At 36.0% G+C, this 50051-nt stretch carries 44 protein-coding genes and 2 pseudogenes; 8 read left to right on the top strand and 38 right to left on the bottom strand.

The genetic code is table 11. The features are described 5' to 3' along the window. From HMPREF3023_RS05135 to HMPREF3023_RS05110, 6 genes are all read right to left on the bottom strand, one after another. Window positions 1-5024: G5 domain-containing protein (locus tag HMPREF3023_RS05135; RefSeq protein WP_246829185.1), on the bottom strand; the 5024-nt coding region annotated here is incomplete at its 3' end. Between the two features lie 666 nt (window positions 5025-5690). After that, complete coding sequence (locus HMPREF3023_RS05130; RefSeq protein WP_070701374.1) at window positions 5691-6614, bottom strand: branched-chain amino acid transaminase; 924 nt, start codon at window positions 6612-6614, stop codon at window positions 5691-5693. Window positions 6615-7407: 793 nt separating this feature from the next. Then, a complete protein-coding gene (locus tag HMPREF3023_RS05125; protein ID WP_070701372.1) occupies window positions 7408-8415 on the bottom strand; it encodes an electron transfer flavoprotein subunit alpha/FixB family protein in 1008 nt (335 codons plus the stop codon). 14 nt (window positions 8416-8429) lie between these two features. Continuing rightward, window positions 8430-9230, bottom strand: a complete 801-nt coding sequence (locus HMPREF3023_RS05120) for an electron transfer flavoprotein subunit beta/FixA family protein (protein WP_070701370.1) — start codon at window positions 9228-9230, stop codon at window positions 8430-8432. A gap of 18 nt (window positions 9231-9248) precedes the next feature. Beyond that, entirely contained in the window at window positions 9249-10391 is a 1143-nt protein-coding gene (locus tag HMPREF3023_RS05115; protein ID WP_070701368.1) for an acyl-CoA dehydrogenase, read from the bottom strand. Window positions 10392-10766: 375 nt separating this feature from the next. After that, the gene (locus HMPREF3023_RS05110) at window positions 10767-11201 is read right to left on the bottom strand and encodes a universal stress protein (RefSeq protein WP_070701366.1); all 435 of its coding nucleotides are present in this window, start codon (window positions 11199-11201) and stop codon (window positions 10767-10769) included. Between the two features lie 240 nt (window positions 11202-11441). Between HMPREF3023_RS05110 and HMPREF3023_RS05105 the strand changes: the two genes are divergently transcribed. Beyond that, complete coding sequence (locus tag HMPREF3023_RS05105) at window positions 11442-11999, top strand: TetR/AcrR family transcriptional regulator (protein ID WP_070701364.1); 558 nt, start codon at window positions 11442-11444, stop codon at window positions 11997-11999. Beyond that, window positions 11986-13020: a DUF2871 family protein gene (locus HMPREF3023_RS05100; RefSeq protein ID WP_070701363.1), complete on the top strand. Its 1035-nt coding sequence runs from the start codon at window positions 11986-11988 to the stop codon at window positions 13018-13020. Before HMPREF3023_RS05105 ends, HMPREF3023_RS05100 begins: the two co-directional genes overlap by 14 nt. Before the next feature lie 563 nt (window positions 13021-13583). Here the strand turns inward: HMPREF3023_RS05100 and HMPREF3023_RS05095 are convergent. Together HMPREF3023_RS05095 and HMPREF3023_RS05090 are read right to left on the bottom strand one after the other, a co-directional pair. Beyond that, on the bottom strand, window positions 13584-14801 hold the full coding sequence (locus HMPREF3023_RS05095; protein WP_049542880.1) for a tyrosine-type recombinase/integrase: 1218 nt from the start codon (window positions 14799-14801) through the stop codon (window positions 13584-13586). Between the two features lie 81 nt (window positions 14802-14882). Continuing rightward, entirely contained in the window at window positions 14883-15086 is a 204-nt protein-coding gene (locus tag HMPREF3023_RS05090; RefSeq protein ID WP_000814511.1) for an excisionase, read from the bottom strand. Here HMPREF3023_RS05090 and HMPREF3023_RS09635 point away from each other — a divergent pair. Next, window positions 15070-15321, top strand: coding sequence for a hypothetical protein (locus tag HMPREF3023_RS09635; protein ID WP_001845478.1), 252 nt, complete (start codon window positions 15070-15072; stop codon window positions 15319-15321). The genes HMPREF3023_RS05090 and HMPREF3023_RS09635 overlap by 17 nt on opposite strands. A gap of 225 nt (window positions 15322-15546) precedes the next feature. Here HMPREF3023_RS09635 and HMPREF3023_RS05085 read toward each other — a convergent pair whose 3' ends face one another. Beyond that, window positions 15547-15777 (bottom strand): helix-turn-helix domain-containing protein, encoded by a 231-nt coding sequence (locus HMPREF3023_RS05085; protein ID WP_000857133.1) that lies wholly within the window; start codon window positions 15775-15777, stop codon window positions 15547-15549. Beyond that, on the bottom strand, window positions 15774-16196 hold the full coding sequence (locus tag HMPREF3023_RS05080) for a sigma-70 family RNA polymerase sigma factor (protein WP_000804885.1): 423 nt from the start codon (window positions 16194-16196) through the stop codon (window positions 15774-15776). The genes HMPREF3023_RS05085 and HMPREF3023_RS05080 overlap by 4 nt, the downstream gene beginning before the upstream one ends. A gap of 504 nt (window positions 16197-16700) precedes the next feature. On the opposite strand from HMPREF3023_RS05080, the gene HMPREF3023_RS05075 reads away from it, so the two are divergent. After that, window positions 16701-17054 carry a helix-turn-helix domain-containing protein gene (locus HMPREF3023_RS05075; RefSeq protein ID WP_070701362.1) on the top strand — a complete coding sequence of 118 codons (354 nt, stop codon included), beginning with the start codon at window positions 16701-16703 and terminating at the stop codon, window positions 17052-17054. A gap of 59 nt (window positions 17055-17113) precedes the next feature. On the opposite strand, the gene HMPREF3023_RS09225 is transcribed toward HMPREF3023_RS05075, so the two are convergent. Together HMPREF3023_RS09225 and tet(M) are read right to left on the bottom strand one after the other, a co-directional pair. After that, window positions 17114-17281, bottom strand: a complete 168-nt coding sequence (locus HMPREF3023_RS09225; protein WP_000336323.1) for a cysteine-rich KTR domain-containing protein — start codon at window positions 17279-17281, stop codon at window positions 17114-17116. Between the two features lie 118 nt (window positions 17282-17399). Further along, window positions 17400-19319, bottom strand: a complete 1920-nt coding sequence (gene tet(M), locus HMPREF3023_RS05070) for a tetracycline resistance ribosomal protection protein Tet(M) (protein WP_000691736.1) — start codon at window positions 19317-19319, stop codon at window positions 17400-17402. On the opposite strand from tet(M), the pseudogene HMPREF3023_RS09835 reads away from it, so the two are divergent. Further along, window positions 19320-19394: pseudogene (locus HMPREF3023_RS09835) on the top strand (hypothetical protein); the annotation flags it as partial. On the opposite strand, the pseudogene HMPREF3023_RS09830 reads toward HMPREF3023_RS09835, so the two are convergent. From HMPREF3023_RS09830 to HMPREF3023_RS04995, 16 genes and pseudogenes are all read right to left on the bottom strand, one after another. Beyond that, window positions 19372-19437, bottom strand: a pseudogene (locus tag HMPREF3023_RS09830) (tetracycline resistance protein); the annotation flags it as partial. The pseudogenes HMPREF3023_RS09835 and HMPREF3023_RS09830 overlap by 23 nt on opposite strands. Before the next feature lie 274 nt (window positions 19438-19711). Continuing rightward, window positions 19712-20647, bottom strand: coding sequence for a conjugal transfer protein (locus tag HMPREF3023_RS05065; protein WP_001224320.1), 936 nt, complete (start codon window positions 20645-20647; stop codon window positions 19712-19714). Next, window positions 20644-21645, bottom strand: a complete 1002-nt coding sequence (locus HMPREF3023_RS05060) for a bifunctional lytic transglycosylase/C40 family peptidase (protein WP_000769868.1) — start codon at window positions 21643-21645, stop codon at window positions 20644-20646. Before HMPREF3023_RS05060 ends, HMPREF3023_RS05065 begins: the two co-directional genes overlap by 4 nt. Then, window positions 21642-23819 (bottom strand): CD3337/EF1877 family mobilome membrane protein, encoded by a 2178-nt coding sequence (locus HMPREF3023_RS05055; RefSeq protein WP_000804748.1) that lies wholly within the window; start codon window positions 23817-23819, stop codon window positions 21642-21644. Before HMPREF3023_RS05055 ends, HMPREF3023_RS05060 begins: the two co-directional genes overlap by 4 nt. 2 nt (window positions 23820-23821) lie before the next feature. Continuing rightward, complete coding sequence (locus tag HMPREF3023_RS05050) at window positions 23822-26269, bottom strand: conjugal transfer ATPase TcpF (protein ID WP_002368314.1); 2448 nt, start codon at window positions 26267-26269, stop codon at window positions 23822-23824. After that, window positions 26253-26645, bottom strand: a complete 393-nt coding sequence (locus HMPREF3023_RS05045; protein ID WP_025186755.1) for a conjugal transfer protein — start codon at window positions 26643-26645, stop codon at window positions 26253-26255. The genes HMPREF3023_RS05050 and HMPREF3023_RS05045 overlap by 17 nt, the downstream gene beginning before the upstream one ends. Before the next feature lie 13 nt (window positions 26646-26658). Then, window positions 26659-27156 (bottom strand): antirestriction protein ArdA, encoded by a 498-nt coding sequence (locus HMPREF3023_RS05040; RefSeq protein WP_002368312.1) that lies wholly within the window; start codon window positions 27154-27156, stop codon window positions 26659-26661. A gap of 116 nt (window positions 27157-27272) precedes the next feature. Beyond that, on the bottom strand, window positions 27273-27494 hold the full coding sequence (locus HMPREF3023_RS05035) for a hypothetical protein (RefSeq protein ID WP_070701361.1): 222 nt from the start codon (window positions 27492-27494) through the stop codon (window positions 27273-27275). A gap of 42 nt (window positions 27495-27536) precedes the next feature. Continuing rightward, window positions 27537-28727 (bottom strand): MobT family relaxase, encoded by a 1191-nt coding sequence (gene mobT, locus HMPREF3023_RS05030; RefSeq protein ID WP_002368311.1) that lies wholly within the window; start codon window positions 28725-28727, stop codon window positions 27537-27539. Window positions 28728-28759: 32 nt separating this feature from the next. After that, a complete protein-coding gene (locus tag HMPREF3023_RS05025; RefSeq protein WP_002390709.1) occupies window positions 28760-28915 on the bottom strand; it encodes a hypothetical protein in 156 nt (51 codons plus the stop codon). Window positions 28916-28917: 2 nt separating this feature from the next. After that, entirely contained in the window at window positions 28918-30312 is a 1395-nt protein-coding gene (locus HMPREF3023_RS05020) for an FtsK/SpoIIIE domain-containing protein (protein ID WP_002368310.1), read from the bottom strand. A 39-nt stretch (window positions 30313-30351) separates the two neighbouring features. Next, window positions 30352-30738, bottom strand: coding sequence for a YdcP family protein (locus HMPREF3023_RS05015; protein ID WP_000985040.1), 387 nt, complete (start codon window positions 30736-30738; stop codon window positions 30352-30354). 15 nt (window positions 30739-30753) lie between these two features. Then, window positions 30754-31068 (bottom strand): YdcP family protein, encoded by a 315-nt coding sequence (locus tag HMPREF3023_RS05010; RefSeq protein WP_000420681.1) that lies wholly within the window; start codon window positions 31066-31068, stop codon window positions 30754-30756. Between the two features lie 507 nt (window positions 31069-31575). Then, window positions 31576-33915 (bottom strand): S-layer homology domain-containing protein, encoded by a 2340-nt coding sequence (locus HMPREF3023_RS09215; protein ID WP_083315521.1) that lies wholly within the window; start codon window positions 33913-33915, stop codon window positions 31576-31578. Window positions 33916-34365: 450 nt separating this feature from the next. Continuing rightward, a complete protein-coding gene (locus tag HMPREF3023_RS05000; protein WP_210400913.1) occupies window positions 34366-35463 on the bottom strand; it encodes a SpoIIE family protein phosphatase in 1098 nt (365 codons plus the stop codon). Between the two features lie 58 nt (window positions 35464-35521). Next, window positions 35522-36652, bottom strand: coding sequence for a THUMP domain-containing class I SAM-dependent RNA methyltransferase (locus tag HMPREF3023_RS04995; protein ID WP_070701360.1), 1131 nt, complete (start codon window positions 36650-36652; stop codon window positions 35522-35524). Between the two features lie 120 nt (window positions 36653-36772). On the opposite strand from HMPREF3023_RS04995, the gene HMPREF3023_RS04990 reads away from it, so the two are divergent. After that, window positions 36773-37126, top strand: coding sequence for a class II SORL domain-containing protein (locus tag HMPREF3023_RS04990; protein WP_070701359.1), 354 nt, complete (start codon window positions 36773-36775; stop codon window positions 37124-37126). Window positions 37127-37222: 96 nt separating this feature from the next. On the opposite strand, the gene HMPREF3023_RS04985 is transcribed toward HMPREF3023_RS04990, so the two are convergent. The 3 genes from HMPREF3023_RS04985 to HMPREF3023_RS04975 are packed head-to-tail and all read right to left on the bottom strand — an operon-like array spanning window position 37223 to window position 41848. After that, complete coding sequence (locus HMPREF3023_RS04985; RefSeq protein WP_070701358.1) at window positions 37223-38395, bottom strand: iron-containing alcohol dehydrogenase; 1173 nt, start codon at window positions 38393-38395, stop codon at window positions 37223-37225. Between the two features lie 8 nt (window positions 38396-38403). Beyond that, entirely contained in the window at window positions 38404-40149 is a 1746-nt protein-coding gene (locus HMPREF3023_RS04980; RefSeq protein ID WP_070701357.1) for an ABC transporter ATP-binding protein, read from the bottom strand. Continuing rightward, window positions 40136-41848 carry an ABC transporter ATP-binding protein gene (locus HMPREF3023_RS04975; RefSeq protein ID WP_070701355.1) on the bottom strand — a complete coding sequence of 571 codons (1713 nt, stop codon included), beginning with the start codon at window positions 41846-41848 and terminating at the stop codon, window positions 40136-40138. The genes HMPREF3023_RS04980 and HMPREF3023_RS04975 overlap by 14 nt, the downstream gene beginning before the upstream one ends. Before the next feature lie 98 nt (window positions 41849-41946). Between HMPREF3023_RS04975 and HMPREF3023_RS04970 the strand changes: the two genes are divergently transcribed. Both HMPREF3023_RS04970 and pnuC read left to right on the top strand, forming a co-directional pair. Continuing rightward, the gene (locus HMPREF3023_RS04970) at window positions 41947-42366 is read left to right on the top strand and encodes a RidA family protein (RefSeq protein WP_070701353.1); all 420 of its coding nucleotides are present in this window, start codon (window positions 41947-41949) and stop codon (window positions 42364-42366) included. Window positions 42367-42464: 98 nt separating this feature from the next. Continuing rightward, on the top strand, window positions 42465-43160 hold the full coding sequence (pnuC, locus tag HMPREF3023_RS04965; protein ID WP_070701351.1) for a nicotinamide riboside transporter PnuC: 696 nt from the start codon (window positions 42465-42467) through the stop codon (window positions 43158-43160). A gap of 218 nt (window positions 43161-43378) precedes the next feature. Here the strand turns inward: pnuC and HMPREF3023_RS04960 are convergent, their stop codons facing one another. Genes HMPREF3023_RS04960 through HMPREF3023_RS04930 form a run of 7 tightly spaced genes read right to left on the bottom strand, consistent with a single transcriptional unit; the run spans window position 43379 to window position 49559 of the window. Next, window positions 43379-44059 carry a GntR family transcriptional regulator gene (locus HMPREF3023_RS04960; RefSeq protein WP_210400912.1) on the bottom strand — a complete coding sequence of 227 codons (681 nt, stop codon included), beginning with the start codon at window positions 44057-44059 and terminating at the stop codon, window positions 43379-43381. A 13-nt stretch (window positions 44060-44072) separates the two neighbouring features. Further along, window positions 44073-45044 (bottom strand): C-terminal binding protein, encoded by a 972-nt coding sequence (locus HMPREF3023_RS04955; protein WP_070701346.1) that lies wholly within the window; start codon window positions 45042-45044, stop codon window positions 44073-44075. Between the two features lie 11 nt (window positions 45045-45055). Next, on the bottom strand, window positions 45056-46324 hold the full coding sequence (locus HMPREF3023_RS04950; RefSeq protein WP_070701344.1) for a TRAP transporter large permease: 1269 nt from the start codon (window positions 46322-46324) through the stop codon (window positions 45056-45058). A gap of 1 nt (window position 46325) precedes the next feature. Then, window positions 46326-46838, bottom strand: a complete 513-nt coding sequence (locus HMPREF3023_RS04945; protein WP_070701343.1) for a TRAP transporter small permease — start codon at window positions 46836-46838, stop codon at window positions 46326-46328. Between the two features lie 54 nt (window positions 46839-46892). Continuing rightward, the gene (locus HMPREF3023_RS04940; RefSeq protein ID WP_070701342.1) at window positions 46893-47933 is read right to left on the bottom strand and encodes a TRAP transporter substrate-binding protein; all 1041 of its coding nucleotides are present in this window, start codon (window positions 47931-47933) and stop codon (window positions 46893-46895) included. A gap of 16 nt (window positions 47934-47949) precedes the next feature. Next, window positions 47950-48354 (bottom strand): aconitase X swivel domain-containing protein, encoded by a 405-nt coding sequence (locus HMPREF3023_RS04935; RefSeq protein WP_070701341.1) that lies wholly within the window; start codon window positions 48352-48354, stop codon window positions 47950-47952. Next, window positions 48354-49559: an aconitase X catalytic domain-containing protein gene (locus HMPREF3023_RS04930; protein ID WP_070701339.1), complete on the bottom strand. Its 1206-nt coding sequence runs from the start codon at window positions 49557-49559 to the stop codon at window positions 48354-48356. The genes HMPREF3023_RS04935 and HMPREF3023_RS04930 overlap by 1 nt, the downstream gene beginning before the upstream one ends. Window positions 49560-50051: the final 492 nt, after the last annotated feature.

The following is a 50051-nucleotide window of genomic DNA, read 5'->3' as shown; positions in this document are numbered from 1 at the left end:
TTTTCTGGATCTTCTCCTCCTGGTGTTTCTGGTTCTTCTGGATCTACTGGTGGGATTTCACAAACATTCTTAGTTCCTATTTCAATAATCTTATCTTGTTTTTCAGTTATTGTCTTAGTATCCCTAGAAACTTCTTTAGAGTTTTCAACCTTAACAGTAGTTTCAGTTTTACCTGGCTTACCTTCTTGAATTACATTAGTCTTTCCAGCTTCAAGGTTTGGATTTTCTCTAATTATGATGTCGTAAGCTTTTTCGCTTTCGTAAGTGAATTCGCCTTCAGTCTTAGAACCATATTCTACAACCTTGTTCTTTGGTTCTGTTCTTTCTTCTTTTACTTCAAGCTTACCAGTTTCCTTGTTGAAAGTAGTTGTATATTTTACAGAACCCTTAGAACCTTCTTCGATTACTTTTTCTTCACCAGCCTTAAGCTCTGGGTTGTGTCTGTATTCAGTATTGTTACCAAGTTCAGTTTCTTTAACAACTGGCTTAACACCAACTCTAACTATCCTGTCTTCTTTTTCAGTGATAGTTTTCTTACTTACTTCAGATTCTCCAACAGGTTTAGAGTCTTTAATTTTTTGAGTTGTTGTAACTTCTTCTTCTCCAACCTTACCTTCTTTTTCGATTATTTGAGAACCTGCTTCAAGAGTTTCATCATAAATAACCTTAGTATCGAAAGGAATTTTATTAGTGTGAGTTTCAGTAGTTTCGCCTTCAGTTGACTTTCTACCAATCTTTATAAGTCTTTCTTGAGGCTCCTTAGTTGTAGCGAATGTACCTTCTTGAACCTCAACTACCTTGCCATCCTTTATAACAAGTTTATTTGTTCTTTCTTGTTCTCCTGGTGAACCTGGAGTAACAACTTTTTCTTCGCCTGGTTCTAATGAATCATCATATTCATATCTAGTTTCGAAAGGTAATTCTTTCTTTTCTTTTATTTCGTGGTTACCATCATTAGTATCTTCACCAACTAGGATAACTGCATTTTTAGCTTTCTTAGTTACTTTTGCTTCAGATGTGTTTGTTACTTTAGAGTTTTCTATTGTAAGGGTCTTTTCTTGTTCTCCCTTTTCTCCTCTTAATTCATTTCCATTTTCATCTGTAGCGTACTTCCATTCACCTTTCTTAAGGTTTGGATCTTTTCTAACTTCTACATCAAATGGAATTTCTTCCTTAACTTTTTCAGTTCCGTTAGTTTTTCCACCGATTTTAACAACTCTGTTTTGACCGGCTTCTTCTGTTTCGGAAGTTACAACCTTCTTTTGATCCTTGTCATAAGTTGTTGTGATAGTAACTTTTCCATTCTTACCTGGAGTTACTTCTTCAGTTTTACCAGATTCAAGATTTTCATCGTAAACATATTCTGTGTTAAATGGTTTTTCTACAACTTTTGTTACTGGTTTTGTACCAACTTTTACAACTCTATCAGTTGCTTCTTTAGTTGTCTTGAATTCGCCTTCTTTAGTTTCAGTAACTTTGCCATCCTTGATAACAAGTGTGTTTGTTCTTTCTTGTTCTCCTGGATTTCCTTCTTTAACAACTTCTTGTTGACCAGCATCTAGGTTCTCATCGTATTCAATTTTAGTCTTGTAATCTAAGGCTTTCTTTTCAACTATATCATGAGTGCCGTCATTAGTTCCCTTACCTACTTGGATAAGTGCATCTTCTGGTTTCTCTTCTGTGACAGTTGGCTCGCCTTCGACTTTAGAGTTTTTGATTGTCCAAGTTGTTGTTTTTGTTCCAACCTTACCTGGTTTTACAATCTTGTATTCGCCTTTTTTAAGTGTATCTACTTCTTCAACCTTGTATTTGAATGGTAGTTCTTCCTTGTGTTCTACCTTGCCTTCGGTATTTCTACCTACTTTAATAATTCTCTTTTTAGGAGCCTTAGTTTCGGTAAATTCTCCAACTTCAGTATTTGTTACCTTACCATCTTCTATTGTAAGATTTACATCTCTCTTCTTTTCTCCGGCTTCGCCTTCTTGGGTTACTTTCTTTTCCCCTGGAGCAAGGCTGTCGTCAAATTCTATTTCAGTTTCAAATGGAACTTCAACCTTTTCTTCAATCTTGTGAGTACCATTGTTTACACCTTCACCAACGTGGATTTCTCTAATTTGTGGTTTTTCTAGTTCTTGCTCTTCTTCTTTTATAATTTTTGAATCTTCGATAGTATAAGTTACTTTCTTAGATCCTTTTTTACCTTCGGTGATGACTTTGATTTCACCTTTTTTAAGATTTGGATCTTTTTCTACTTTGGTTTCGAAAGGAACTTCTACTGTTTTTTCAACTTTACCATTTGTACCATAAGCCACAAATTGAACTTCTGTTGTCTTTGTGCCAGCTTCAACGATATTGCCTTCTGCGTCTTCTTCGTAGTAGTGGGCTGTTACTGGAACGTTTAGTAGGGCGCCGTCTATCTTCTTGCCTTCCTCTTCATTTGGTACTGTAGCTGTAACCACGCCTGTCTCTTCGTCTATAGATACATTCCAAGTGTTGCCCTTATCATCTGTGTAGGTTGGTGAATCTAGGGTGTACTTACCTGGTCTTCTGTTGTATTTATCTTCTATATTTAAGATAACATCTGAAGAAAGCTTATCACCAGTCTTTCCAGCCTTGGCATTATAACGAGGAGTCATGTTTGCTTTCTCTTCTATTACGAAATAAGCATTTACATCTTCAGTAATGTCTTCGCCTGGTTTTTGTTCATCTACATAGTGAGCAATAACTGGTACAGTTAGCTTTTCGCCACCATCAAAGACTGTGGGGTCTACTGGCTTAGCAGTTACTTGACCTGTTTCTTCATCAACTTTTACAGTCCATTTATTTCCACTATCATCTGTAACAAACTTGTTGCCTTCGCCGTCTGTTTCTAGGGTGTCTGGAAGAGAATATCTCTTTGGCGTTAGTCTCTTACCATCTTCTTTTACTGTTGCAGGAGATGTTTGTTCCTTAGATGGGAAGTTTACTTGGGCGTCGTATTCAGGTTTGATGTAGTCTGACTCTTGGACTACAAAGTGGAACCAGTGGGTGTCCTTTGAACCGTTTGTGTAGGTGTATTCAATAGGAATTGCAACAAAGTCACCGGCTTTAGCTGATTTTGGAGGAGTTATAGTGAAGTTTGAAATATCCTTAGGGTCTACTTTTACCTTCCATTGGTCTGCTTCTGCCTTGCCCTTGTTTTCACGTTCTATGAAGTCCATGATAAGCTTACCAGAAGCTTCACCATTTTCTTGAGCTTTATTCATGTCATCTGCTGACTTGTCAGTTTCACCTGGATTTTCTGGTTCTACAATTCCTACCTTAAATGGCTCGCCTGGTTTTACTGCAGATGAAGTTACCTTAGATGTATCATCACCATTGCCATCTTCGAACTTTTGGTCATAATATCTTGTATCATCAAGGTTTAACTTAAAGTCCCCGATTAGGTTGTAGTGGTCATAGCGGTCGATGCCTTGCTTGTCGATTGTTACCTTAGTTCCCTTGTGGTTAATTTCAGCAGTGCCTGCACCTGTTTCTACATAGGTTCCTTTTTCCCATTCATCTTCAGGTGCTTGAGCTATAGCTTTAAATTCATCAGCTGTTCTTGGGCGGGCAAAGAATTTAACATCTAGATTTTGGATTCCCTTATAGTCAGGTGTGTTAAAGATAGAATCTTCTTTGATGATTGTCTTGCCATCTTTATCCTTTGTTAGGGCACCTTCCGGCATTTTAACAAAGATATTGCCATTATCACCAATATAGGCACTTGCCCCTGGGACAATTTTTCCTGTAACAGGATTATAAACTTGTCCTACCAATCTTTCCTTAGCACTATCATCGATATTATCTACCTTGATTCCAGTGTCTATTTCTTGGCCTTGGACAAAATGTTTTTTATTTGAGTCGTACTTGTTTTTATTGAGTTTAAGCTCTTCAAGCTTGTCATTTTCATTTGGCCATGGGTTTACCTTGTAGGTTATACCGAAGGAATCTCCAAAAAACTTAATTCCTGGATTATCTTGAGTGTAATTATCCTTCATACCATAGGAAGTAGAATCACTGTCCTTATTATTGATGTGCTCTAAGGTTTCTTTACTTGCTTCGTAGTTTAAGTTTCTTTGTCTCCTACTAGCTGTTAGATTTGTATCTTCATTTGGTTTGTAGGTTACACCAGGAGATTCAGGAGTTATTTTATCTCCCTTATCCATCATTGGCTTATTTCCAGGATCAACAGAAATAAGACCAGAATCAGTTACAGTAACCTTAGTATAGGTTCTTTGGCCTGTCTTCTTGTCAATAGTAATTTGGTAACCATATTCAGTCTTGCTTGGTGATGTTGCGGATGGGTTTTTAAGTTCAAATTTAAAACCGTCTTTTTCTACATTTTCATCAGTTTTACCGAGCGCCTGATTTGTATCTCCCGGTTGGAGGTCTGTTTGTTTATAACGTTCAGATCCATCGTAGTCCTCTATTTTCTTTTCATCTTCACCATAGTTTGGATCATCTGCTTTTTGAAGATTTTTATCATCTTCCTTCTGAGTTCCAGAATTTTCAGCTTCTTGATCAGAAGTTTCTCCAGCTCTTTGAGCCTGATGAGTTTTTTCTCCCTCTACTTCTAGTTCTTCAACTTCTGCCCCTGCATCTTCAGCTAGAGATTTAGTTTGACTTTTATTTTCTTCTACTAGTGCAGTTTTCTCTTTAACCTCTTCAGTAGGTCTTTTATCAGATTCTACTAGAGAAGCTTCTTCAGACACTTTAGGACTTCCTGTCTCTGTTACCTTAGTGTCTTCTACAAGAGCCTCTTTATTACCTTCAGCACTTATAGTATCTTCTTTAGCTGAAATAGTTTCTTCAACTTTATCTTCACTAGGTGCTTTATCCATACTACTTCCTACAGCGTGAGCAGCGCTTGCTGCAACTATGTCAGTTTTAGATTCAATTTCCGATGATGCTGCATCTACTTTTACAGACATGGATATTGACATAACTGTCGCCATAGAAAGTACGGCAAAGACCTCTTTACCATTCTTTATTGGGTTTTTCATCCTTTACTATCTCCTTTTAAATATTTAAATATTTTTTCAAAATATCTTCTTTAACTATCTTTATAAAACTTATAAATAATAAGTAATTTGAACAATTAAAAAATCCATAGATTAATTGTTAAAATTTGCGGTTTATAGTTTACTTCTATAGTCCTGTATACTACATTATACCATAAAAATAGCAAAGTTGAGCTTTTTTACAAGTTTCTTTCAAACTTCATTTAAGTTTTTTTACATTCATTAGATAATTTTTGTATTTTATTTTGCTCGCTTAATTGATCTAATAAATTATTGCCTTTTTTCTTTGGCTTCTGATTTTTTATTCATCTGGATCTTCTGGCTATTTTATACCATTTTGTTCTCCTTTATCTATTTATAGATTTATATTAAATTTACTTTCTCTTAGGTAAAATTGTTTTTTGTTTTGTATTTACTTTTCGAAAAACTTTATATTAATTACTCCTAGATATCTATATTTAATGTTTTCGTAATATTTCTTCTTTCTTTTATGAGTGAAAAGTGAATGAAAAATTGTTTTTTAAGACCTATTTTTTTCTTTTATTTTTCAATTTTTATTTATATTTATTTTTCTATAAATCCTTTATCTGAAAATTTTTCTAATAAAAAAGTCAGTGGCTTGATCCACTGACTCATATCTTATAATATTTATTTTTCGTAAACTGGCCTTAGGGCATCCATATATTTTGGATTTCTGCCATGTGTTAGGTCTGCAAAAAGTTTTTTGAGTTCTAGGCACACCTTGCCTGGCTTGCCGTCGGCAACTTTGATGTCGTCAACTTCAACTACTGGAGCAACTTCCATTGCTGTTCCTGAGAAGAAGACTTCGTCTGCGTTATAAAGTTCTGTCCTTGCAATGGATTTTTCCGCACATTGGATTCCTAGTTCTTCTTCTGCAAGTTTCATTACAAGGTCTCTTGTGATTCCTTCTAAGATGTCATCTGATGCTGGAGGAGTCATTAGCTTGCCCTTCTTGTATAGGAAGATATTTTCTCCAGGTCCTTCACATACAAAGCCATTTCTATTTAATAAAACTGCTTCGTCGTAGCCATTTTTTGTAGCTTCAAAGGATGCTAGGGCTGAATTTAGGTAGCCTGCTGTGGCCTTTGTTCTTGGTGGCAACATGTTGTCTGCTATCCTTACCCACGATGATACCTTTACCTTGAAGGCTTCTTTGTCAATGTACTTGCCCATGGGTTGTAGGTAGATTACTACGCAGTCATCTTCGTGTCCGTGTAGGCTAATACCAACAGTTTTTCCGTCTTTGTAGGCAATTGGTCTGATGTATGTTGTTTCTCTAAATCCATTTTTTCTTAGGAGCTCGATTGTGTAGTCTGCTAATTCTTCTGCTGTATAGCCTACTTCTAGGTTGGCAACTTTAGCCGATTGTAAAAATCTCTCGTAGTGTTCCACAAGTTTGAAAGCATAGAGTTGTTCTTCTTCTTCGTTCCAGTAGGCACGAATACCTTCGAAGACTCCTAGACCGTAGTTGACAACCTTGGACCTAATGCTTATAGACACCTTTTCTTCTTCTACTATTTCCCCATTATAAAATACATAGGACTTATTCATCTTTCTTCCCCCCATTTTATTTTTTATATTTTTCAAGTATTAATCAATTTAGTCTGATAATTTGTTTGCCTTAAAAAATATTAAAGAACATTTTAACACTTTCTCCTGCAAAATCCTAGTATTTTTATCAAAACTTTATTTCTTTGAACTTGTCTTCCTCAATATTTTTTATTCAGGAAATTTATAGTTTTAATAAATTTTGCCTTGGACTTTATCTTTTTTTTCACATTAAACTTAATTGGGTTTTTATTCTGAGTTTATTTTTATCTTTCAATTGATTTTGTAATTTAAGGTCTTTTTAATTCATAACTTTAGAATTATTTGTTACTTTGTAATTTTTTGTAACTCTTTGCTTTTCTTTCACTTTGTAATTTCTAGTGAATCTGTGATTTACTCCCACTTTCTAAAAATCTATAAGTCAATATTTTTTCTTACTTAATTAACTTTCACGCCTTCATAATTTTTTTCTCACTTATTAAACTTTTGCTTCTTCATAATTTTTTTCTTACTTATTAAATTTTTCCTATTTTAAAATTTCTATTAAGTCACTAAGTCTTACTCCCCTATAGTTTTTTATTAAGTCACACTTCTATATGACCTTACCATATCTTCCTACTTAAGAATTTTATATAGCCTTCTCATTTTTTAATTTTCACATCTTAGGACTTTAGATTTATTTGTAAGTTTATAAAGACTTATCATCTCTTAAACTTTACAAGACCCATAATTTTTTGCAGCAAAAAAAGAGACTACAAATTTGTAGCCTCTTCTTATAATTAAAATTTAATTTAGATTAAATTTCTGCTTTAATTTTTTGTTCTCTTTCGATAGCTTCTACTAATTTTGGAACAATTGCGTTGATGTCTCCAACTACACCTAGGTCAGCTATTTCAAAGATTGCTGCTTCTGGGTCCTTGTTAACAGCTACGATAAGATCTGAGTCTTCCATACCTGCAACGTGTTGGATTGCTCCAGAGATACCCATTGCGAAGTAAAGTTCTGGTCTAACTGTCTTACCAGTTTGTCCAACTTGGTGATCTTTTGTGATCCAGCCAGAGTCTACTGATGCTCTTGATGCAGAGATTTCTGCTTCTAGCTTGTCAGCAAGTTCTTGAAGTGGTTTGAATCCTTCTGGTCCACCAATTCCACGTCCACCAGATACAAGGATCTTAGCTTCTGTGATATCTTTCTTTTGAGATTCTTCTTTTGCAATGTCAAGAATCTTAACATTCATATCAGCATCTGTGAAGTCAACTTTGAATTCTTCAACTTCGCCTGTTCTTGAAGTGTCAGAATCAAGTGCTTGCATAACGCCTGGTCTTACTGTAGCCATTTGTGGTCTAAAGTCTTCACAAACGATAGTAGCCATTAGGTTACCACCAAATGCTGGTCTTGTCATCATTAGGTTTTTAGATTCTGGATCTATTTCTAGTTTTGTACAGTCAGCAGTAAGTCCTGTGTGAATTCTTGCTGCAAGTCTTGGAGCAAGGTCACGACCTATTGATGATGCACCGTAAATTACGATTTCTGGTTCTTTGTCTTTAATTATTTTTGTTATTGCCTTTGCGTAAGGTTCAGTAACATATTCTTTTAGGATAGGGTCTTCTACTACGATTACCTTGTCTGCGCCGTGTTTAATAAGAGTTTGTGCGTGGTCTTTAACCTTGTCACCAAGGATAACACCAACAACATCTTGTTCTAGAGCGTCAGCAAGTTCTCTTGCCTTTCCTAGAAGTTCTATTCCAACTTTTTCAAGTTTATTGTCTCTTTGTTCTATAAATACAAATACATCTTTACTCATTTTTAAACCCCCAATTAGATAATATACTTTTCTTGAAGTTTAGCAACGATAGCTTGAGCTGCTTCGTCAGCAGTTAAGTCAGTTAAAAGTACACCTTTACCTTTACCTTGTTTAGGGAAAGATTTTCTAACTTTTGTAGGTGAACCCTTAAGTCCTATGTTTGCCATATCAAGTTTGTCTTTAATATCTTCTAGACCCCAAACTTTGATATCTTTTTGGTAAGCATCAAATACTTTACCAACAGTCATATATCTAGGTTCAGCTAATTCTGCGATTGCAGTAATTAGGCATGGGAATTTAACATTAATTGTGTGGTATCTGTCTTCGAATTGTCTCTTAACTGTAATACCCTTTTTGTCTTCATCAAGGTCAAGTTCTTCTACATAAGAAACTTGTGGAACTCCAATGTGTTCTGCAATTTGTGGTCCAACTTGTGCTGTATCACCGTCGATTGCTTGTCTACCACAGATGATTAGGTCAAAATCAAGGTGTTCAAGTGCTGCAGTGATTGTACAAGATGTTGCCCAAGTGTCAGCTCCACCAAAAGCTCTATCAGATACTAGGATTCCTTCATCAGCGCCCATTGCAAGTGCTTCTCTTAGTGCACCTTCTGCTTGTGGAGGTCCCATTGATAATACTGTTACGTGAACATCATCTGGATTTTCATCTTTAAGTCTAAGTGCAACTTCTAGACCTGACTTATCATCAGGGTTTATAATACTTGGCACTCCGTCTCTAATAAGTGTATTAGTAACAGGGTCAAGTCTAACTTCATTAGTATCAGGTACTTGTTTAATACATACTACTATATTCATTTATATTACTCCTTCCGATTATTTAACGCCCATCCAGCCAGATACAACCATCTTCATTACTTCAGATGTACCTTCGTAAATTTCTGTGATCTTAGCATCTCTCATCATTCTTTCTATTGGATAGTCACGAGTGTATCCATATCCACCGAATAATTGTAGACATCTTCTAGTAATATCACTAGCTGCATCAGCTGCAAATAATTTAGCCATTGCTGCAAAGTGTCCATAAGGAATGCCTGCTCCCTTAGCGTCTGCTGCTCTATAAACTAATAGTTGAGCTGCTTCTGCAGTTGTCTTCATATCTGCAAGTTCAAATTGAGTGTTTTGGAATTGAGAAATTCTTCTGCCGAATTGTTTTCTTTCAGTAGTGTATTTTACAGTTTCATCAATTGCACCTTCAGCAATTCCTAGTGCTTGAGATGCGATTCCAATTCTACCACCATCAAGTGTCTTCATAGCGATAGCGAATCCCTTACCTTCTCTTCCAAGAAGATTTTCTTTTGGTATTCTACAGTCTTCAAAAATAAGTTCACAAGTAGAAGATCCTCTGATACCCATCTTGTCTTCTGGTTCACCAACAGTGAAGCCTGGAGTTCCTCTTTCAACTATGAAAGCTGAAATTCCGTGGTTACCCTTAGATCTGTCTGTCATTGCAATAACGATGAATACATCAGCAAATCCAGCGTTTGTTATAAATATTTTTGAACCGTTAAGTACATATTCGTCTCCATCAAGTACAGCAGTTGTTCTTTGACCACTTGCGTCAGTACCAGCACCTGGTTCAGTAAGCCCGAAAGCACCAAACTTTTTACCTGCTAGTAAGTCTGGTAAGTATTTTTTCTTTTGTTCTTCTGTTCCGTTTTCATAGATTGGAGCACAGCAAAGTGAAGTGTGAGCTGAAACAATTACACCAGTAGTAGCACATTTCTTAGAAAGTTCTTCTACTGCCATAGCATAAGCTAGGTAGTCAGCACCTTGTCCACCGTATTCTTTAGGAAATGGTATTCCGAAGAAACCATATTTGGCCATCTTTTTAACATTTTCCATAGGAACTTCTTCAGTTGCATCTACATCAGCAGCAACTGGTTCTACTTCATTTTCAGCAAAAGCACGATACATTTGTTGTAATAATAGATGTTCCTTATCCAATTTTAAATCCATTTAAAATCCCCCTAACAATAATTTAAAGAATGTTATTTAATTAACATACGTTATTTCTATTATAACATTCTGTCTTCGTTTTTCAAGACTTTCTTTATTTAAAAACTTTTATTTAAAAACAATTTCCTATTTGATAAAAAATAAACTATTAGTAAATAATTTATGGTTTTTTGTAAATTTTAATAAATTTTGAAATCTTTTTTGCCTAGCTTTGTCTTTTAATTTCACTTCTTTTAAAATTTTAAGTCTCTTGTGACAAGGTTTTTATAAAATAATGTCTAAGTGACTCAAAGATTTTACAAATAAAAATCAGGGGCAAGCCCTGACTCTCTTCATTTGCCCAAAAATAAAAGGACGGAAAACCCGTCCTTAATTTTAAATATCTGCCTTAACAACAAGAACAGATTTCTTTGAATGGTTAATTACCTTATTTGAAACTGAGCCAAGGAGTGTTCTTGAGAAAGCACCAAGTCCCCTGTTGCCCATGATAATAAAGTCTACATCTTTTTCTTCGGCAAACTTACAAATTTGTTCACCTGGATTGCCTGAAGTGTAAAAAGTTTCTACTCCGTGTGGATAACCATTTAAATCACTTTCAGCATCCTTAAGTATCATTTCAGCTCTCTCAACATTTGCCTTGTCAATTTCAAGTGTGAAGTTGAAGTTAGCTGGGTATTGCTCAAAAATAGAAGTTTCTGGTGTCACTGTGAGGATAAGTAGTTCAGCGCCTAGCTTTTCTCCCATGTCTCTTGCAACGTCAACTGATTTTTTTGAACTCTTTGATCCATCAATAGGTACTAATATTTTCATCTCTTGCCTCCTATTTATTTTATATATTTCTTTCTAATTTTATTATACCCTAAAAGAGGAAGATTTAACATATCAAATTACTTCTTTATAAAAGTAAAGTGATGAGTCTTTGTTTAATATAAAATTATTTTTAAAATTTACAAAATTTTTGACTTAAAAACTTTTCTAAAAAAGTTTGACAAATATTTTAAATAGATTTACTATTAAGTCATGTGACACGGTGTCACTTTAGGAGGTAATATGGCAAAGAATACTTTTAATAACTTAGAGGAAGAGAGAAAAGAAGAAATTTATAAGAGCCTCAAGGAATATTTTGAGGAAGAGAACCTTAAGAAAATCAGTGTCTCTGGTATTGTAAAAAAACTTGATATAGCAAGAGGTTCCTTCTACCAATACTTTGAGAGTCTTGAGGATTGTTACGACAGTCTCCTTCAAAAGGAAACTGGCCAGGTCCACCACAAGTTTTATTTTCTCTACAAGGAAAATGACGGCGACCTTGAGAAAACTCTCTGGGCCTACAGGGATTATTTGTCAGAAGAACTCTACGACAAAAATTTAAAAAAATTATACGTGCCTAAATTTTTCTTGTTTGAAGATTCCTTTGTCAGTCATGGCAAAAACTTTTTGATGGAAAAATTGTCGAGAGACAACTACCACCGCATGGTCTTCACCATGGCCATCTTCCACCAGCTTCTAAAGGAGTCCATAACAAGGGACTATTCAAAGGAAGAATTTTTGGAAATATGTGACACCTATATCAAATGGTTGTTAGGAGGTATAAATAATGAATCAATTTGAAATATTTTTTGACGGGCTCTATCTCAGCCTTGTCATCTTTTTGGGCATAAGAATGCTTTTAATAAACCACAGGGACAGCTTGACTCTTGGAGCAATGACTCTCCTACTTGGACTTGGCGACTCCTTCCACCTAGTCCCAAGAATTATTGCCAATGTCATGGACAATGGTTTTACAATTAATTCAACTTCACTCTTTGTTGGGACTAGGGTTTCTTCTATTACAATGTCAGTTTTTTATCTCTTGTTCTATTTTTACATCAAGAAGACCAAGGATTTAAAAAACAGGGGCCTTGACTTCACAATGCTTGGTCTATTTTCCTTAAGACTTGTGACAGTCTTTATTTCCTTTAAGGGAAATGGAAGCATGGATCTTATTTCCAATCTTCCTTTTGTCATGATGGGTCTAGTTGACATCGTCCTTTTATTTAAGAATAGGAGCCGAGAAGAATTTAGGAGACTTTACATTTATGTCTTCTTTAGCTTCCTCTTCTACATCCCAGTAGTTTTATTTAAGAACACTTATCCTAGGGTTGGAATGTTAATGATGCCAAAGACTGTCATGTATGTCCTAATTGTCCTAAAACTTTATAAGAACTTGCAAAAAGATTTTGTAAAGAGGGACCTCATGGAGTATGCCTTTGCCTATCTCCTATCGGGTATCCTAGTTGGGGCATCTTACAGAGAATTGGGAAAGGTCTTTGAAGTGACAAAGTATATGTCACTTGCCCACACTCACTTAATTATTCTGGGGTTTGCCCTTCCAGGAATTTTTTATCTCTTGGTCAAAAACTCAGACCTTTCTGATGAAAAAATAAAAAAATTATTTAACATTTACAACTTTGGAATCTACCTTGCCTTCACTTCTATGATTATCCACGGTCTTGTAGACCCACATCTCCCTATGCGACTAACAGAGATTGGACTTATATCTATTAGTGGGGTGGGACACATTCTTCTTACCATTTCCATTGTCCTACTGGGTGTAAATGCCTTGAGATCAAGGGAGATTAAGACAGCTTAATAAAGAGAAAAATCTGTTGGGAAAGCAACAGATTTTTTTGTGTCATATTTTATTGTCGGGTGATTTTTTATAATTTTTGTTTTTATTTTCAGATTATTTTTAATTTATAATTTCTTAGAGCCTTCATTTTATTTGTACTTGATATTTTATCCTCATCTTCAACTCATCTTTCATTTAACAATTTCTTACATTTTAAATTCTTTATCTCCTAATAAAATTCCTAGATTTAAATTTAATTTTAAGCTTATAAATTTTTTCGACTTTCCATTTATTTTTCATCTAATAAATTCTTGTGACTTTATAAATAACTATCACTTTATAAATCCTCGTCATCTTATAAATTTTTATTTGCTCACAAATTTTTATCACTATAAAAATATTTTGTATATAAACAAAACATAGATTTCTAATTATCCTTTTAAATCTCATTAAATGCTCGCAAATCCTTATTCTAAAGGGCTTCGAGCATTTTTACTGTTGGAAGATACTTCACGTTTCCTTATATATTTCCTCATGAATTGACTGTCAGAAGTGGTAAATTAGTAGTAAATTCATCTGTACTACTAAGCAACAAGACGTTCCTGCTGTTTCTTTTTTTCCAAGCGGTTCATCTCTGCCATAGCAGAATCGAATGTAGCATGTGCGTAATAGTTCAGCGTCATGTTTATATTCGCATGCCCCATAATGTACTGCAATGCTTTTGGGTTCATTCCTGCATTTGCATAGTTAGTGCAGAACGTATGACGCAAAATGTGTGGAGTGATATGGGGTAGCTTATCCTCATGATATTTATTGTATTTCTTGACAAGGTTTTTCAACATACCATTGTAATCACTTGCCACTTTAGGATAGTCTTTCCCATTGAGAAAAAGGAAATTACTATAACCATCAATCACAACACATTTACGGTTCTTCCGATTCGCCAGCACTCGCTGAAACGCTTGATAGGCTTCTTCAACCATAGGAACTTGTCGTTCGCCACTTTTAGTCTTGGGAGTTTCAATGTAGTATCCATTTTCAGTATCTCGTAGTAACTGATGGTCTACCTTGACAAGACGATTTTCAAAATCCAAATCTGGAAGTGTCAGACCGCCAAACTCTGAAATACGAAGACCCGTTTTTAAGAGTATCAGGATTTCATCATAATTCTTGCTGTAGGTCTTATCAGCTTTCGCAAAGGATAACAGCTTTTCTTCCTGCTCCGTTGTCAATGCGACTTTAGGAACAGTATCATCATCAATGACGGTATTTAGCTGGAAGTCAAAGGGATTCTTCCGAACACAATCGTCTTCAATCGCAATATAGAATGAAGCCCTTAAAGAACGCTTATAGTTATTGATGGTTTGATAAGCATATCCATCTTCACTCATTCTAATCGCCCATTCTTTAGCGTCTGATGGCTTAATACTGTCAATACTTCTTACACCTAACTTGTCTTTCTTCAAAATATCCATAAGATATTTGCGTCCAGTTTCAGTGTTTTTTCTAACCTTTGGTCTTTGAGCGTTCTGTTTTGCGTAAAGCTGGCAGAGTGTCATTTTCTTTCCTACAACATCAATACCATCATGAATGTCTTTCTGTAACTCTGCGATTTTCTCTCTAAGTGAGATACAATCACGCTTTCCTGCTGGTACTCGGTCTGTAGCCACAAGTTTCCACGAGTAAACAAATTGCGGTTCTCCAAATGAATCTATATATTTGTATAAGTATCTTCCGTCTTTTCGTTGGCTCTCTCCAGTCTTTAAGATTCGACCTTTATTGTCACGTCTTTTTTCTGACATGGCATTTGCTCCTTTCCTTTATGGAAAGAGCCTTGATACGACTTAATACTATTTTATCATATACAAGACCCTTTGGCGACGCTAGATTGCGTCCAATGTATCTATAATTTTTTCAAATTGTTTTCGTTTAATCTGAATACGATTGCCATTCATAATCAGCCAATTTGCATTTTTATTTTCCTCTGCCAAGCGTCGTAGCTTGTTTTCGCCAATACGAAAATATTTTGACGCTTCTTCAATGGTTAGGGTATAACGTTCCCAAATAGGAATGTCAGTCTGCTTCATAAAATCCTCCTTTCCAAATCACTTATTTGGATTTCATAAAAGTTGTTTTACCAGCAATCGAACAGCTTTAGCAAAGCTCACGGGAGTTCCACCCCTGCATGGTTCTCATGTAGCCATACTCATTGCCTGCGACGGTTTTATCACGCTCGGACTATTGACTGTATGGGAGTATCATTATCACGATAAGAATGTCGTTGCAGGCAATCCTGCTAAAGATTGCTTCTCGGATCACTAACATGAATCGCTCGCTATCTTTATAAGATAGGTCATGGCGGTTAGTTCCGTTGGCTCTTTTCTTATCGAAACGTATTCGATTACTTTTATTCAGTTTTCAAAGAACAATGGCTCGTTAGCCTATCAAAACACATTGAAAGCTCAATATGCTTTGGTGGAATAACAAACCTCCCTGTTCGGGAAGCGTGGAATGGTTTAGCACGCTTCCACGAAAGGAGAGAGGATATTACTTAATTTCAAATGACAAAATCTTTGTAATCAGTCTGGTTTCCATTCTTCCACGTAAGACTTCATCAACGACCATACTTTGATTGCCATATTCATCTTTCATAAGTCGTAGGGAACGCTTCGTTATGTACCCTCTGTAATGATGTAGAATCTGGTTAATCGCTTCGGTATCGCCATCTGTTGCCTTTACAATGAGAGGAAAGGGAATCATAGGATATTGTGTTTTCATTCTTCAAATTCCTCCATAAACTTTTTAATTAAGGCTAGTCCACTGGTTCTATGCCGATAGACAGTAGAACGGTTCAATTTCAACAGGTCTGCAATTTCTGAATCGCTCATGTCCATAAAGTAAAACAGCAGTAGAATTTCACGTTTCTTGTCTGGCAACTCACGTAATGCTTCACTCAACAAATCATTTTCAACGCCTACTGATAACCCATTGAGTGTAAAAATCTGAAAGTCAGTTGAATAGTTATCTGTTGTCGCAAACTGGCTAACAAGATAATCGCCAACATCCGAAAAGGACACCTCACGCTTTGCAATCCTTGAAAGATAAAGCATATAATTCTTTCGCTCGTCTTCCATAGCACGTTTACAGATATAGTCAAACTGATTTTCTATTGTGGTCTGAAAAGAAGATGGTTTCATGTTTCTCACCCCCTTTCTGTCTAGGAAAGGAAGTGAGCCTTGCTCGTTTATCTCCTTTCACTCTTAGTCCCAATGTGAAAGGGGGATTTGTTGCATTACTGATAAATAAACTTTGTAAAAAAGTTCTGAATAGCCAAAAAAGCATATAAACAGATTTATTTCTCTGTTTACATGCTTCTGTTATTCTATCTATATGATTTATAAAACCACATTGGTGGACGTACTTATCTATTGCAGATAGACGACTTTTTTTGACAAGAACCCAATGTAAGGAAATTTATTGTATATGATGTACTTCATGGCGACGTTGACCTCCAACAAACCGCCATTTGGAAGTAATATACAATATTTTAACAGCGTAAATAGCACTACCATATAACGGTTTTTTTTATTGGCGTTTAGTAGTGCTTTTTATTAAATATAAACCTATAAACCATATAACACGTTTTTCTATACCTGTTTTTAATTCAGTAGGAACAATAAAATGTATAGAGGTGGTCTACTATGCGTAAAAAAGAAGATAAATATGATTTTAGAGCCTTTGGTTTAGCCATTAAAGAAGCTCGATTGAAACGAGGTTTAACTCGTGAACAAGTGGGAGCATTGATTGAAATTGACCCACGGTACTTAACTAATATTGAAAATAAAGGGCAACACCCCAGCATACAAGTTCTTTATGACCTTGTATCGTTACTTGATGTGTCCGTTGATGAATTTTTCTTACCTGCTAATAACTTGGTAAAAAGCACCCGACGATTACAGATAGAGAAATACATGGATAGCTTTACAGACAAAGAACTATCCTTAATGGAATCTTTAGCCAGCGGTATCAACGAAGCAAGAAACATCGAAGACTAATTAAAAGAATCCATACATAACGGAAAGAGCCGATAAAATGAGATTGTATTAATCTCATTTTATCGGCTCTGCGTCTTTGCGTCTGGCTCTGTAATCACAGTTACTTTGAACTGCTTTATTTCAATTAAATTTTCTTGTCTGCATTTCGGACAATAGAGGGGGAATTTTTTTAATTCAGTATCTTCCCTTATCTTTAATCGTGTTTTATTTCCACATACAGGACACAATATCCACTTGTAGTTTATAATAACTATCTCCTCCTTTACACTTTAATTCAAATCTTTATTAAAAAATATTTCATCTTATTTAACAAGAAACCATATTTATATAACAACATAAAATACACTAAGTTATTTTATTGAACATATATCGTACTTTATCTATCCGACTATTTGGACGACGGGGCTGGCAAACAGGTTCACCGGTAGTAACATGGTACCCTTTTAACTCTGTTAAACAAACACTACGTCCATTTGTAAAGAAAGTTAAATCACTACGATATTCTTGAATACACCGAGCAGGGATTTCTCCACTAAGAATGACCTCATTATTTTTCAATTGAGTGTCTACGATGTTCGCACAATATTTAGGAGCATCGTTGTATGCTCGTGAAAGATATTCCTGTGGCGCATAAATTTTAAAACTAAGATATGGCTCTAACAATTCTGTTCCAGCTTTTTTTAAGACTTGTTCCAATACAATAGGAGCAAGCATCCGAAAATCTGCTGGGGTACTAACAGGGCTATAGTATAAGCCATACTTAAAACAGATTTTACAGTCCGTCACATTCCAACCATATAATCCTTGTTCGCAACCATAGCGTATCCCTTCCATAACTGCATTTTGAAATGATTGATTTAAGTATCCAAGAGAAACCGAGCTCTCATACTGCATTCCACTTCCCAACGGAAGCGGTGATACAGATAAACCAATGGAAGCCCAGAAAGGATTTGGCGGCACTTCGATGTGAATGGTATATTCTGCATTTTTTAACGGTCTCTCCATATAAATGACTGTAGGCTCTTTTAGTTCTATCTCCACATGATACTTTTCTTGCAACAGTGCACTAATCACTTCCATTTGTACTTTCCCTAAGAAAGAAAGTATAATTTCATGTGTCGTAGAATCCACGTAATATCGTAGAAGCGGATCACTATCTGAGATTTCCAAAAGGGCATCAAGCAACATTTCTCTCTGTTCAGGTTTACTCGGTTCAACAGTTGTTTGTAGTAGAGGGTGCGGATTTTCAATCTTTTTTCTCTGTGGCAATAGTTTTGTATCTCCAAGAACACTATTTAACTTCAAAAACTCATTTTGCAAAATAACAATTTCTCCAGAATAAGCTCTATCAATCTTACATAATTCACCATTTATTGAAGTATACATTTCTGTAACTTTTATTTTTTCTTTTTCTGATACTCTAACCGAATCTCGTAAATGTAGTACTCCACTATAAAGGCGTATATATGCAAGACGTTGTCTTTTTTTTGTATATTCAATTTTGAAAACATTTCCGCAAAGTTCAGACGGACCTCGATGTGTTGATGAATAAAATTTATTAGTAATAACTTCTATAAGGTTATCAATCCCTATATTACTTTTTGCACTTCCATGATAAAGAGGGAACAGAGAACAATTCTGAAATCTTATGCTTTCCTCTTGTTCGAGTTCCAATGCTTCTAATGATTTACCGGACATATATTTCTCTAAAAGGTCATCGTTTCCCTCTATTACCGTATCCCATTGTTCAGATTCGGTAAAGTTCGTCACACACATATTAGGATACAGTTCTACCTTCTGTTTGATTACAATTTCGGCAGAAAGTTTCTCTTTAATATCCTGATAAACCGTTGATAAATCAATTCCATTTTGGTCAATCTTATTGATAAAAAAGATTGTGGGAATCCCCATTTTCCTAAGTGCATGAAATAATATACGAGTTTGTGCTTGTACGCCATCTTTTGCAGAAATCAGTAGAATTGCCCCATCTAAAACTGATAATGAACGATATACTTCTGCTAAGAAATCCATATGTCCTGGCGTGTCTATGATGTTCACCTTCGTATTTTCCCACTGAAAAGAGGTTATTCCTGTCTGAATTGTAATTCCTCTCTGACGTTCTAAAAGCGTATTATCCGTCCTCGTTGTACCTTTGTCCACGCTTCCTAATTCTGTAATCGCTCCACTGTTATATAATAAGCTTTCTGTTAAGGTAGTTTTTCCTGCATCAACATGAGCTAAAACTCCAATATTAATAATTTTCATGTGATTTTCCTCCATTCAAAAACCCAAAAGGGCATAAAAATCCCAGTGCATAAAAATCCCAGTGATAAATACTTTTATCACTGGGATTTTTATGCATAACCATAGGTATACAAAGCATACAGATATTCTCTGGATACTTTAGAATCACATGATAAAGGTATTCTTAAACTGGGTACAAAAAACTAAGCCCTCCTAAAAAAGGACATCCAATTATTTGTTCCCACTATCAAATTGACAGTTTATTTAAGAATACCTTGTCGCATATTTATTAACTCCTTTTAAATAGATACTTAAATAATAGCACGTAAGAGCATATTTGTAAAGGAATCTCCAATTTTTTATCAAAGAGAGTACGTGATTACAAAATAGCTGTAATAATGTACCAATATTTGTTATTCTATAATCTTCCAATTACTCCCGTTCTTTTCAAGTACCAAATCAAATTGAGATACCTGCGTTGCTTTGGTCTGCTGGTCGATATACTCCACTGTCAGCGATACCGTGACTTGATTATCCTTACGATTGTGAATAGGATTTACCAGTTCTTGAAAGATGTACTCTTTTCCGATTGGTTTTAATATCCCGTCATTCACATAGTAGGAAAGTTCACTGGCTGTCGCTGTAGGATAGAGCTTGAAGAACGTCGTTAAAAACTCATTGATTTCATTGGTTGTAATGGAATCAACCGTCCCCTCACTTTCAATGGCTTTTGGTTTATAACTTGATTTCTTAGGTATGTTGGTAATGGTCGGATTCTTAACCAGTACCATATTTCCAGAACCATCTACATAGACACTCACTATATAAGCAGAGTGGACGGTCTTTGTATTTTCTCCCTCTGTAATGAGCTGGTCTACACTGTAGGTTACATTAAACTCATTGTCGCCAGTTGGCTCTACCGTCCATATCTGAAATCCTCTTACAGAAGACGATACAGGAATATCTTTGCGTACTGTATCAACATTGAGAGCTTGAAGTTCATCTGTCAGATAGCCTTTTAGACTTTCCATTCGATTATCAATGGACTTATCGGATTGCTCCCATGAATAGTAGACTTTCGCAAAGTTCTCTACAAAATTTTCTACATGATGAGTATCAACGTATTCCTTTTCTATGATAGTTGTTTCGTGAATAGTATGAGTATCTATAGCTGTAAAGTGCTTGAATATCGCAAAGCTGAAACTAAGCCCTAAAAGTACCCACAAGGCAATCACAACCTTTTTATGAGGATTGACCTTATAGTAGACACGAGGTTTCTTTTCCTTTGGTATCTGTTTTTCTTTATTCTGATTTTTTCTAAATTTCATCATTAAATCTTCCTTTCTCATTGTTTGATTCGTCCTGCTCCCACTAAATGCTGTTGCCAGTAGGGGCTTGTTAAGTCGGCATAACCGATTGGGTCGCCTGCATGAAACATACGGTTATTGCCAAGGTATATCCCAACATGAGTAATATAAGAGCCAGCGTTATAGGTAGAATGAAAGAAAACCAAATCGCCAGCTTGTGCTTCCGATAGTGGGATATGCTGGGTCACATCATATTGCTGTTGTGCGGTTCGTGGTAAGTTAATTCCAGCTTTTCCATACGTCCATTGTGTCAGTCCGCTACAATCAAAAGAAGTAGTCGGGGAAGCTCCACCGTAAACGTATCGCCAGCCCTCATATTTCAGTGCTTCGTCCATGATGGCTTGTACCGTATCATCATCAAACTCTGTTGTGACAAGATACTGCGTTACCAGTTGCACATAAAACATATTGCCATAGTTGTATCGCCAGCCCCCATTGATAGGTATGGCTATGGGATTGGGGTAAGACACTTTTTCGCCACCTGAATACTCTTTTGAGAAACTTTGAGCCAGTTCAAAGGTATATTTATTTCCACGATTAGCCACATACCCTAAGAAACCACCACCATAATTGTAGGACTGGATAACCGATTCTAAATCTACACTGAGCCTTTCGCTACTGGCTAATAATTCACTGAAATACTTCACACCTTGCTTAATGGATTCTTCTGTACTCAATGAATTAGGTGGAAGACCGAGGGATTCCGAGGACTGCATAACATCTTCCGCAGTACCGCCCGATTCCACCTGTATAATCGCAAGAAGTATGTTGACATATTCTTCAACGCCATATTCTTTGGCATATTTTTCTACCATAGGCTTATGAGCCAGCACTTCTGCGGAAACATTCACACCTCCATAATGAATATTGGAAATTCCGCTGTCCTGTTCATCTGAAAATAAAATGGCAACAAACAGAAGCAGTGAGAAGACCATCAAGAATAATCCAGAACCACCAATCACTAAAGTTTTCAACTTCATGGTTTCTTACCGACTTTCTTAATGGTGGCGGTTTTGATTGGTGGTCTACTTCTTGTATTTTGTAGTGGTACTCTTTGAACAGTAGACGGACGTTCTTTTGTGATTGGACGTTGTGAAGTTCTATCTGCTGTAGTGGTTGAAGTTGCTGGCTTTTGAACGGTTTTTTCTTGAACGGTATTGCCTTGGCGTTCCACTTTTGGACTTGAAAAATCGGACTTAACTGCTGGACGCTCTTGTTTGGCTTGTTGAGATTCCTTATATGAAGTCTGAATATTAGACTGTTTTGAGGTCTGTTCATCATGATATTGTTCTTGTCTTGTAGTCGGTCTTTCATGAACAGAAGAAGCAGGCTGTTTTTTCTGTTTGACCTGTTCCATTTCAGAGCGACGCTTCGCAATGGTTTTTCGCCTTTGTTCCTGCTGTTCCTTGCGTCCACTGGCTCTGTCCGCTTTGGTTTGAGAAATACTACTGGTTAAATCACGGACATTCTCTTTTACTTTGGATTTTCCTTGATATACTGCATATCTTGCATTGGTCGGCAAATCTTTAACCTGTTCTTTCAAACCACTAGCAGTGTCTACCATTCTGTCTTTGGTATCAGCTACTGTACCGATGGTTTGACCGATACGTTTTCCAAGTGTTGATTTTTCCTTTCCGTCTGGTCGGGAGTGATCTGCTTGTGTCCTTGCAGAACTCCCCGAACCCGACTGTCCTTTTTTACCTGTAACAATGGCAGACCCAGCCCCTAGAGTAGTCATGGAACGTCCAAGTTTCCGCTGTAGACGGTGCATGTGAGCGTGCATAAGCATACGAGGTTTTCTCATCACACGACTTCCCACACTTTGAGAATCGTTACTCTGTAGAGAAAACATACTCATTAAATCGCCCAGCTTGAAGTAGATTCCTGCAAAGGTCACAATCTGTAGAAAAGCAATCAAAAAGAACGGATAACCAGCCGATAAGGTATAGAGCATGGTTGAAATACTAAATGCTGTCGTAATAATCAATGTGATTCCAGCTCGTGTCAAAATGGTATTAAAGAGCTTTGTTATGGCTCGTTTTGACATACCATCAAATGATGGAATCATGCTTAAAATAAAGCTCACAGGCAGAAACATAGCATAGATGATAAAAAGTACCTGCGAGAAAATCATGATTCCTGTTAATAGGAATACAAATATGGAAATCCCAATATTGAAGACAAATAGGAAGAAGACTGTACCTAAACGGTTAATGGTCTTTGTAATGGTTAGATTGGTATTGCTTCTGTCTTCAATTTCTTCCGCAACAATTTTTTCTCTGTCTTCGCCATTGTTGGAATCTGGGCTGGTGGAGAGCAGGCTTTCCACACGGTCAATACCGATACTTTCAATGTCTGAACTGTTGTATTGAAGCAGTAGCCACGGTTGCTGAACCTGTATGGAAAACAGGCTATCTCTGATTAAGTCCACGCTGTCCTTGCCTTGACTATCGGAATGGGGCATGACAATCTTCGTGCCAAGTGATAAACTGGCATTACTGATGTCTGATGAAAAGTCATTGATTTTTTTAATGTAGTCGGGAGCGTAGGCAATAAAGGAAGCCGATAGGATAAACACCAGCACAAAATTCATAATGGCATGAATTGCCTTTGTGGTTTCTCTCTTTATCAGTCCCGTATAGGCAACATAAACCCCAAGAACCAAAATCAAGAGTAAGAGGAATCCAACATAGAAACCCTCTGTTGAAAATCCGTTTGCACTCACACCAGCTAAGGTCTGCATATTCTTACCAATGGAATCTGCTGTAGCGGAAATGAAGTCTAAGGAATAGGCTTCCTGTACTAAGTAACCTGTCGCATTGGAAACATACAAACTGATTGTCCAAATAAAATTGGTAATGGCATATAGTCCATACATGACCTGTTTTCCAATCCCGTCCGACCAGTTCCACGGAAGCCAGCCCCAGCTATTATCCACATAAAAATCCAGTTGATAGTTTTCAAGTGGGTATCGGCTGTATTCATTTGCCACATTGACCGTATCATCTACCAAGCCCGCAGCTTGAACCACCGTTCCCAGCATGGCTAAAAGAAAAATGGCAATCACAAGTGTGAAAGCCACTGTCATTGCCACTTTACCTAGACGTTTCAGCGTCCAGTTTGATTTTATTCTGTTTACTATTGATGGTTTCACATTTACACCTCTTTTCGCACAGGTGGTCTGGTATCAAAGGCATGGAGCAGTTCTTCAAATACAGGGTGGAACTGTATCACACCGACACGACCATATAAATCACTGATAAGGCATTGCCCGTTTTCCAAATCACGCAATCGCTTCTGATTGTTTTCGTCCTCTGGGTCTACACCAAAAAAGGCTAAGGTCTTTTTAATCTCGTTAAGGTCAGTGGAACGAAATGCAAATTTTAAGCCGAGGTTATTTTTCAGTTTTTCATCTAAGAGGTCGTCTGTATTTTGGGTCACGAAATATACCCCAGCGTTCATAGCACGACCAGCCCGAACCAGCTTCATAGATAGTGTTTTTCCTTGTGCTACCTGTAAAAAGCTCCACGCTTCGTCTAAGTCAACAATTTTAAAAATGCTTCTGTCTGTATGGATAAAGTCTAACGCAAAGGTACTAATGACAATCAGCATTGCCACCGATAGTAACTCCATTGTGGTATATTCCTCAAAGGAGGTTTCTTTATCGGGAAGTACCAAGTCGGCAACCTGTATGATGTTCAGTTGTTTTTCAAGACTGATAGACTGCTCCACATATCCATCACTAAAGAGCAGATGTGCAAAGTCATAGTCTGTAAAACTTTCGATATGGTCGGCTATGCTGGTGCTTATTTGAGTTCCCTCAACCCGTAATTCCTCAATCACTTTCAGAAGACCTCGCACTTCACTATTAGTTACAGCACGAATGGCTTTTCGTAGAACAGGGAAACGGTCAGAATCTCGTGATGAAATCCCCGTAAGGAACGTCAAAATGTCGATTGCCAGTGATTCAGAATCTTTGGGATTTTTCATAATCACGTAAGGGTCAAGTAAGCCTTTATTTTTCTCATCAGAAGTCAGATTGACAATATTAATTTCGTGAGCGATTTCTGGCAAGGTTTCTTTCCATCTGCCACGTTCCGCTTTCGGGTCAACAATCACTGCTTGTGCCCCATAAAGCACTGCATAATAGACGATAAGGTTATTCGCAAAGGATTTTCCACCGCCTAGCGAACCTACAAAGGCAGACGCTAATGCATTGGTTACTGAACCCTTAACCCCTTGACTGGCAAGAGCAGGTTTGAGGTAGACATTGCGTCCTGTATCTAAGCTATAGCCAACATAAATACCCTCATTTTCGCCAAGCATTTGAGTAGCACCGAAACCAAGTCCAGCTAAGAAATCAGAGGTTACATACTGAATATAGTCATTCATATAACGCTTGCTTGATGGTAAAAATTCTTCATGTAAGCCCAGCATATCTCCAAATGGTCGTACCAACTTGACACTTAAATCGTCATAAAAATCTTTCACTTCATTACAACGACGTTTCAATTCGTCCAAGTCATTTGCGGAAACACGCACCACATAAGAGAGCTTATACATGGATTCCTTGCTTTGGTCTAAATTATTTTCCAGCTCATTGACACTTTCCAGAGCTTCCGCCACATTAGAGCTGGTTTCGTTATCACTTTGCCATGCGTGGTTATCTAGGTCTTTTAGTTCTTTCTTTTTATTACGAACGGTGCTTAGTGCTTTACGGTTTGCCACGATTTCCACATTCATAGAAGTATCAATCGGGAATGTAAATTGCTGTTGCTGGTAGTAGAAGATTTCAGAGGACGGAAAGTCCAATTCGCCGACAATGCTGTTGATGGTAAAGTACGCCACATAGACGGTTTCGTCTTCCTGTTGAATTTTTAGGTATCGCTGTTTTTCTTCCACCAGACAACGGGTCGGTTTAATAAGGTCATAATATTTAATCAGCGTTTCATTATCCAGCTTCTTCTTTGATAGATGGTACTCATAATCTTCATAAGCTGTACCTGTCTGTCCATAAAGATGTTCAATCAGATAGCCGAAGTCGTCCTTATCCAGTCTACGGATTTTGAAACGACGAGAGATTTTATTTTCCAAGAGCTTTTCCATCTTCTGAAAACGCAGGATTTCATCATTACTCATGCTGACAAAATCGCCCATTAGCTTATGGTTCACATCATAGACAAAATCAGACAAAGCATTTTTGGCTTCAACGGTAAGACTTTTCATAGAAAACTCTTGATCGTTGAGAAGCAACTTAAAGCCGATAAAGAAGCGGTAGTCCACTTGATTTTCGCCAATCATGGATATTAAAGCGTCTGTCTGTTGGTCGATTTTGTCATAGGCAATTACTTTGAGTTTGCCAGTTACTTCCTCTTTGGAACGTTCTTGTGCAGAACGTATGCTGGATTCTGTACTGATTTGTAGAGCATGAATCTTGCCATCACGATTTTGTGCGATAAGCTGTCTGAAAGAATCATGCACTTGTATTTTCTGTTCTGGACTTAGGAATGAGTAATTGTAAGGAATAAGCTCATAATAGGCGTAACATTCGCCATCTTTATTCCAGACCAGATTATTTTCAATGTATTTAATTGGATATGCCATAAAATTCACTCCTAACTGTCGTAATGGCTTCTTGTGGCTGGTTTCTGCCAAGGGTTACTTTTTTCCCTGCATAGGTCAGCTTTGGTCGCAGTGCATAAGCAATGACAGACTTCAAAAATCCATAAGGCTTTTTACCATCAAAGGTTTTTGTAGACATAAACCATGTGAAAGCCACAGGAATTCCAAAATATTTGAGAAATGCTCCCTCAATCATGGAAAGAGGTGGCAAGTTGCCAAGTATCATAACCGCAAACAGTGACACGACAAACCACGTCATTTGCGTAAAGGTTATGGGAAACGGAAGTCTAAAATCGTTGATGGAGTACAGCACTTTCTCAACAGACCAAATACTGGTATAGCTTCGTATTTTCTTCATAGAATCAATCCTTTCAATAGACGATTTCAAAAATCCCATAATTGGTTGTGATAAAAGTTCCCGAAATTTCTAAATCACGACCATAGGATTCGTAATCAATATAGTTTTGAAGACTGGTTGGCACTTCGCCCAATACTCCAGTTTCTTCAATGTAGTAACGTGCGACATCTGCCATATCATCACAATCCGAGTGAATGATAATATCCTCTTGATGTTCGCTTAGTTCCTCAATACTTGAAAAATGAGTGAGCAGAGCAGATAGCTCGGATTGTAGTTCCTCTGGCAACTCCGATACCATTTCCCATAGGCGATTGAGTTCGCCAATAGAAGTGTATTCGTCAACCGTAAAGGGTAACTCATAATCGTGAATGGCGTATTCCTCGTATTCATCATTCAAGCCGATTTTCTCTTTGACTTCTTCAAAATCAATGGGAAAGGTAAACCAAGCACCGACTAATTCTCCTTCATTGTATTTACCTAAGTTGGCAATATAGACTTGCATATCGTCCATGTGTTCACGTCCTTTCTTTGTAGAGATTCAAAAATCCCTACCGCACTTCGTTTGGTGTACCATTCTTTTGCGGAACATAAGAAAACCACTTATATTCCACAAAATAACGGTTTAATTTAAGCACCGATAATGCGATTAAATAGCTCTAATAAAATGTCTTTTACTCCAGCAGCGTTGAACACCAAGCCCACCGCAATAATCGCAATGATGAGAAAGCCAATCAGTTTACTAAACTCACGCTTGAAGCCAAGATACAAGCCAATTACAACGATTGCTAAAAGTACCAGTGATTGAGCTTTTGATAGAAACCAGTTATAAAGGTTTTGTCCAAAATTCATAAAAATGTTCTCCTTTCTGTATGCAGTGAATTTGTATTTAAGTTATTTTTTTGTCGTTATCACGTCCTGTTCTTTTACCGACTGTTGCTTTAAAATCTGCTTGTGTCGGTCTGTCAGTTTCGCATGGTCGAGAATGTCTTTCACAACCTGCGTCTGGTTAATTTCATCAAGTGTAATAGCAACCTTTAAGGTCGGGGCGACTTGATGAGATAGCCAGTTTAGTGTCCTTTGGAAAGAGTAAGGCTCTGGTTTTGTGGTTAGCTTTAATCGTTCACGATTGTTTCCAATAAACCATGCCCATTCTTCATTGAGTTTCCAATCGGAACGTGCTTTTGAATCGTCCTTATCCACAAAGCGGATATACCGATTGATAATCTTAAAAGCTGTATGCTCTGGATTATCATAGACAAGTAAATCACGTACTGCATAATAGGCACGCTCATTTTTTAGTCGGATTTCAAAACGGTTTTTAACCTCTGCGTCTTCAATGGGAATATCATTTTTCTTGTACTGCTCATAGTCCTTTTCATAGATACAGAAATAGACTTCGCTTTGTAATGAACCGATATAAAGCGTGTTTCCCATACATTCCTTTTCATCTTTGCGTACCAGTTCGCCACTGCGATAGCTCTTGAAACTGCGGAACACCGAAATACACTCTTCCTGTAGGCATTTTTCCGTCAGTGTGGGAATATTCAAAATCCCTGTTTTATCGTTGATGGCAAGGTCAAGGCGTTTCATCACGCCACCAGCCACCAAAGCGTCCATAAAGAACTCATACCAGCTTCTTTGTTGTGCTAGAAGATAGCTTTCAAATTGTCTGCACCCACGACCTTTTAATTCCACCAGAACACCTTTGTCTATCTCATGAGAGCAGAGAACGAATATATCGCCTAAGGCATAATGTTCTGAATAAGAATAAAAGCCATAGTCTTCATGAAGAAAATAGGAAAGTTTCAATTGCAATATTTCTTCAACCACATGCTGTACGTCCATTGTGGGAAAGCGAATCCTTACATAGTCAAAGAGCATTTCAAGTGGGGCATCGGGATTGAAGCGTTCCAGAGTTTCCCAAAGGGATTGTTGCAACTCGTCTGATGGCTTAACCTTGCCAGTTTCAATGTCGCTAAGATATTGCCTTGTAATGCCTGTAGCAATAGCCAGTCGGTTTTGAGATAGCCCATAAGCCAACCGTTTTTCCTTTAAATGCTGTATCAAAGTTTGTTCATTCAGTTAAATCCCTCCAATTAAAAAAGGTATGTCAACTATTGAAGCTCATTTGACATACCACGAAATTTTCTAAACTCCTTGTAACCAAAGAATTTTCTGCTATTTTTTTGACTGTTTCCTGTCGATTTGTACCCCCCTGTTAGATACGGGGGGTTAGGTGCTGGCGTGGCTATCGCCACACCAGCCAGCAAGATCAGTCCACACCTGCGACTTTCGCTTCGCACGTCGCCTGCGTGGACTGTCTGCTGTTGGTTAGTTTTTTTATTTCCTCCAAAAAGTCATGACCTTTTGGTACTAAGGGAGTGTAAAATTCTGATATGACACTTGTTCCCACATCAACATAGCCACGACCTTTGATTTGTTTTAAGAAGAAATCTTTTTGTACATCACTGCCAAACATCATGCCATAGCCCATTTCAGACATTCTTCCAAGTGCCACTCTGAAATTAAACTGGTCACGGATTCCGTCGCCTAAATATTTTGCGTCTGGACGTTGACAAGCCAGTATTAAAAAGAAGCCAGCTTGACGACCTAACATGACAATCTGTTTGAGCTTGTTTAAGACTGCGGTATTTTCTTTATTTCCCAGCATTTCCATGAAAGCCACGTATTCATCAAAGATAAGAAAGTTTGCAGGAAGTCCTAAGTAGGCATAGTTCTCGCCAGTCTTATAGTTTTCCATCTCTTTCATAGCTTCACTTCGTGCCATCATTTCATCATAGAAACGGTCAATGCAGGAGAGCATATCTTCTTTTCTGTAGTAGACATTCCCCATCACAGAGCCTAAGTCGGCAAGGTCGGCGTTCTTTGGGTCAAGAATATAGAGCTTAGAATCTGTATAAAGCAAGGCTTCAATCAGTGTCAGTATAAAGTAAGTTTTACCGCCACCTGTACCACCAGCTATGAGCATGTGAGGGAGCTTGTCATATTCCCACCATACGTTTTCCATCAAGCGTAGTTTGCCATCTTTGGCTTGGACTTCATCAATAGAAATACGACTGGCGATGGTGTCATAGAGCAGGGTATATTCCACATAAGAATCTTTTAACTCTTTATCCGTCAGCTCACAGTACAATCCGCTTTCTAATTTCTTTTCCAAGTGTAGGAGCTGGTCTTGATATTTTCCTAGCGTGATTTCCACTCGCATCTGTATTAAACCATCTTTAAGGCGATAAAATATTTTGGGAAAGTAGGTTATCTTTTCCTTAGTACGACTGGACGAATCTTTGAAGAAGCCATCTGTTTTGACCTGTTCCGATTCATACCACTTGTTTTCAAGTACCATCTTAGCCAGCTTTTGACGGTGGTACAGTTGTTTTACTGTATCATATCTATATCTTTTGAATAGAAATGCCACCAGCAAGCAGACAAGAATTGCGACACTAACACTAATAACTAAATAGGGAATGTGAATCTTGTCTACTTGTGATAGGTTAAAGTCCTGCCAGTTAATCTGCTGGATTGTCTTCACATGAAACAGTCCGATAACCAGCAGGAAAATTGGCAGTAAGGACGCTACTGTAAAATGAAAGACTAAATCCTTGTCACTTGGGCGAATCCTTTTACCACGAATGCCAAACTGTTTCATGCGGGATTTCCTCCTTTCTCTCTAGTGGAAGTAGCATGACTATTTATCCGTGGCTGGCTCTTTTTTAGGTTGTGGCTGATTTTTAAAGGTACTGGAATCTTTCGTCAATACAATATCGTCTGCCTTGATATACCAGTCAACATCTGCCCCTCGGAAGGTAGCGGTAGCGACGGTATCTGCAACTGGATTGATGATTTCCACTTTTGCGTTATAGTCAAACTCTTTCAAAGGAACACTGGCAGGAATACTCACTTGAATCATACGTCCTTGCCCTTTGGATTTTAAATCATAGGTACGTTCTTTGATTTCATCTGAAACCGTACCGTCGTCATTTTGGATTCGTACTTCACGACGGAGTGCTGAAAACTTTAATTCTCCAAATGTAGCGTCTTTATCTAATACAATGCCATTAGGTAATCTCATCATTTTTCCTCTCTTTCTTTATTCTTTTATCATGTCGTCCGCATGTAAAAGGTAATTTGTGAATCCACGAGTACCAATTTTATAGCCCTCTGCGGTAATACGTGGATTGACTAACATTACACGTTCCTCAAAGCCGAAATGTTTTTCTCCAGCTTCAGCAGGAAGCACCACCACAATATCATCTGCTCTTTGAACGTCAGAATAGAGGTTGTAGCTTCGAGATAAGACAGTTAATTGTCCGTTGATTCTTCGCTGTTCTACTTTATCCTCGCCAGCAAATTCTAAATTGCCAAATGTTTTTTCCATGTTGGGAATCACAAATTTAAGTTCCATATTTTTACCTATCCTTTCTTTTTATTGTTTGATAAATCTTGTTTGTTTGATGGTCTTAAAGGGAGGGGAGCGACCTTTTGATTCTTGATTTTCTGTTTTCATAAGTTCACTTCCTTTCAAATATTGGGTAAAAAAATAGACACCTCATTTTTTGAAGTGTCTACCTATTAAATATTCAATTTTATTGGAAGTATCTTTGTATCTTCACTTTTCAAGGATAAATCGTCGTATCAAAGCTCATTCATAAGTAGTAAATTAGTAGTAAATTGAGTGGTTTTGACCTTGATAAAGTGTGATAAGTCCAGTGTTTATGCGGATAATTAGATTTTTATACTGTTTTTCTTCTTAAAAAAATATTAAACTTTTAATTTATTTATCGCCTTACAATTTTTTTCTAGCTACAATTTATCTTCCACTTCATAAATTCTTATGACCCTAATCACTATCATTCCTTATAAAAGAGCAAAAAAATAAGACGGCCTAAGCCGCCCTATTTATATCTTTAATTTATTGCCAAACACTTACATCTTCAGCCTTGTCGCCCTTAACTGCATTGTGTCCATTGGAAGCGTCTATGATTTGATAGTATGCCCAGTGGCTCATTGGCACGTCAGAGAATTTCTTCAAGCTATTTGTGTTCACATTTGTAAAGGAAGTTGATTTAGTGTTTCTTCCAAATACAGAGTTAAGAACTGTAACAGCTTCGGCTCTTGTAAGTTTTTGATCTGGTTTAAATGTTCCATCAGGGAATCCCTTGATTTTCTTGTTGCCATAAAGTTGGTCTATTGCATTAGATGCCCAGTGACCCTTAACATCCTTGAAGTTTGAAGATCCTGGATAACCATCCTTAACAAATACAGCAATCATTTGTGCAAATTCTGCCCTAGTGATTCCTTGGTTAGGTTTAAATGTTCCATCAGAGTAACCACTGATGAAGCCCTTAGATACTGCGAAGTTGATTTCGTCAGAGTACCATTTATTATTAGCATCCTTAAACTTAGTTGTTGGGTTCTTAGGAAGTTCTTTTCCTTCGTTAACAAGTGTTACAAACATCCTAACAGCTTCTGCTCTTGTAACTTCCTTGCCTGGTTTAAATGTTCCATCAGGATAACCTGCTATATAAGAAGGTGAGTTTACCTTAGCAGCAACTTTTGCTTCTTGTCCTGCAATTTTAACTTCAGTAGATCTTGAAGTCTTGCCAGATTCCTTAGCTTCAATCTTAATAGTTTCGCCAGCTTTTAGTTCTCTATTTAAGCTGATGTTAAAGATACCAGTTGAACCTGCACTTGCTCCACCAAGTCTTGTTCCATTTGAATCATAAACAGTTACATCTGCGTAAGCACCTGCGTTACCTCTTACAAATTTTGCTCCAGCAGAAACATTATTTACAACTGGAATCATTGAGTAACTAGAGTCACTTACATAAGTTCCATTTACATAATATTCAAGACTCCTTGAAGTTGAAACTCTTGGAGAATTCCAAGATACCTTGAAGTATCCATCAGAATCTATTGTGTCAGATCCTAGGTAAGTTCCATCGTCATAAACATAAACTGTTCTGTTCTTGTAGCCCTTTAGGTAACCAGATGTTGAGTAGTTTGACCTTGAAATGTCTGTTGGATAAACTCTGTGATCGTACTTGTTGGAATACCAGTCACGTCCATAGTATCTTCCATTGTTGTAGTAGTATCCGTCTTTCCAAAGATTCTTTTCAGCTGAATAGTAACCATCTTTTTCTGCAACTAAGTCAGCCTTGTAATCTCTGTATCTTCTATAGTAGTCTGAATATCTTATATAATTTCTCTTACCGTTCTTGATGTAGTAGTAATCTCCGTCAGAGTCTTTATAAACTCTGTAGCCATCATAGTAGCGGTCTCCATCTCTGTAATAGTAGTCGTCGTAGTATCTGTAGTCATCGTAGTATTTGCCTAGATAAACTTTGAATCTACCATTAGAATCAGTCTCATCAGTATAGCCTGTTTTTGATCCGTCAATCTTTAGGGTAACTGTAGCATTTTTAACAGCTTCTCCCTTAGCTGTAACCTTACCAGTTACATAATTTCCATCATATTCAATGTCAGAAATATAAAGGTCTTCTTTAGTTGGAACTGCTGGCTTTTCTTCTTCCCATTTAGCGTAAAGATTTGTATTTTCGGTAATTTCTGTGTCGAAATTAAATCTATTTACAAATACTCCGTCGTCTGTGTACCAACCTTTAAAAGTATATCCCTTTCTTGTTGGAGCAGTAGGTTTTGTAGCAGTCTTTCCTTCTACTATAGTTTGTGTATCTACTGAACTTCCACCCTTTGAATTGAATGTTACAGTAAATTTTTTAACTTCTGGTTTTTTAACTTCTTTCCAGTGTGCTTTTAATGTTACATCTTTTGTTACTTCATAAGGAAATCCAACTTTTGTACTTCCATCATACCAACCTTCAAATTCAAAACCATCTCTTGTTGGAGCAGTTGGTTCTTTTATTTTACCATCGTTATCTTTTTCAACTTTTCCGTCAAATTTTCCACCATTTGCTTCAAATATTACTGTAAATATTTTAGTTTCTGATGTTTTTTCTCCTTCTTTTGGATCAGCTTGTTGGTTACCATCTTGTCCGCCTGCAACATTTTGGTCACCAACAGATTCTTCTTTGTCAGCTCCAGCTTCTGTTTCAGTTCCTTGATCAGCTTTATCTTTTGGAGTTTCAGCTTCTTTTTCTTGTGCAACTGCAACAGGAACTTCTACTTCAGATAATTCTAAACCTTCGTTATCATCATCTGCAAATACATTAAATGGTATTGAGGTTACCATTACTCCTGCGAGCAATAGTCCTAATATTTTCTTGTTTCTCATATGTTTCCTCCTATCTAAATATTTCCGTTAAAACATTTTCCTTAAAGCTATTATACCCAAAACAATGAAAAATACATTAGAATTTACAATTTTTTAATAAATTTAATTCTTTTGTAATATTGGAAGGACAAATCTATGCAAATATATTTTTTGTGTAAATCTTTTGTCAAAACTTATAATTAATTCTCAAGTTAATTTTCTTCTCTACTCCTAATTTTAGATCTCTCTAAAGTTTCTAAAGCTAACAAAAATTTTATTTCTTATTTATAGAGTGAAAAAAATTTTTAAATTAAGTAGGAAATAATTTTCAAACTAAATAAAAAATCAAAAACAAATCCAAAACCATCAACAATCTTTATAAAATTTTAAATAAATCAAATAAAATAAGACAAGAAAAAAGGCAACCCTAAGATTGCCTTAAATATTTTATAAAATTTACTTCTTAAGAACTTACCATACACTCACAATAAGCATTGATATATCGTCCACTTGTGGGCTGTCTGTGAAATCTTCTAATTCCTTATTTATATATTCGAGGATGTCGCTGTTATATTCTGAAATTATGTCCAGGATTCTCTCATGGCCAAAAACTTCTTTCTTAGCATTCCTCGCCTCTTCTACCCCGTCAGTCATAAAGAGGAGGTAGTCGCCAGTGTGGAGTTTTATCTCCTTCTCTTCATAGTCTGGCTTGGCGAAAAATCTTGAGATTGGATAACCTCTGGACTCAAGACACATTGATTCCCTGTTCCTTACCATAAGGGGAAGTGGAAGGTGGCCTGCATTGGAAAAGGTGAAGGTCTTCTTTTTCAAATTGTAGACCCCATAAAAGCAAGTGAAATAATTTTCTATCTCTAGCTTTAGGCCAGTGAACCTTTCGCAAAGTTCCGTCAAAGTTTCTCTTGGCGATCTTTGACTTGTCTTGTCCAGGGTCCTCACCATAGACTTGATAAACATAGTCACCATAGAGGCCGCAAAGCCATGGCCCACTGAGTCCGCTATGTACATTCCTATGTGGTCGTCATCAATTTGAAAGACATCAAACATATCTCCACTTAAAATTGTGGAAGGTTTGTAGAGGTAATTTACCTTTAAGTTTTTTATGAAGCCCTTGTCGGGAAGGACCTTTCTTTGGATAAGGGAGGCCGCATTGGTTTCGTTGGTCATGAACCTATTCTTATCGATTATTTCTTTTTGAAGTTTCCTTGCCATAGTCACGTTCCTAAAAACTTCTACAACGCCAAGGATTTCCCCCTTCTTGTTAATTATTGGCGAGCACTTGACAGAAAAGACCATGCTCCCAATATTTTCTTCCCTTTGGATGACTTCGCCACTAACTAGGGCCCTCTTGGTGATCTCAGGGTCAAAGAGGTCTTCTCCCAATATGCAGACTTTCTTTTCTGGGTCATAACCCAAGAGGTCTTCCATGGCCTTGTTTACAAAGACTACTTTTTCATTGTAATCCAGGACCCTAACAAGGTCTGCAATGGCATTTAAGACCTGGAAGTCTATGTTTTCGTCAATTTTCTCTCTTTCCATTTTGTTTACCATGAGTTCACCAGCCTTTCGTCAATGCTTTCAGTATAACAGATGACAATCCACTAAACAATTACCTTCTTGGCTTTGGACCATAATATTGGTAGTAGTAGGTCTTTAGTCTACCGTTGTATAATTTTCTATTTCTGTCAGCTTTTTTGCCAAAGTTCTTCTCAAAGTTTTCGTTAGCTGTAATTATATAGTAGGACCAAGTCTTTAAAGACCTTGCAAGTTCGCCAAGTTCCTTATTAAGCTGATCTACATCTTCTTTGCCAATCCTCTCTCCATAAGGTGGGTTGGTTATTATAATTCCATAATCGTCTGGAAGATCCAACTCCCTTATGTCCTTTTGGAAGAAGGAAATGTCTTCGTCTAGTCCCAGGATTTCTGCATTAGATCTTGCAATTTGAATTGCTTTGTGGGATATATCTGATGCAAGAATTTCTAATTTTTCGTCGTACTTTATCTCTGAGTAGCACTTTTTCTTTTCTTCTTTAAATATTTCTTCGTCAAAAAATTTGAAGTTAACAAAGTCGAAGTCCCTCATAAGTCCTGGGGCAATATTTTTTTCTATCATGGCTGCTTCTATAGGGATTGTGCCTGATCCACAGAAGGGGTCTGCCAGAATCCTGTCCTTGTTCCAGAAAGTTAATTTAACAAGGGAGGCTGCAATTGTCTCTGAGAGTGGTGCCTTGTAGTTCACTTCTCTGTAGCCTCTTTTGTGGAGTCCGTCGCCTGATGTGTCCATGGTAATTTCTGCAATGTCATTTAGGAGTGACACTTCAATTTTGACTCTTGAGCCAGATTTTTCAAACCAAGACACCTTGTATTTCATCTTTAGTTTTTCGATTATTGCCTTTTCTGTAATTCTTTGGCAGTCGGAGATAGAAAATAGTTTTGACTTCCTGCTCCTTCCTTGGATGATAAACTGGTCCTCTTCTGCGATGTAGTCCCACCACCTTATCTCGAAGACCTTGTCAAATAATTCTTCAAAGGTTTCTGCCCTAAAGGAGTCGATTAGTAGTAAGACTCTCTCAGCCGTTCTCAGTCTTAAATTTAAAATGGCAATATCCTTTAGCTGGCAAGATATTTTTATTTTTCCATCGCTAACTTCTAAGTCCTTGTATCCAAGGTCTTGTAGCTCTCTTTTTGTAACTGCTTCAAGACCCATGTTAGTAGTTGCGATTAATTTTATGTTTTCCATTTTACACCTCGCTTCCATTATACTAAATATGAAAATATTTTTCCTTAAATTAAATTCAATGTGATAATTTATTTAATTGGGGTATAATATATTTGTAAAATATTTATTGGGGGTAATAAAATGAAATTAACTGAAACAGTACAAACCGCTGATTGGAAAACTGAAAAACACGTTCCTGTAATCCACGTTGAAAAGGCTGACGGTCTTCTAAAGATCAAGGCTTTAGTTGGAGAAGAAGTTGAACATCCTAACACATTAGAACACCACATTGCTTGGATCAAAGTATTCTTCAAACCTGAAGGAGAAAAATTCCCAGTTGAAGTTGGTTCTTATGAATTTGCTGCTCACGGCGAAGCAGACCTATTCACAGTTCCATGTGTTGAAACAGCAGTTAAGACTGACAAGGGCGGCGAAGTTTACGCACTAAGCTACTGTAACATCCATGGACTTTGGGAAAACTCAGTAGAAGCTTAAGTATAATATTAAAGAGCTATGAAATTAATCATAGCTCTTTTTTCTTGCTTATTTTTATTTAATTTTTCTTTATAGTTTTATTTTTTATTTTCAAACTTATAGTGAAGCCTTATAAATTTCTAATACGTCCTCTTTATTAAGTTCAACTACACCCTTGATTGATCCACCTGCGTGTTTCACAGCTGCTTCAGCCATTTCTTCTAGCTTTTCATCATCTATTCCAACTTCTCCAAGTGTCATTGGTATATTCATGTCATCTTCAAAAAACATGTGAAGAGTAGCAATTGCCTTTTTGGCATCATTCATCTTGTCATCTGATGGCCTGATGTTAAATACATTTATACCAAAGTCCCTAATCATATCAACAGTTTCATCATTTAAGATGTGCTTTAAAAATCTTGGTGTCAAGATTGCAAGTCCAATTCCATGAGTTATGTCATAGAAGGCAGAAAGTTCGTGTTCCATTGCGTGGACTGACCAGCCTGTTGACTTGCCTGTTGAAAGAAGTCCGTTGATGGCCCAAGATGAAGCCCACATAATATTTGATCTTGCTTCATAATTTTCTGGTTCTTCCATGGCGATTGGTCCGTAGTGGATACAAGTTTTTAGAATTCCTTCCGCAAGTCTATTTTGCATATAAGCATTGTCACCAAGTGTGAAATAATTTTCCATTGTGTGGCTCATGATGTCAGCTACACCTGCTGCTGTGTGTTTAACATTTACAGAATAAGTTGTTTCTGGATTCATGATTGAGAACTTTGGAAGTGTATAAGCTGATCCAAAGCCTAATTTTTGATTTGTCTCTGGGTTTGTTATAACTCCTCCAGCATCCATTTCTGAACCTGTTGCTGCAAGTGTAAGGATAGTTCCAATAGGAAGGGCCTTTTCGATTTTTGCCTTTTTAATTACAATATCCCATGGATCACAATCGAGGAAAACTGCCCCAGCAACTAACTTGGAAAGGTCAATAACAGATCCTCCACCAACTGCCAAGATGAAGTCAAGGTCGTTTTCTCTTACAATCTTAACTCCCTCTCTTGCCGAATCAACTCTTGGGTTTGGTTCTATGCCTGCAAGTTCCTTGTAGAAGATGTCATTTTCTTCAAAAATCTTTACAATTTCGTCGTAAAGACCATTTTTCTTAATTGATCCTCCGCCATAGGCAAGTAAAACTCTTGAGCCGTATTTTTTTATTTCAGAGGCCAAGTTATCCATTTGGTCCCTTCCAAAAAGAATTTTCGTACTTACATTAAAAATAAAATCTTTCATAATTCCTCCTAGTTTTTAAACTGTGAATTGTAAAGTTCTGCATAAATTCCATCTCTTGCAAGAAGTTCCTTGTGATTTCCCTTTTCCACTATGTCGCCCTTGTCTAGGACCAAAATCACATCGGAGTTGACAATAGTGGAAAGTCTGTGGGCAATGACAAAGTTTGTCCTCTCCTTTAAAAGATTTTTCATGGCCTTTTGTATAAGGGCCTCCGTCCTGGTATCAACAGATGAAGTTGCCTCGTCTAAGATTAAAATTTCTGGATCTGACAAGAGAGCCCTTGCAATTGTAAGAAGTTGTCTTTGTCCTTGTGATATATTTGAAGCTTCTTCATTTAAGACAGTGTCATAGCCCTTTGGAAGCTTCTCAATAAAGGAGTGACAGTAGGCTTTTTTGGCTGCATCAATAACTTCTTCCCTAGTGGCATCTTGTCTTCCATAGAGAATGTTGTCGTAAATTGTCCCCCTAAAGAGCCAAGAATCTTGAAGCACCATACCAAAGAGGGACCTCAGGTTTTTTCTCGACACGTCTTTTATGTTTATCCCGTTTATATTAATACTACCCTTATCAATATCATAGAACCTCATTAAAAGATTTACAATAGTTGTCTTGCCGGCTCCAGTAGAACCAACAATGGCAACAGTCTTATTTTTCTCAACATGAAGATTTAAGTTATTGATGACAGGAGTTTTTTTGTCATAGGAAAAATAAACTTTATCAAACTCGATGTCTTCAACTGGCCTTTTGATTTCATCTGTAACAATTTCTTCTTCTGGCTCTTGGTCAAGAAATTCAAAAATTCTTTCAGCTGCAGCAATAGATGCTTGGAAGATAGAAGCCATCTCTGCCAACTGCTCAATTGGGTTTGCCAACCTTCTTACATATTGGATAACTGCCTGGATGTCCCCAACAAACAACTTGCCAGATAGGACAAGGAGTCCTCCGACGATAGAAAGCATTACATAACCAAGGTTGGAAATAAAGGTCATAATTGGCATCATAATCCCCGTCATAAAGGAAGCACGGTAGCTGACTTCATAGAGGTTTTCGTTTATGTCCAAGAATTCTCTCTCAGCCCTTCCTTCATAGTTAAAGGCCTTGATGAGTTCTGAACCCGAGAAGTTTTCTTCGACGAAACCAACCATGGATCCAAGCCCCTGTGACTTTCTCCTAAAATATCCTTGAGACTTTTTAGAAATAAATTTCGTAGAAAAATAAGTCATTGGCAGTGTGAATAAAAAGACCAAGGTAAGGGTTGGCGAAATTTTTATCATCACTGTCAAGATTCCAACTATTAATACAATAGAAGAAAGTATGGAAGAGATTGTCTGTTGCAAGTTCTTACCCAGGGTCTCAACATCGTTTGTCATCCTCGACAAGAGGTCTCCAGTCTTATTTTTATCGTAATAAGATGTTGGAATATATTTTACCTTTTCAGAAATTTCTCTCCTAAACTTTGCAATTAAGTCTTGGGTCACATCAACTAAGATCCTACCCCTGAAGAACTCAAAGGCTCCTTGTAGTAGATAAACTACACCAAGAGTTATGCAAATTTTTATTACATAGTCGAAGTCAATCCTTGTGTTCATCTTCAGGTTTTCAAAAATCCTTGTAGTAATATTCCCCATGAGTTTTGGAGAAATAATTTCAAAAATTGATGAACCAATTGTGAGAAAAATTGCTAGAAAGAGAAAGAACTTATAGGCTTTTAAATATGAAATTATCCTTAAAACTGTGTTGTTATTCTTCTTCATAAGCTTGCCCCTGACTAATTGCGATTTCCCTGTAAACTTCGTTGGTCTTCATTAAGTCTTGGTGGTTGCCGTAGCCTGCCACCCTTCCATCTTCTAGGACCAAAATCTTATCTGCATTTAGTATTGTCGCCACCCTTTGGGCAACAACTATTACAATTTTATCCTCAATACTCTTCTTCAAAAGCTGTCTAAGTTCGTAATCTGTCTTGTAATCAAGAGCCGAGAAGGAGTCGTCAAAGAGATATACTGATGCATCACGAGTAAGAGCCCTTGCCATGGCAAGTCTTTGCCTTTGGCCACCAGAAAGGTTCTTTCCACCCCTAGAAATTTTCTTTTCTAAGGGCTTTTCACCTAAAAATTCTTTTGCCCTAGCATTTTCTAGGGACTCAAGCATTTTATCAGCCTCAGCATCTTCCTTGGAGTAGGATAAGTTTTCTGCAACAGTTTTTGAGAAAAAGAAGTTTTCTTGAGGAACATAGGAGATTTTGTCCCTCACCTGGTAATTATTTAGAGTTTTTATGTCAATTCCATTTAAGAAAAGTTCTCCCTCTCCTGGCTCATAAAATTGTAATAGGAGCCTCAAAAGACTTGACTTACCAGATCCAGTTCCCCCAATGATGCCAAGGGTCTCTCCACTTTTGACATCAAAACTTATGTCATTTAAAACCCTTTGAGAGGCATCTGGATAGGCAAAGGAAAGATTTTTTGCCTCAATTTCATAAATGTCACCAGATAATTTTTTATCTCCACCAGTCTTTGTAGACTCATATTCCAAGACTTCGTTGATCCTCTCCATAGAAGCAAAGGTCCTTGGAAGAAGTGACAAGAGAAAACTCATCATTATCATGGCAGATAAGACTTGGGTGATGTATTGGATAGAGGCCATTAGGTCACCAATCCCCATCTCTCTTATGTCGATGAGCCTTGCACCAAAATAGAGGACAAAGATAATTCCAAAATTTAAAATTGTCCCAAGCATTGGTCTCACATTTACAAGAAGTTTATTTACCTTAGTTGCCATTTCTTGATAAGAAATGTTAGCTTCATCAAAAATTTCTTCTTCGTATTCATCCTTTGAAAAGGCCCTTATAACCCTAAGTCCAGTTAGTCTTCTTCTGAAGAGTTCATTTAACTTGTCGAGCCTTCTTTGTAGAATTGGAAAATATGGAAGGCCCTTCTTGAAGACAAAATAAATCCCAATCCCAATAAAGGGAATTGTAATTGGGAAGACTGCCGACAACTTTACATTAGTTGAAAGAGCCATGATGAGACCACCAATAAACATAAGTGGACCCCTAATAAGAGGCCTAAGTCCCATTAGGACCATTTGCTCAACTTGGTTGACGTCATCAGTTGTCCTTGTGATAAGTGATGAAATAGAAAAATGTTCCACGTCATCAAAACTCAAATAATTTATCTTTTTAAATAGTTTGTACCTGAGGTCTCGGGAGAAGGCCATAGTTGTCTTGGAAGAATGGTAGGCAGCAGATGCCCTGCACATTACAGTGAAGATTACCACAATAATCATGATGCCACCAATCCTTAAGACATAATCGGTGTCTCCATAGGCCACACCCTTATCAATGACAAGACTCATTAGCTTTGGGAGGAAAAGTTCCCCAAGAGCATTGCCAAAGGTAAGGAGGATGACCACAAAAATTCTTAATTTGTATTTATTTAATCCTTTGTATATATTCATAATTCCTCCATCATAACATTCTAACATATAGGGATTTAAAAGAAAATTCCATGAAGATAGATGCAGGACTTGCTATAATGGTTGAAGAGGTGATATAGATGGAAAAAAATCCAATACCACAAGGAAGATACTTGCCAGCCAAGAAGTCAAAGGGATTTATTTACTCAGCAGGCATGACCCCAAGACTTGACGGCAAACTAATATTAGAAGGAAAAGTCACAAGTGATAAGGAAATCTCTTTTTATAAGGAAGCAGTAGTCCAAGCAACAAAAAATGCCTTGACAGCAATAAATAACACCTTAGAAGGTGGCGAAGTCTTAGAAGAAATAATTTCCATGACAGTCTATGTAAACGCCGAAGAAGATTTCACGGCCCACTCAAAGATAGCAGACCTTGGATCAAACTATCTCTTTGAAGTCCTTGGAGAAAAAGGAATCTCCCCAAGAGCCGCAATAGGGGTGATGACATTGCCTGGCAACGCCCCAGTAGAAATCCAACTAGTAGCAAGTTATAAGTAGTTTTTACTTAAATTCACTAGCTTTACTTATTTGAATAAGTTTAATTTCAATGCTATACTACATGTATACATCTAATAAGGGAGGTATTCAGTATATTTTTGAAAAAATTTATTAGACATTTAAACAATTATTTTACTAGATTCGAAAAAATATTATGGTTTTTTTCATGCTCCGTAATTTTTATCACATCTTTATTTTTCGGTGATGATGTTCTATCACTGATAGCATCTTTAATAGGTGTTACATCACTTATTTTTTGTGCCAAGGGTAATCCTATAGGACAATTTCTGATGATTTTATTCAGTTTATTGTATGGATATATTTCCTATACTTTTTCTTATTATGGTGAAATGTTTACTTACTTGGGCATGACTATGCCAATGGCTACTTTTTCCTTAATAGCTTGGCTTAAAAACCCCTATAAAGGTAATAAAAATGAAGTAACCATATCTTTGTTAAAGGCAAAAGATTATATTATTTTAATTTTTTTGACTATGTTAGTTACATTTGTTTTCTATTACATTTTAAGTTACTTTAATACATCTTATTTAGCTTTAAGCACAGTGTCTATAGCAACTAGTTTTTTTGCCGTTTATTTAACTTTAAAAAGAAGTCATTTTTATGCAATGGCATATGCTTGTAATGATATAATTTTAATATTTTTATGGATTTTTGCCTCAATAGAAAACTCAAGCTATATACCTGTAATAATTTGCTTTATTATTTTCTTAATTAATGATTTATATGGATTTATAAATTGGAAAAGAATAATGAAAAGACAGATGGCTATGTGATTTATATTAGAAAAATTGAATATTTAATGATATGTTTATTGATATAACATTTTTTCTAAATTAAATGCTTCATAATTTGTTTTATAAAGTTTATTCCTTATTTTCATTTATCTTAATAAACGGAATATTGTTTTTGCTGACAATAAAAAAAACCAATGGTATTGAGTCAAGGAGTTCATCCAATCCAATTGGTTTTTTTAATATACACTTTTTTAATTTTATAATTTTATAAACTCTTTAACTAGAACCTCATATGACCATTTCAAATGCTCTTCTAGAATTTTGGTCGTTTCTTCTAAGTTTCTTCTTTTGATCGCATCAAGTATCTCTAAGTGAAACTCCGTGCTCTCAACTGTCGTATCAGTTAATGTATAAGCTTCTTGCTGATATCTATCAATTTGACTTTTAATATTTGAATAAATCCCTTTTATATAATCATTAGTGGAATTTTCTAAAATTAACATATGGATTTCTTCATCTTTTCTTATTAAATACTCACTAGAAATACTCTCAAGGTTTTGTTTTTTTTCCAAGATATCTTTTAAATCATTTTCAAGTTTACTTATTTCCATGTCAGAAATATTGTTTATGGATGATTTTATTGCAATTTTTTCTAAAGCAATTCTAAGTTCATATATGTCAGCTAAATCTTTAACCGATAATTCTCTAACTATATTCCCAACCCCATCAACACTTTTTAAATATCCTTCTTGTTCTAGTCTAGTGAGTGCTCTCTTAACAGGGGTTCTGCTCATATTAAGTTTTTCCCCTATTTTTTTTTCAGTTAAAAGTTCCCCACCTTTTACATCACCAGAAACAATTAAATCTCTTAAATAAAAATAAGCTTTATCTGATAGTGTTTGTTTTTTTACATAATTTCCTTTTACCATTGATGTCATCTTCAATCTTAATTTAAATTACTGGATCCCTTGGTTCTTCTTCTTTTAAAACTGCTTCTAAATTTCCCAATGCAAACTCTTTCAATGCTTTCATTGATTCAATAGAGATGTAGGATATATGAGGAGTTACCAAAATATTTTTTTCTAAAAATATTTCTTCATCTCCATTAGGTGGCTCATTAGTAATAACATCTACTATTGCCCCAGCTATTTCTTTACTTCTAACAGCTTCTATTAAATCAGACTCATTAATAACTTTTCCTCTAGAAGTATTTATAATGCTGGCTGTATTTTTCATTAATTTAAACTCATTCATAGATATTTTATTTTTGTTAGCATCAATACCCTTAAGGTTTACACTAATATAATCAGCCATTTTAAAGCCTTCTTCCCAGTCAAGCTTCTTTACTCCATATTTTTCTATTTCGGCTTCACTCAAGAACTCATCAACTGCATAAATATTTATTCCAGTTCCTTTAACTTTATCAGCTATAGCCTTTCCTATTGCACCAAATCCTACAATAACTAAGTTCTCTTCTGATAATCTATGAGTTGGTTTCTCTATAACAAGAGATCCCCACTTCCCAGCTTTTACATTTTCTAAGCATGTGTTTGCGTAATATTGAATTTTTTTATTAAAATGATATATTGCAGCTAATGTGTAATCCGCTAAATCTTCAGCACAATAACCTTGTATATTTGTTACTCTTATGCCTTTTTCTTTACACGCATCTAAATCAATTCTGTCGTATCCACCACCATAAGTTGAAATAACTTTACAGTTTTCAAGGTTTTCTATGGTACTTCTTGGTATTTCAGCATACACTTGCGCTAAAATCGCATCTGCTTTATATCCAAATTCTTTAAGATCTTCTTCATAATTGTAATTAGAGATTCTAATATCAACATTTTCAAATACTTTTGGTAGATACTCTTTTTCTAAATCATAATCTGTCCATTCTTCGTCTATAATCCAAACTAGCATTTCTTACTCCTTTATAAAAATACGGTCGTTACAACCGGAACAAATGTTACAAGCATTAAAACAATTAAAAGAGCAATAATAAATTTAATAATCTCTTTAGAAAGAACACTCATTCCTACTTTTGATATGGCTGTGGCCACAAATAAATTAATCCCATATGGCGGTGTACAAAATCCTATCGCTAAGTTCATTGTTAACATTATACCAAATGTTATTGGGCTCATTCCCAAATTTAAAACTATAGGTAACAAGATTGGTGTCAATATAATTGTGCCTGGTATATTATCAATAAACATTCCAACTATTATTAAGAAAATATTTATTAAAATTAAAATAACAATACCATTATCACTTAGTGATGTAATAAATGTTGCTATCTTTAGAGGTATTTGTTCCATAGTAAGTAATGCCGCAAAAGCTGTAGACAAACCAACCATGAATGTTGTTGCTCCATTAACTACGATAGCATCTCTGAAAGATTTATAAGCGTCCTTTAGATTTAACTCTTTATACACAAATACGCCTATTATAAATGAATATACAACTGAAACTACTGCAGCTTCTGTTGGTGTAAATATACCAGCATAAATACCACCTAAGATTATAACTGGCGACATTATCGCCCAAAATGCTTCTTTAAAAGCACTAAATATTTCTTTAATATTTTTCTTTTCCTCATTACCCTTATATCCATTTTTTTTCGAAACAATATAGCAAACAATCATAAGTGCTACACCCATTAATATTCCTGGTAAAAACCCTGCTGTAAACATTTGAGTAATTGAGGCTCCTGATACAACCCCATAGATAACAAAAGGAACACTCGGTGGAATAATTACCCCAATAGTTCCTGCTGCAGCTGTTAATGCTGTAGAGAATCCTTTGCTATATCCATGCTCTACCATCTGAGGTATCATAAATGCACCTACAGCCGATACAGTTGCCACAGCAGAACCTGAAATAGCTGCAAAAAACATACAAACTACAATGGTTACCATCCCAAGCCCACCTGTAATATGACCAATAAATGATTGAAAGAAATCTACAAGCCTTTTAGCTATTCCTCCACTACTCATTAAATTACCAGCTAGCATAAAAAATGGTATCGCTAAAAGAGGAAATGAATCCACTCCAGCAACTGAGTTTTGGGCAATCATCATAGTTGGCATACTTGTAAATCCCACTATATTTATTAAGGTTGATATACCTATTGCATAACCTATGGGCACACCAAGAATTAATAGTATAAAAAAAACTCCAAATAATACTATAGATTCCATATTAAACCTCCCTTATATCCGAATTATCTGTAACTAAAACTTTTTTACCAGAAATTAAGTCTATAGAATCCAGCAGTATTCTTATTGCTAAAATAAAAGATGAAACAGGGAGAGCGGCATAAACATAAACTAAAGGCAATCTCATACCAGAAGATAAAGCATTCCTAGCACTCATTGATCCCAATAACTTTACTCCAACATAAACTAAAAACACATTGAATGAAAACCAGATAATATTATTAATCAAATGTATTACTCTTTGAGATTTTTCTGACTTAAATATACTAAATATCAAATCAACCCTTATGTGCTGATTATCTACAAATGCTATGCTACTTCCTAGCCATACTTGCCATATAAATATGTATCTCGATAATTCCTCAGACCAAGTTATCGACGTGTTGAAAAAATATCTCATGATAACTTGCATAAAAACTATTACCACATTTAATACTAAGCTGGAAACTAAAACTATTTCTTCTATTTTATTAAATTTTTTAAGCACATTTCTCATAATATATACTCCTTTTTAGAAGAATTGGGAATCCCAATTCTTCTAAGTATAATTTTATTTATTATATTTTTCACATAATTCAAATAGTTCTTGTCCAAATTGTTTTTGATATTTATCGTACATTGGTTGCACTGCTTCTCTAAACTCTACCTTTTGATTATCATCTAACACATTAGTAATAAGCTTTCCTTCTGTTTCAAGGTCTTTTATAGCTTTTTCATTATCTACTAATTCCATTTCTCTTTGTTCTTCTACAAAAACTTTTGCTTCACTTTCTAGCAATTCTTGCATTTCACTGTCTAAAGAATCAAAAACATTTTTATTAATTAAAAATGGCAAGAAGTTATGAACATGTTCATCTATTGTTTGATATTTTTGAACTTCATAGAACTTGTTTGCAAAAGTTAAAGAAGGAGGATTTTCTTGTGCATCAACAGTTCCTTGTTGTAAACCTGTGTATAACTCAGTAAAACTCATAGGTGTAGGATTTGCTCCAATTGTTTTGTAAAAGTCAATAAAAATTGGACTTTCCATAACTCTCATTTTTACTCCCTTTAAATCTTCAGGTTTTTCTATAGGACCAGAGTTTGTAGTTGTAGATCTAGGTCCGTTATATACATATCCTAGACATTTAATTCCTTGTTCTTCTAACTTTTTGTTGAAGTATTCTCCAACTTCTCCATCTAATGCATTAAAAGCTGATTCACTATTTAAAAATAGATATGGCATATCCAAAATTCCAAATTCTTCAGAATAAGTAGTTAATACAGAAGTAGAAGGTAGTGTAGATTGTAAAGTACCCATAGCTACGGATTCTGTCATTTGAACGTCTCCACCTAATGATCCATTAGGGTAGATCTCAATTCCTATTTTTCCGTTACTTTTTTCTTCTACATTCTTTTTAAAGTTAACTAAAGCTTTGTGCGTAGATCTACTTTCAGGTTCTACGTGACCTATTTTTATTACTACATCTCCAGATGCTGGCTTAACTGCATCTCCAGCAGTAGCAGTGTTTTCTGACTTCTCTTTTTTCCCGCAAGCAACTAAAGTTAAAGCGATGAATAAAAAAGCAAGCACTTTATATAATTTTTTCATAGTTTACTCCTTATTTTTACAAAATTGTAATTTCTTCATTTGTAGCATCAATGACTATTCTGTCTCCCTCTTTAATATCCTTATAAAATTGAGGATCAACTTTATCAACTAATGGAATCTCGAAAACTATCGCACTCGTTACTAGAACGGTTTCTGGATATTCAACAATCATACCAGCAGGTTGATTTTTATACTTCATTAATTGAAATAATCCATCCGCTTGAACAACAGAACTTCCTTTTCCAGAAGGGAAAACTAGTATTTTCCCTGACATACTCCTACCTGTGAAATCATGATTTGGTTCAATCATCTTTCCTGTTTCAGGTTCTAGCAAATAAAACATTATCGGATCTTTCGAAATAGTTACCTCTGCTTCTACTTTTCCGTCAGAAATTTTATGGCATTTATAAACTTTACTCATTATTTAACCCTCCCTGTTAAAGCTGCATCAACACAAGTATCTAAGTCTCTTATTACGAAATCAATCCCTCTTCTCTTAGGATAATATGCACATTTTGGAGATTCTGTCACACCTACTTTTCCTTTAAGGAACTTCCAAATAGGTTGATCTGGACATGTACTTGGAACTATATGTGCTCCGAGCTTTTCCATATCTTCAGAATAACCCATTATGTCACAAAGATGTTTTACATGAGATGATACTAATATCCACATATCTTTTTCTAGCTTTCTACCATCAATTCTTTCTGAGATATGTCTAACTTCATCTAGAGTAAAGTGTGGACATCCAAACATTGCAAAATCTATTTCTCTTTCTCCTTCTAGAGAAATATTTTCTAATACTTCTTCAAAGTCCTCATTTGTTATTGTAACTTTTCTCTCAGGTTCTTTTCCACCAAATGCCATTTCCAATGTCTGAGCCTCTGGTGTAAATCCTACAATATGGTACATATCATATGCACCTGATGTATTTAGTTGAGCCCCTAGATTTCTTAAGGCTTCTTTACTAATATGTTCAGGTAGTCCAACAAATACCGGTATTCCATGTCCTATTTTTTTACCACACATTCCCAACATATGATAATCATAGTCGTTTTTCATGTCAGCCTTCACTTCAACTAGTATTGTTCCCTTTCTGTTTTCATCTAGTAATAGTCCATATTCAGGAACATATCCAGTTATTGCTGCAAATAATGCAGAGTTAGCTCCTTCCCTATTTGATCTTGCTCCCCAAACAGAGTTAACGTATGGTGTCGCACTAGATTCTGAAAATGCAGTGATTTCACCAAAATTTGGTACGTTAGTATCTATATATGGCGTGCAATTATAAGATAATGTAGCTCCTAGCTTCTTATAGGCTTCATGAGTTCTTTGCATCATTTCATAATCTTCTTTATCACCCATACCTCTCTCTTTAAAATATGGTATCCCCCATCCTGGATTTACAGTTGGAGAAACTCTACAACGAGCTCCTAAATTAACCATTTTTTCCGCTAACCATAAATCTGCATCTTGATTACTTAGTGCAACATGGGCCCTAGTAATTGGAACCATTCTTTTTGCTCCAAAAGATTCTCCAATTGCAACTTGTACTTTCATTGCAAGTTGAGCACCTTCGCCATATTTACCATCTAATAAATCTTGTTGGTCTTTTGTTAGTTTCAAGTATACCTCTCCTCTCATTAATATGAAAACAATTTCTTGTATACTAGAAGTATACATCTAACGCTTTACTATGTCAATATGTTTTTTTAATAAAATTATTTTTTATTTTATTTTCATCTTAATCTTCTTAAGCATGACTAAATAATTAATATAACTATAAAAACTTTTTTATTTAAATTCATTATATTATGCATTTTAGATTAATTATTTTTAATTTTTGTAAGAATTCGTTTTCAATTAATGTTAATTCATAAAGGAAGTATATGAATTAATATAAGTTTTATATTCAAGCTTTATATTAATTCATAATTATTCAAAAACTTTTCATTACTATTTTATACTTTAATATTTAATTCTAGCCATAAGTTGTTTTATAAGTTTGCAAGAAAAAAGAGGGAGCATAAACTCCCTCTAATTTTATTTATTAAGATTTGTCTGTTAATCCAAAGGATTAGTCAATAATCTTTGATACTACTCCTGATGCTACAGTTC

This window comes from Peptoniphilus sp. HMSC075B08 (genome assembly GCF_001815405.1).
GTDB lineage: Bacteria > Bacillota > Clostridia > Tissierellales > Peptoniphilaceae > Peptoniphilus_A > Peptoniphilus_A harei.
This window is presented reverse-complemented; position numbering and strand designations above follow the sequence as displayed.

Bases quoted from the DNA above. Each gene is read 5' to 3' on its own strand.
- HMPREF3023_RS05100 (WP_070701363.1), top strand. From the start codon at position 11,986: ATGAATCAATTTGAAATATTTTTTGACGGGCTCTATCTCAGCCTTGTC.
- HMPREF3023_RS04980 (WP_070701357.1), bottom strand. From the start codon at position 40,149: ATGAAGAAGAATAACAACACAGTTTTAAGGATAATTTCATATTTAAAA.
- HMPREF3023_RS04955 (WP_070701346.1), bottom strand. From the start codon at position 45,044: ATGCTAGTTTGGATTATAGACGAAGAATGGACAGATTATGATTTAGAA.
- HMPREF3023_RS05125 (WP_070701372.1), bottom strand. From the start codon at position 8,415: ATGAGTAAAGATGTATTTGTATTTATAGAACAAAGAGACAATAAACTT.
- HMPREF3023_RS04975 (WP_070701355.1), bottom strand. From the start codon at position 41,848: ATGAATATATACAAAGGATTAAATAAATACAAATTAAGAATTTTTGTG.
- HMPREF3023_RS04985 (WP_070701358.1), bottom strand. From the start codon at position 38,395: ATGAAAGATTTTATTTTTAATGTAAGTACGAAAATTCTTTTTGGAAGG.
- HMPREF3023_RS09215 (WP_083315521.1), bottom strand. From the start codon at position 33,915: ATGAGAAACAAGAAAATATTAGGACTATTGCTCGCAGGAGTAATGGTA.
- HMPREF3023_RS04945 (WP_070701343.1), bottom strand. From the start codon at position 46,838: ATGAGAAATGTGCTTAAAAAATTTAATAAAATAGAAGAAATAGTTTTA.
- HMPREF3023_RS05110 (WP_070701366.1), bottom strand. From the start codon at position 11,201: ATGAAAATATTAGTACCTATTGATGGATCAAAGAGTTCAAAAAAATCA.
- HMPREF3023_RS05015 (WP_000985040.1), bottom strand. From the start codon at position 30,738: ATGATGAGATTACCTAATGGCATTGTATTAGATAAAGACGCTACATTT.
- HMPREF3023_RS05085 (WP_000857133.1), bottom strand. From the start codon at position 15,777: ATGAAAACACAATATCCTATGATTCCCTTTCCTCTCATTGTAAAGGCA.
- HMPREF3023_RS05020 (WP_002368310.1), bottom strand. From the start codon at position 30,312: ATGAAACAGTTTGGCATTCGTGGTAAAAGGATTCGCCCAAGTGACAAG.
- HMPREF3023_RS05060 (WP_000769868.1), bottom strand. From the start codon at position 21,645: ATGAAGTTGAAAACTTTAGTGATTGGTGGTTCTGGATTATTCTTGATG.
- HMPREF3023_RS04960 (WP_210400912.1), bottom strand. From the start codon at position 44,059: ATGACATCAATGGTAAAAGGAAATTATGTAAAAAAACAAACACTATCA.
- HMPREF3023_RS04990 (WP_070701359.1), top strand. From the start codon at position 36,773: ATGAAATTAACTGAAACAGTACAAACCGCTGATTGGAAAACTGAAAAA.
- HMPREF3023_RS04940 (WP_070701342.1), bottom strand. From the start codon at position 47,933: ATGAAAAAATTATATAAAGTGCTTGCTTTTTTATTCATCGCTTTAACT.
- HMPREF3023_RS04950 (WP_070701344.1), bottom strand. From the start codon at position 46,324: ATGGAATCTATAGTATTATTTGGAGTTTTTTTTATACTATTAATTCTT.
- HMPREF3023_RS05130 (WP_070701374.1), bottom strand. From the start codon at position 6,614: ATGAATAAGTCCTATGTATTTTATAATGGGGAAATAGTAGAAGAAGAA.
- HMPREF3023_RS05040 (WP_002368312.1), bottom strand. From the start codon at position 27,156: ATGGACGATATGCAAGTCTATATTGCCAACTTAGGTAAATACAATGAA.
- HMPREF3023_RS04935 (WP_070701341.1), bottom strand. From the start codon at position 48,354: ATGAGTAAAGTTTATAAATGCCATAAAATTTCTGACGGAAAAGTAGAA.
- HMPREF3023_RS05045 (WP_025186755.1), bottom strand. From the start codon at position 26,645: ATGAAGAAAATACGAAGCTATACCAGTATTTGGTCTGTTGAGAAAGTG.
- HMPREF3023_RS05090 (WP_000814511.1), bottom strand. From the start codon at position 15,086: ATGAAGCAGACTGACATTCCTATTTGGGAACGTTATACCCTAACCATT.
- HMPREF3023_RS05035 (WP_070701361.1), bottom strand. From the start codon at position 27,494: ATGAATTTTGGACAAAACCTTTATAACTGGTTTCTATCAAAAGCTCAA.
- HMPREF3023_RS04995 (WP_070701360.1), bottom strand. From the start codon at position 36,652: ATGGAAAACATAAAATTAATCGCAACTACTAACATGGGTCTTGAAGCA.
- HMPREF3023_RS05115 (WP_070701368.1), bottom strand. From the start codon at position 10,391: ATGGATTTAAAATTGGATAAGGAACATCTATTATTACAACAAATGTAT.
- HMPREF3023_RS05000 (WP_210400913.1), bottom strand. From the start codon at position 35,463: ATGGTAAACAAAATGGAAAGAGAGAAAATTGACGAAAACATAGACTTC.
- HMPREF3023_RS05010 (WP_000420681.1), bottom strand. From the start codon at position 31,068: ATGGAACTTAAATTTGTGATTCCCAACATGGAAAAAACATTTGGCAAT.
- HMPREF3023_RS05095 (WP_049542880.1), bottom strand. From the start codon at position 14,801: ATGTCAGAAAAAAGACGTGACAATAAAGGTCGAATCTTAAAGACTGGA.
- HMPREF3023_RS09635 (WP_001845478.1), top strand. From the start codon at position 15,070: ATGTCAGTCTGCTTCATAAAATCCTCCTTTCCAAATCACTTATTTGGA.
- HMPREF3023_RS05050 (WP_002368314.1), bottom strand. From the start codon at position 26,269: ATGGCATATCCAATTAAATACATTGAAAATAATCTGGTCTGGAATAAA.
- HMPREF3023_RS05105 (WP_070701364.1), top strand. From the start codon at position 11,442: ATGGCAAAGAATACTTTTAATAACTTAGAGGAAGAGAGAAAAGAAGAA.
- HMPREF3023_RS05065 (WP_001224320.1), bottom strand. From the start codon at position 20,647: ATGAGAAAGGAAGATTTAATGATGAAATTTAGAAAAAATCAGAATAAA.
- HMPREF3023_RS04970 (WP_070701353.1), top strand. From the start codon at position 41,947: ATGGAAAAAAATCCAATACCACAAGGAAGATACTTGCCAGCCAAGAAG.
- HMPREF3023_RS05075 (WP_070701362.1), top strand. From the start codon at position 16,701: ATGCGTAAAAAAGAAGATAAATATGATTTTAGAGCCTTTGGTTTAGCC.
- HMPREF3023_RS05120 (WP_070701370.1), bottom strand. From the start codon at position 9,230: ATGAATATAGTAGTATGTATTAAACAAGTACCTGATACTAATGAAGTT.
- HMPREF3023_RS05080 (WP_000804885.1), bottom strand. From the start codon at position 16,196: ATGAAACCATCTTCTTTTCAGACCACAATAGAAAATCAGTTTGACTAT.